Raw genomic sequence first — 55417 nt, 5'->3', positions numbered from 1 at the left:
TCACCAGCAATACCGGCGCATCGCTGGTCTCGGCCGCCATTGCCGGCATGGGCGTGGCAATGCAGGCGGACATGCTGATGGAGCCCGCGCTAAAAGAAGGAAAACTGGTGCGGCTGCTGCCGAAGTGGGAACTGCCGTCGCGGCCCATGCACATCCTGCGCCGGCCGGAAGCGCGCCCCAGCGCCAAAGTCCGCAGCTTCGTGGACTTTGTGCTGGAACGGCTGGGGTGATTACACGACTTTTTTAACGAACTCGGTTTTCAGGCTCATGGCGCCGAAGCCTTCGATCTTGCAATCGATATCGTGATCGCTGTCGACCAGGCGGATGTTCTTGACCTTGGTGCCTACTTTGACGGTACCGCCGCCGCCCTTCAGTTTCAGATCCTTGATGACGGTGACGGTGTCGCCATCCTGCAGGATGTTACCGACGGCGTCGCGATACACCTTGGCGCCTTCTTCCGCCGCCTCGGCTGCGGTGGCGCTCCACTCGTGCGCACACTCCGGGCACACCAGCTGTGCACCGTCTTCGTAGGTGAATTCAGATTGGCATTTTGGGCATGGTGGCAAGGCGCTCATGGTACGGTCCTGGTATTTTTAAGAAGGCAGCATTATACCAGCGGCTACACCAGTTTCCGAGCCACCCGGAAGCCGACGATGTCGTTGGCCAGCACCGCCGAGAAGCCGTTGCGCACCGACGAGCGCAGATAACGCGGGTTGTACAGCCACGAGCCGCCGCGCAGGACGCGCCGCACCTGGTCGCCTCCCTCTTCCCACGCGCTGCCGTCGACCGGTGCGCCGACGTAGTTATCGTGCACCACATCCTGCGTCCATTCCCACACGTTGCCGTGCATGTCGAACAGTCCCCATGGATTGGGCTGGAAGGCGCCGGCCTTGTTGGTGGCCTGCAGATAGGCGCCGCGCGGGCTGCCGTTGTACGTGTAGTGGCCGTCGTAGTTGGCCTGCTCGGTGGAGATGGTGTCGCCGAAGCTGAAGGCGGTCTTGGTGCCGGCGCGGCAGGCGTATTCCCACTCCGCCTCGCTCGGCAGGCGGTAGGTCTGCCCGGTCTTCTCCGACAACCAGCGCAGGTACAACTGCGCATCCACCCAGCTGACGCCGACCACCGGATGCTCGTCGTTCTGCGCGAAGCCTGGCGCGCGCCAGTCGGTGTCGGACTGCGATTCCCAGCCGGTGGCGCGCACGAACTGCCGCCACTGCCCCACCGTCACCGGGAAGCGCCCCATCGCAAACGAGTGCTCGATGCCCACCCAGTGCTGCGGCGTCTCGCGCTCCAGCCAGTTCTTTTGCGCGCCGGCCTTGATCGCCGCCGCCTGTTCGTGTTCGTGGGAGCCCATCTGGAAGCGGCCGGTCGGTATCAGCACCAGGTCCGGGCCGACGCCGGTGCCGTCGACAAAGCGGTCGCGCAGCACGCCGTTGGCGTCGGCCACCGGGCTGCCCGCCGTGGGCATCAGCACGGCCAGTTCGGCGGCGTTGCGTTCGGCCTGCTGCTTGCGGTGGCGCTCCTGCTCGGCGCGATACGCCGCCTCGGCCTTCAGCTGCGCGGCCTTGCGCTGCTGCTCTTCGCGCTCGTCGCGGGCTTTCTTGGCGTCGGCGTCGCGGCGGGCTTGCAGCTGCTCGCGCAAGGCCTGCTTGCGCGCCTGCGCGGCGGCTTCGGATTCGGCGCGCTGCTTCGCCTCCAGCAGGCGGCGCTGCTGATCCAGCTTGGTCTTTTCCACCGCCGCAGCCTGCGCCTCGGCCTGGCGGCGCGCGGTCTGCTCCGCCACCAGCGCCTGCCGCTTCATCTCGGCGATGCGCGCCTGTTCCGCCTGCGCGGCCTTGGCTGCGGCTTGGGCGGCCTGCTCCGACTGGCGCTGCTGTTCGCGGTCCTGCGCCTGCCTGGCTTGCGCGGCAAGTTCCTCCTCGCTTGGCCCGTCGGCGCGGCGCAGCTCCGCCAGCAGCTCGCTGACCGATGCCGGACGGCGCTCCTGCGCATAGGCGAAGCCGTTTTGCAGCACCTTCCATTGCGCCGGGTTGAGGCCTTGCGGAGGCGATGGGTGGAAGTCGGCCGGGCGCATGTCGTCGAATGGCATGCGGCCTTCCAGCAGCTGGTAGATCATCACCGCGACGGCGTAGACATCAAGCCGGGGCGCGGGCTGGCGCTGATGCGTGCCCGCCTCCGGTGCGCGATAGCCGACGGTGCCGGCGTTGGGCGTCTGCAAACCGAGGCTGCTGCCGGCGCTGCGCGCGCGCGAGGCGATGCCGAAGTCCAGCAGCTTGATCTCGCCGCGCTGGGTCAGGAAGACGTTGCCGGGCTTGATGTCGCGGTGAACCAGCTTGTGCTTGTCCCAGGCGTATTGCAGCGCATCGCCGACAGGCGTCAGCAGTCGGAATACGGCTTCCATCGGCAGCGGACCTTGCGCCGCCAGATACGCATCCAGGTCCTGCCCCTCCAGGTACTCCATGATGATGAAGTAGCTGGAGGTAGCCGGATCCTGCGCCCATTCATAAACGCGGACGATGTTCTCGTGCGCCAGCTTGCGGGCCTGTGTCGCTTCCTCGATCAACAGCTTGGCGTGGGTGGCGCTTTGCGTCAGCTGCGGCGGCAGGATCTTCAGCGCCACCATGTCGCTGTGGCCCAGCTCCGCGTGGGTGGCGAGGTCGGTCGCCTGCCACACCTGGCCCATGCCGCCCATGCCGATCAGGCGCTCCAGCCGGTAGCGGCGGTTCTGCGGGCCGATCTCCTGGCCGGACATCAGCCCCAGTTCCGTCCCCTGCCGCACCGGCGGCGGTGCAGCCGTGACGCTGCCTCCCGGCGGCGCGTACTCCGCATCCAGGATGGCGTTCTTGCGGCGGTCGAACTCCTGCAAGCTCAGTAGGCCGTCATCATGTAAGGCCCGCAGTTCGCGGATCTTTTCTCTTGCTGTCTGCATCATTAAACTAAGTGTAACCGTTCCTGCACAAAGCTGTTCAAGCTAAAGGCACGCCGCATTGGGCGCAGAATTTGTCCAGCGGGTGGCCGGCCCGCGTCGGATGGCCGTTGGCGCAGTAGCGTACCGGCGCTGGCGCCGAGGCGGCTGCTCCGGCCTGCGCCACGCCGACGCCCAGCTGGCTCTGCGTCGTCAGCGCGCTGGCGCTGGCGGCGTTCTGCACGTTCAGCAGATCGAGCTGGTGGCGGCGGTCCTTGTCCATTTCGCTGTCGCGGTGCGCGCGCTCCTCCAGCACCCGTTCATGCGCCAGCCGCGCCGCTTCGGCCGGGGTTACGCCATGTTCGGCCGCCACCACCTGCGCCAGCGCCTGTATCTGCTCGGCCGTCATGCCGCCCTGGATCTGCAGCTTCATGATCTGCGTGAGCGCTTCGGCGTTCGGTGCGGCGGCGGTGGCGACCTTGCCGCTGTCGCTCAGGCGGCCGATGGTTTCGATGCGCGTGATCTCATGCGACTGCTGCGCCAGCAGCACGTCGTACTCGCCCTTCCAGCGGGCGAATTTTTCTTCGCGCTCGTGCTCCAGCTTTTTCAGCTCGCGCTGCCACTGCGCCTCCTGCTCCTTCTGCTTGAGGATCTGGCGCTGTTCGTCCACTTCCAGCTGATCCAGCATGGCCTGCTTGTTGACGGCCAGGTTCTGGCGCTGATGCACGCCGTCCGCCTCGATGGTGCGCAACAGCTTCTCGTACTGGGCGACGGCGTCTGCCTGCGCGCCTGCGCGCTTCAACTCCTCGATCTTCTGATTGATCTCGGCCACCTGCACGGCATTGGCGGCGTCCTTGACGGCGTCGCCGCGCAGCAGTTCGCGCTGGCGGGCCAGTTGCAGTTGGTCTTCCCACTCCTGCACGCGCTCGGCCTCGCGGCGGCGCGCGGCGTTGGCCAGGCTCAGGCCCTGGATGCGTTCGTTGTGGCCTTCGGCCTCGATTTCAAGCTCGCGTTCTTTTTCGGCTTTCTCGCGCTGGCGCAGCGCGGCCAGCTCGTTGCGGCGGTGCGATTCGTCCTCGATCAGCAGCGCCTGCGCGATCTGGCTTTCGATGGACTGCTGGCGCAGCTGGTGTGAAAGCCGCTGCTGCGCCAACTGGCGCTGCCCGGCCGCCGTCTGCTGCTGCACTTCCAGCTCGGTGCGCATCTTGATCTGAGCCAGCTGGCGCACATGCTCCCAGTCGGCCTGCTCGCCGGCACGGTGCGATTTGGATTTCGCCAGTTCGTGCTCCAGATCGGCCAGGATGGTGCCGGCGCCCCTGTCAATGGCGACCTTGCGGGTTTTCGATTCCATCACGCGGCTGTACAGGTCCACCTCGCGCGCGCGCAGTGCCTGCAGACGTTCGGACTCCTTGAAGGTCAGCTCGGCCTTGTTGACGCTGGCGTCCTGGCGAAGCTCGGCGCGGCGCAGGTCGGAGCGCATCTTCTGCTCTTCGCGCCAGATGGCTTGCCACTCTTCTTCATCGTAGATCTGGTCCAGCTGTTTGACGTGCTCCAGCTGCACATGGCGCTCGTCGGCCACCAGCCACAGGGTGCCGATGCGCTCGCGGTTGTGGTCGAACTTATCGTGGCGCAGCGCGGCCGTCTCCACCCGCTCGACGGCCAGTCCATAGCCGGCCAGGCGCAGCTTCAGCGCGGCCTGCAGGCGTTCGTCCAGTTGCAGGCGCAGCTCGGCGTTCTGCGCCATGTCGCGCATGGCGCGGCTGCCGACGAATTCGGCAGCCACCTGGTGCACCGATGGCGCCAGCAGATCGTGCAGGTGCAGCGTGCTGACGACGCCAGGCACGGTCATGAAATGCTGGGCGAAGGCCGGCACGTTTTCAATGCGGATGCTGACGGTGAAGCGGGCCGATATCTTCAGGTGTTCCGCCGTTTGCAGGTCGCCGAACGAAAACTCCACCGGCAGCGCGGTGCTGCGGGTGATCAGAATTTCGGCGTTCTGGTTGCGCAGCAGATGGTTCAGGCGGGTGAAGAAGCCTTCGATTTCGTATTCGCCTTGTGGTACTTCGGTGGCTTTGTCGGCTTGCAGGATGTAGGCGCGCGAGGTGGCCGGGACGCGCAGCGTCTTGGTGAAAATGCCGGACAAGGCGCTGACGCCGAAGTACACGGCCAGCTCGTCGTCGCCCGGTATCCAGCGGTTGTCGCGCAGGACCGGCTCGCTGCGCGGGGCGCCCAAGGTCAAACCGCAGTGTTTGCAGTAGCCCGACTGGTCGTCGTTTTTGTGCTCGCAGCGCGGGCATTTTACGCCGCCAAAACCAAACATTTGGAACATGTCAGACTCCTTCTTCGATTCATCTTCCGGGCCGCCCTGGCATCTGCCGATTTTAGCAGGGCACGCCCGTTTTCATTCTTGCGCACGATACGCGCGCCGCTTCAAATCATGCCGATCCGGTCGATGCAGGCCAAGGTGGCGCCTTTTTGGCGCAGTTCGGCCGCAAAACCGGCCGGCAGTTCGCCCTGCCAGGCCTTGGGCAGCAGCACCCGGTCGCCCGGCACCGCTTGCTTTAGTATCAATTCCAGCTTGGGTTCGCGGCCTTCGACCGTGTCCACTCGGCCTGCATGCCAGGCGCTGGAGCAGCCGGTTGCGATCAGGCGGCCGCGCGGCACGAACTCGCGGCCGCGCGCGAGGCGGTCGGCCATCACCAGCGCCAGTTGGTACGATCCGCCTTGGAAGCGCGCCTGACCGAAGCGCACCACGCTGCGCCAGCGCCCCAGTCCTTTGCCGTCGAAGTGTCGGGCGCCTGCCAGGGTCTGGCGCACTTCCAGTTGGGCGCTGAAGTCCAGGCCGGGAGCGGCGATGCTGTCTTCCTCCGTCGCTGCGGCGTCGCTTTCGATTGGGAAGACGCTCACCTCCACCCATGTCAGGCTGTCATGGACGCCGCCGCTGTGCAGCGGGAACCAGGTGCGCACGGTGGAGACGGCGGCCGATGGATCGGCGTGGCCGCTCAATGCGCCCAGGTGGGTAATGTGCAGGATCTGCGGGGAGGCTTCGCCGTTGGCCGCTGGGCCGCCGGCGATGATGCTGTCTTCAGGAGCGATATGCGGCTGGGCGCAGGCCGTTGCGGGCGTCGGGCCGCCTTGCACGCGGCCCAGGTGCCAGCTGTCGGACCAGCCTTGGGCATAGATGCGGCCCGTTGGCGCGGGCTGAAACAGGCCGCGCACCATACGGTCCGCCAGCACGGCGGCCAGCTCCCAGTCGCGGTCCGCGGCGCCGGAAGGGATGTCCATGCTGAGGACGACCTGGTCGCGGCTATCGAAGCGCACCTCGGTGTGACGGGCCAGGCGGACGACTTCCTGCATGCGCTCGGCGACGACCGGGGCGGCGGCCACGGTGCATTTGACGTCGGCGCGGTTGGCGCGCGGGCGGCGGCTGGCGGTGATCGTCACTACGCGGCCGTCGGCCAGCACGCTGCGGCATTCGGCGTTGGCGGGGACGTGGCTGGCCGAGAGCGTGGCGGACGCGGTGGGCGTGGTCGACGGCGTCGGCGTGATCGGCGTGGTCATAGCGTTGGCTCCGTGCGGGGCGCGTACGGGGCGCGGCGGAAGGCCAGGCCCGTTTCGAGGTTGGCGCAGATGCGGTCTGCTTCGTCCAGCAGCCCTGGCCATTGGGCATGGGCGGCAAGCTGCAGGCGGGCCAGCAGCGCCCAGGCTTCGTCCAGCGCCTGCACGGCGAGCAGGGTCTGGCCGGTGCGGCGTGCCTGCTCCTCACGCGGCAGCGGCTGGTCGGGCGCGGCCCAGGCCAGCGAGGGCATGGTGTTGACGTTCAGCGCGGCCATGCCGAGACGCAGCAACAGGGCCTGGTGCTGCTGGAAGACAGGCAAGCCTTCCGGCAGGACCAGCACGCGCAGGCCGCTGCTCAGGCTTGGCAGTTCGAGGAACAGGCGGCGCAGGCCGAACGCGTCCTGCCGCGCGGTTGCCGGTGCGGCGTCGGGCCGTGTGGCGCCAATCGACGCCACCGAAGCCACCGATGCCACCGGCGCCCGGTCGGCTGGCGGCGCGGCGGCGGCGGCGAAACTCTCGGCAGCAGCGGCGACGGCTTGCTCGGCTGCGCGGACTTTCAGCACATCGGCGAAATCGATCTGATCGCCCAGGTCGACCGGCACGCAGTCGTCCACCGTCACGCCAAAGCGCGTGTACATCAGCTGATTGAGCCCGGCACGGAAGGCGTGCCACTCTTCGAGCGAGGTGCAAGGCGGCAGATCCAGCGCGCCCTGGGCCAGCTCGATTTGCAGCGCCGTCTGCGCCGACACGCGGAACGCCTCGACGTCCAGCCGCTCCGCCATCTCGCTGTAAAGGTATAAATCAAACCTCTGCCGCTCCACGCGCGGGTTGGCGGCATCGACGACAAACCGCAGCCGCAGCGCCCATTCCGGCGCCGCCGCAAACGGCGTCAGATGCACCGTGTACGGACCTGGATGAAAACACACGGCCACCTCGCCCTGCTCGCACGCCACCTTCCCCGCTGCCGCGCGGCGCGCATGGCCGCCGGCGTTGAACACCACCACCGTGCTATGAACCGGCGCAACGTCCCCCGCATCGAGCCTCAGCGCGATCAAGCTGGTTCCCAGTCCGCCCGTATCGGCGGCCGGTTTGCGGCGCAGGGAAAATATGCCCATGGTCTAAGCCGGCACCGGCTCTACGGCGAAACCCGCACCGTACATCTGGAAATGCCGCGCCGGTGGCGTGGCGAAGGGCCAGCTGCATTCGCACTCGCCGTCCGCATCCAGACGTCCCTGCAAAATGATCGCGCCGCCACCGTCGATGACGCGCACCATCACACGCTCACGCAGCAGGCGCGGGGCAAACGGTGCCTCCGCCGACAAGCCCAGGATCACCTGCCAGCCCTCGCCTTGCGACAGGAAGTGCAGCGTCCAGCAGCCGTCGTCGGTCGCCAGCGATTCCAGCGCCGTGGCCGTGGCGGCGGCGCGCAACATGCCGCTGCTGCCGGTCCACACCGGATCGTTGGCTGCCTGCGGCGATTGCGACGGCGCGGCCTGCCGCTCCAGCGACAGCTGCCGGAAACGCCGCAGCGTCAACGGCGAGGCCGATAGCGCCTGCCGCTCGTTCGGCGTCAGCACCCGGCTGCCGTCGAGCGCCGCCAGCAGCGTGGCGTCGGCCAGCATCAGCCGGTCGCCCGGCACGGCGCGGCCCAGCAGCAGGCGCTCCCGCAGCCGCGCTTCTTGCTCATCGTGTGCTGATTTCAATTCGTTCTCCTTCATTTCGCCGCCAGGCCCTTGCCGGTATTGGCCGCGTACAGCTTGTCGATCGCTTCGTTGCGGCGCTTGCGCAGCGTCGGCATCGAAATCTGGTCCAGCGCCGCCAGTTGCTGCAAGGTCGGCAGCTCGCCGGTGGCCGGGTCCAGCCAGGCGTCGGGATAGGTATCGTCCGCGACGCCGAGCAGTTTCTGGTACACGGCCAGCCGGATCGGCAGAGACTCCGCGCTCAGTATGCGCAGCGCCCAGCTCCCGGATTCCTGCGCAGACCGCGCCAATTCAAGATAGCGGGGGGGCAGGGAAAGCGTGCCGGCCAGCGCCTGCTCGGCCGCCAGATCATGCGCCAAGTCGCGTGCATCAGGCTCCGACGACGCCGTGGCGGCGGCGCCCTCGTCTTCCGCGTCCGCGTCCGCGTCGCCAGGCGCCTCGTCCGCCGCCGGCTCGGGCAGAATACGGTCCTCGTCCTGCAGGCCGCCGTGCGCCTCCTGCTGCTCGGACTCGCCGATCACGCGCCAGTAGTCTTCCAGCCACAGGGCCGCCTCGCCGGCATCGCCCTGCCAGTCGTCGGCACGGTCCATATTCGCCGACAGTTCCTCATAATCGCCGATCTCCGCCAGCATCGCCGCGATCTTCCCGGGACTGTTTTTCAGGCTGGCGAAACGCTTGGAGCGGGTGTGCAGCGGCCCGGGCGAACCGGCGTAGCGCTCCTGCGATTCGCTCCAGCGGATGATCCACTCCGCCTTGCAGCCGCCGATGGACTTCATCTGCCGCACCTCGATCGGGCTGCCGTCCAGCGGACGCCCGAGGATGGCGCCCACCTGCCCCGCATGCTGCCGCCAGTCGGCGAACAGGCCGGCGATCTCGCGGTACGCGGTGTCGAGCATGCGGTAGGTGTAGATTTTGTTGGGCGAGCAGTCGCGGCCTGTGGTGGCGATGTAGCTGTCGGCGTCGACCTTGTCGCGCAGGCCTGCGTACATATCGTTGACCTTCTTGCGCATCACGCCCTCGGCGGCGGCGTCGAGCCAGAAGGCGCCGCTGCGCGCATGTTCGGCGGCGACGGCGGCGGCGAACGCCAGCCAGAACGACGGCTGCGCCTGGAGTTCGAACAGCAGGCTAAGCGACAGCTCGTACACGCTGTCGCCATAGCTATTGCCCTCGGCCTCGGCGCGGGCCGAGCGCGCGCCCGCGCGCAGCGCTGCGGCTACCGCATCGGTATAGCTGTCGAGCAGCGGCGCGTGCTGCCCGGGGTCGAGCAGCTGGTGCATCTCAAGCTGCCGGAACGCCTGCAGCGAGCAGTGTCCGAGCAATTTGCGCACCTGTTCCCAGCCGTGCTCCTGATAGCGGGTTCCTGGCAAGCGCATACAGTCCTGTCAATAATAGAAAAACGAAAATGAGCGCGCTATGGCGGACGCCTCAAAATCATGCCACAAAAGCGGCGATTTCATTATCCCGTTTACAAGGCTATTTCCCCTTCTGTTCGCGGTTCTGCGACGCCAGCGTGGACAGCACGGCCGCCAGCACCGGCGCCGCGTGTTCGCCGCCGGTGACGCCCGAGTGGCTGACGAAGGCCGCCATCGCCAGCCGGTGCGTCTGGCCCGGCAGGCTGCCCGGCTCCAGCCAGCCGGTGAACCAGACCGTGGCCGTGTCGCCGCCGCTGGGCGCGGTGCCGGTCTTGCCGTACAGGCCGGGCCGCACGCCCGCCAGCGCAGCGCCGCCGAAAGCACCGGCGCCGGTGCCGACATCGATCACGCCCTTCATGCCGGCGCGGATGCGGTCCAGGCGGATGCCGACCGGCTTCATGTCCGGCACCACGCTGTCGCTGCGGCCCAGCGACAGCAGCATGCGCGGCGCAACCACCTTGCCCTGCCCGACCGCGGCGGCGGCCAGCGCCATTTGCAGCGGCGTCACCTGCATGCGCAGGCCGATCGACATCTGGCGCAGTTCGTGGCGCGTGTGGATCGGGTCGATGTGGGCCGGTGTCGCTTGCAGCGCGTCCCAGCTGCGCCAGTTGAAATCGGCCGGCAGCAGGCCGCCGTCCAAGCGCAGCGTCTGTTCGAAGCCGAGGCGGTGCGCGGCCGCGACGATGGGGCGCACCGCATCGAGCGCGTCGGCGTCGAGCGCCTGCAGATCGGGGGCGCCGCCGTCGGCGCGGCCGAACAGGCTATGGTCGCTCAATTCGCCGGACCAGGCGAACCAGGTATTGAGGCTGTAGGTCAGCGCCTGCGCCAGTCCCAGGCGCCCTTCCTGCGCGCGGCGGTCCAGGCTTTGCTCGTGGTAGTTGGTGATGTGGGCCAGGCGCGGATTGAGCGGATAGCTGGCGGCATCGGTCTGGAAGCCGAAGCCGCGCTGCTGCGCCAGACGGTTGATGGCGGGCAGCGGCATGCCGCCCAACAGCGCGTCGATTTGCGGATCGCTCTTGGCGGCCAGCTCCAGGCCCAACGCGCTGACCACCTTGAAGGTCGAGCCGGGGCTTTGATGCGCGCCGCCGTCGTGCTGCAAGGCGGGCAGGCGCAGCGGGCTGCGCGCGGGACTGGTGCGGTCGAAGTCGCGCACTTCGGCCCAGTTGGCGGCGCTGACTTCGCCCGTCCCCGCGCCGGCGGCGGCCAGCACGTCGCCGGTTTCGGTGTCGAGTATGACCAGGCCGGCGTGGCGCCCTTCCGGCGCAGGCTGCCCGCCGTTGCAGGCCTTGCCGTCCCAGCGGCCGCGATGCATGCCGATGCAGTCCAGCACCCGCTGGCTCAGGGCTTGCAGCGGCAGGTCCAGCGTCAGGCGCGCGCCGACCGCCGCGCCGGATGCGCGCGAGACGGTGGCGTCGGATGCGGGCAGGCGGGCCAGCATGCCGGCCACGCTGTTGGCGTGGTCGGCGCTGACGCCGAGCAGCGGCGCCAGGCCGGCGTCGATGGCTGGCTGGGTCGGCGCTCCGTCGGCCCACAGCAGCGTGCCGTTGCGGTCCTCCAGCTGCACCGGCGACGGCGCGGCGGGACGCGGCATACCGGGCGCGGCGTCGCCAGAGACGGGCGACAGCGCCTGCCACACCAGCCGGCCGCCGGCGACGCGCAGGTGGCGGTACTTCTGGTCTTCCGGCGCATGGAAGTCCAGCGGCTGCACGGTGAGCTGCACGGCATGCGCGCCGGCTTGCAGCGTCAGCGCGATCTGCTGGACATCCGCATCGTTGGCGCAGGCGCGGCCGGTACATGCTGGCGTCAGTTGCGCGCTGGCGCCGACGGTGCCGGTGACGCGGCCTGCCAGCAGCATCCGCACCACTTCGCCCCCGGCGGCGGCACGCGGCAGCGTGAGGCTGAGGCGCACCACGGGACGGGCGCCCGACACTTCGCCCGCCTGCGGCCAGCGCGCCACGCGCGTCCACGGCTGCCAGCCCTGCGGCAGCGATGCGAACAGGCGCGATGCGGCGACCGGCATCTGGCTGGTGGTGGCGACCATCACCGGCGCGCTGCCCGACGCGGCGTCGCTGCCGGCGGTCGCGCTCCAGTCCATGACCATGCCTGCCGGCGCCTTCACGCGCCAGGCCAGCAGGCGGCGTTCGCTGTTGTAGATGTCGATCTGCTGGCGGACATAGGCGCCGTCGGCCTGGTAGTACAGGCGCTTGAAGAGTTTGTGCGTGGCGGCGCCGGGCTTGACCTGCTTCCAGCTGTCCAATTCGGCCACGCGCTCGGCGGCGCCGGCGGCCTGCCATTGCGGCAAATCGCGCGGGGCCAGTTCGATCGCGCCGCCGGCGTTCAGGCGGATCAGGCCTTGGGCTTGCAGTGCGTCGAATAGCGACTGGTCTTCCAGCGCTGCGGGAGCTGTCGCCGGCACTTGATAAGAACCCGCCGCCAGATTGGCGCCAACCGCGCGGCCGCGTGCCGGGAATGCCACCACCAGCGCGCCGGCCGGCGCAGCGGCCGATGCTGCGCCCTGCGGCGCCAGGCGATACATCTGTACCACCAGCTCGCCGGCCTGCGGGCACATGGCGTTGGAGCGGCGCTCGATGCGCAGCGCCGACGCGGCGCCCCATAGCAGCCATCCCTGCTGGCGCAACGCCACCTGGCCGCTGGCGCCCTGCTCGACCTGGCCGAGGCTGGCGTCGCTGATCCAGCGCGCGTTCCCCTGCGCGCTGCGCCAGCTCAGTCGCAGCGGCTCGCCCAGCGGATCGACGAAGTCGGCGCGGGCGGTGCCTTCGATTTGTATTTCGGGGACGGCGTCCGCACCGGCGCCGCTGTCGGCCACCAGCAGCACGTTACGCAGCGAGATCTGAACATCCGATTCCTCGTTGCGCTTGACCCAGCGCTTGACGTCATCGAAGCGATAACCCAGCCGCAGCGGCAGCAGGCGGGCGTCGGTGGGGCTGCGCATCTGAGTGCACAGGTCCACGCGGACCGGCGGCGCGGCCTGCATGCCGGCGGCCACCAGCAAGGCGCCATCGGCATGGATGCTGGTGCTGATTCCTGCCTGCGCCGGCACGGTGAAGGCGGCACCTGGCAGCGCAGATTGAAAGGCGTAGGCGGCGCGCACGCTGTTGACCGCTTGCGGCGTGCTGACCGTCGCCGCAGCCAGGTGGCGGGCGTGGCCGGCGATCAGCGCGCCGCCTCCCGCCAGCACGCAAACCGCGACGACCGCGATCCACATCGCGCGCTGCCGCCCCGCAGGCTGCGCCGCGCCACCGGCAGCAGCACCGTAACCAGCCTGTCGGCGTCCGGCGTGCGGGGGCGGCACGATCCGCATCGCTGGACGGCCGCTCATGCCGGCGCGCAGATTGGCCTGCCGGCGGCGTGCGCGGCGGCGCTCGGCCCAGGCTTGCAGGATGGTGGTGATGTATCGCGGCATAAGCCCCTCGCGCTGGTGGACGGTATCTGCCCAGCCTTAGCGGAGGGCCCGGGAAAACCCGGCCGCAGCGGCATTCCATGGCCTAAAAGATATCGTCTTATCGCGTTTATCTGCATTTCGGACCGCCAAAAGCGCACCTCGTCGCAATCCCGTGGCGGCTGGACGGGCCTTTGCATAAAGTGAGCACATCGAAACACACTTTTAACCACCGAAAGGAAGCAAAATGAACGTCCTGAAAAACTTCGAAGCCCTGTTTGTCGTGACCCTGGGCCTGGCCTGCGCCGCCAACTACGTCCTCGACGACACCACTGCAACGCCAGCACCGGTGCAAGCCAGCTACACCGCACCAGCTGCCGCCAAAGGGATGCAAGTCGTGGTCGTCGCCGCAAAACGCCTGACCGCCGAACAGAAAAAACAGTCGCTGCTCGACGAAAGCAAATCCGTGCTGGCTGCCGACACCACCACTGCGAGCAAAATTTGAACGCCCGAGACCACTTCGCCTGGACGCGCCGCCACCCTGCCGCGTAACAGGCGAAGCCTTACACCGCTTAGCACCGTTTCAGATACAACCCGCAGCACCTCCCCCTCAGCAGTCCCTCTGTGCGCCATCGCACACAACTCCACACAGCTTTGTGTCAGATGTAAAAAGTTGCATCTCTGGGAGCCAGCCCCGGTGCCGCTTGCTATAGTTCGTTTCAAGCGTTGAAGTAGAACGCGCAAACGGAGAACACATCATGATCAAGCGCTCGCACAATATTTACGCTGCCGCCATGCTCGCCCTGAGCGCAGCAGCTTTCGCTCCAGCCATCGCGTCCGCGCAAGTCGGCGTCAGCGTCGTGATCGGCAACGCTCCACCGCCTGCGCGTTTCGAAAGCATCCCGGCGCCGCGCCACGGCTACGTCTGGGCGCCTGGCTACTGGAACTGGGACGGCCATCGCCACGTCTGGCTGGCCGGCCGCTGGGAAAACGAACGCCGCGGCGCCGAGTATCGCCGCGCCGAATGGATACGCGAAGGCGGCGGCTGGCGCCTGGACCCGGGCGGCTGGGTGACGGTGAGTTCCGTTCCAACGCGGGTCGACTACGTGACCGTCGCGCCACCGCCGCCGCGCTATGAGGCGGTGCCTGGGCCACGTGTCGGCTATATCTGGGCTCCCGGTTACTGGGACTGGCGCGGCAACCGCCACGAATGGATAGGCGGCAGCTGGATTTCTGCACGGCCGGGCTATGTGTACGCGCAGCCGCACTGGGTGCAGCGCGACGGCCGCTGGCTGCGCGAGGAAGCCCGCTGGGAGCGAGGCCCGTACGGCGACCGCGATCACGACGGCATCCCGAACCGCTACGACCGCGATCGCGACGGCGACGGTGTGCCTAACCGCTACGACCGTCGTCCGGACAATCCGCGCCGCGACTGATGAACGACATTGAATTCGAAGTATTGGCCACGGCCGCCTTCAAGGGCGAGCGCGTGGCCGCTCGTCGTCTGGCCGCCCGTTCGAATGTGAGCGAGGCGGCCGCGCTGCATCAGGTGCTGGTGCAGGTGGCCGGTGCGCAGGGCTTGCCGCAGCTGCTGGCCGAGCGTGATGCGCTGCGTCTGCGCGACGAGGAACGGCGTTCGGCAAGGATCGCTGAGAAGGCGCGCTTGCTGGAACAGCGGACGGCGCGCATGCGGCCTGCCGCCGATGGTTGGCGCGGCTGGTTCGATGGTTCTGCGCATCCGAATCCGGGGCAGATAGGCATCGGTGCGCTGCTGTGCGGGCCGGACGGCGAGCGGGTGGAGATCAGCCGCCGCGCCGGTTATGGCAACAGCGGCGAGGCGGAGTATCTGGCGTTGACGGCTTTGCTGGAGGCGGCCGGGCAGCTGGGCGCCACAGGGCTGGTGGTGCATGGCGACAGCCAGGTCGTGATCAACGATGTGAATTTGAGCGAACAGGCCGTAGCGGCCGGCCGTGGTGCAAAAGGCCTGGAGGAACATCGGCAGCGCGTGCTGGCGTTGATGGCGCCGTTGGGCGCGGTCAGCCTGCGCTGGGTGCCGCGCCACCGCAATGGTGACGCGGATCGCTTGTCGAAGCAGGCGATTGACCGCGCGCTGATGGTGCGCGGGGACGAATAATCAGCGCCTAAGCGCTCGTCTAACCAGGAGAGTATCTACATGGGGTGCACCGCCCCACGCCCTGTGGCAAAAGCCCGATTTTCGCCCCTGCTTTCCTCTATTTTTTCAAGGATTGAACTATCTCCGCGACTCCCGGTCTAACTTGGGGAAAGCAGAAGAAAATAGGGGAGAAAACAGGATGAATACCACAATGACCGTGCAGCTGCCTACCGATACCCTGCTCCAGCTGATAGAAAAGCTGCGCCGCCGTGGCGGCTCGCAAGACATTTCGGAAGCCATGACGCAAGCGCTCAAATGCTGGCTAGACCCCACCAGATTGGCGCCTGGCGCAGATCCCGAGGGCCTGCACGGCTACCAATGGAAAACGCTGTTCCTACCCGAAGGCACCATCCTGAAGTCGTGGAGCTACGGCGAAAACAACTACGCACGAGTTGAAGGTGACCAAATCATCCACAATGGCCGCGCCGTTTCGCCGAACCAGTTCGCGCAATCGTTCGCGCGCTCAACGCGCAATGCATGGCAGGATTTATTCATTCGCCGCCCGGGCGACAAGACCTTCAAACTAGCGTGCCGACTGCGCGACGAGCTGATCGCCGCCTCGAAAACGCCTGTGCCAGCGCCTGCCGCAATCCCGCCGTTGCCCGCGGCATCAGCGCAGGCGTTACCAACGCCGCAGACACCGCCACCAGCTAGCGCACCACCGCGCAACACTGACCGCGCGCCCGGTTGGGAGTTACCGGAGCGGAGAAAATTCCGCTACCGGCTGGAAGACGTCGCCTTTTAGCTCAGTAACAAAGGCGGCTGCCCGAGCTCAGGCGCGGCTGGTCAGGCGCAGCGCTGGCGATACCGAAGCAGCGCGTGGCGCCTTGGCGCGCGAGCGCGACAAAGACGTCGACGCCGAACCATCCACCTTGAACACACTGACCGCCTGCGCCAGCGCCGCAGCCTGCTGCTGCATCGATTCGGCTGCAGCTGCGGCTTCTTCGACCAGCGCAGCATTCTGCTGCGTCACGCCGTCCATGGCGCCGATGGCTTGATACACCTCGTTGATGCCAGCACTCTGCTCGGTGCTGGCCGCCGTGATCTCGGTGATGATGTCGCTGACGCGATGCACGCTGCTGACAATTTCATCCATCGTCAACCCGGCGTCGGCCACCAGCTTGCTGCCCTGGTTGACCTTCTCGACCGAATCGCCGATCAGCGTCTTGATTTCCTTGGCCGCCGACGCCGAGCGCTGCGCCAGGTTGCGCACTTCCGACGCCACGACCGCGAAGCCGCGACCCTGCTCACCGGCACGCGCCGCTTCCACCGCCGCATTCAAGGCCAGGATATTGGTCTGGAACGCGATGCCGTCGATGACGGCAATGATGTCGACGATCTTGCGCGACGACTGGTTGATCGAATCCATCGTATCGACCACCTGCGACACCACCTGCCCGCCCTTCACCGCCACCTGCGCGGCCGATGCCGCCAGCTGGTTGGCCTGGCGCGCGTTGTCGGCGTTGTGCTTCACGGTCGATGTCAGCTCCTCCATCGACGACGCGGTTTCTTCCAGCGCGCCGGCCTGCTGCTCGGTGCGGCGCGACAGATCCTGGTTGCCCGCCGCGATCTCGCTGGACGAGGTGGTGATATGGTCGGTGCCGCTGCGCACTTCGGTGACGATGCCCAGCAGGCTGGCGTTCATCTCCTTCAGCGCCGACAGCAGCTGGCCCGTTTCATCGCGGGCGCTGTCGTCGATATGGCCGGTCAGGTCGCCGCCGGCGACGCGGCGCGCAGCCGTCACCGCCTCTTGCAGCGGACCGGTGATACCGGTGGTCAGCAGCCACGAACTGACGGCGCCGAACGCCAGCACCAGCAAGGCCAGCACGTACAGCAGGTTGCGGCTGCTGGCCGCCACTTCATCGATGTGAACCGCGGTGGCGTCGATCTTCGCGCGCTGCATCTTCAGCAGCTCCTGCATCAGCGCCTGGTAGCTGGTGGAGCCTGGACGGAACACATTGGTGAACACCTTCTCGGCTTCATCCATCTCGCCGGCGGCCTTCAGCTTGGCCACCTGGTCGCGCGAGGACAGATAGATCTTGCGCTGCTCGCCGATGCGGCCGAACAGTTCCTGCTCGTCGGCGTCGACGATCAGGGCTTCCACTTTCTTTTGATATTCGGCCGAGATGGCCGACGAGGCTTTCGCTTCTTCCGCAAAGAAGGCCACCAGCGACTGGTCGCTGCTGCGGGCGATGGCGGTGGTGCGGCGGATAGCGCTATCAATCTTGCTGGACCAATCGGAAATCATGCGCTCCTTGGCCAGCGGCACCTGCATCATGTCGCGCGTGGCCGAGGCCACGCCTTGCAGCCGCCACACGCTGATGCCGGTGATCAGCATGGCGAACGCCAGGATGATGGTGAAGCCCAAGGCCAGGCGCTTGCCGATACTGATATTGGCCAACATAGTCATACTCTTGCCCTTAAAAGATCAAAGTCATACTACGGAATCAGCATCGGGTCATGCCCGGCGTGATGGTGTGTGCGTCAGGCCGCCAGCGCGGTGTTTTCGATCAGGCCCATATCGGCGCTGGACATCAGCTTGTCGATATCGATCAGGATCAGCATGCGCTCGTCCAGCGTGCCCAGGCCGACGATGTGGTCGGTGTTCACCACCGAACCGATTTCCGGCGCCGGCTTGACCTGCTCGGGCGTGAGCGTGGTCACGTCGGAGACGCGGTCCACCACCATGCCGACCACGCGGTGGCCGATGTTGAGGATGATGACCACGGTGAACTGGTCGTACGACGGCGTGCCCAGGCTGAACTTGATGCGCATGTCGACGATCGGCACGATGATGCCGCGCAGATTGACCACGCCCTTGACGAAGTCCGGCGCGTTGGCGATGCGGGTGGGGGTTTCGTAGCTGCGGATCTCGGCTACTTTTTGGATATCAATGCCGTACTCTTCCTGGCCCAGTGTGAAGGCCAAATACTCGCCGGCGGGGGTCGTTGCGTGCAGTTCGCTTACATTACCAGACATGGGGTTTTCCTTCATTGCTAAAGTGACTGGGCGCAATGTTACCTCAAGTCAAGTAATCACGCACCAAATAAATGCACTAGAGCAATAAATAGACTTACCGCAATTTCCATCTTGGTTTTTCGATCATCAGGCCGGCCTGCGCGGGCAGCGGCCGCAGCACGGTGGTCAGCACGCTGCGCGGCGTCAGCGCCTGGCGGGCGGCGTCCATCTCCGGCAGCAGCCGCCTGGCGGGCGGCGCGGATGTGGCGGAGGTGCTGGCGGCGGCCGGGCGGCCGGGCTGGCGGTTGTCCTCCCCCTTGATCTGGAAGTGCGGCGCGACGGTCGGCGTGTCGTCCAGCGCCAGCGCGGGCGCGCAGGCCAGGGCCCACAACATCGGTGCACACGCCAGGAAGTTACGCATCGGATTACCTGTTCTTATCAAATATGGTTGCATTTTGCACAATCTCATCGTACTTGGCAAGCAAACAATTTTTTATCCCCATAAAGTTCCACTGCACAAGGGCTGAATCAGGCTGTATGATCTTCCAAAAAACAGAACGTCCAAACATCACGGGAGACCGATGAATAGCTTGCTCAACAGCTGGCACCCGCGCCTGGTCGGCCTGGCCAGCGCCGCCGCCGGCACCGACGGCGCCCACGACACCAACCACCTGCACCGGGTCTGGCGCAACGCCGCCCTGCTGCTGGACGACTATCCCGAGGCCGACGCCCTGGTCGTGCTGGCCGGCTGCTACCTGCATGACCTGGTCAACCTGCCCAAGAACGATCCCGAGCGCCACCTGGCCTCGCGCAAGGCGGCGCTGCTGGCCAGCCGCCAGCTGGCCGAACTCGATTTCCCGCCCAACAAACTGGCCGCCGTCGCCCACGCGATCGAAAGCCACAGCTTTTCCGCCGCCATCCGCCCCGAGACCATCGAAGCCAAGATCGTCCAGGATGCCGACCGCCTCGACGCATTGGGCGCGGTCGGACTGGCGCGGCTGTTCTACACGGCCGGCCGCATGGGCACCGGGCTGGCGCATGCCGACGATCCGATGGCGCTGCACCGCGAGCTCGATGAAAAAGCCTACGCGATCGACCATATCGACACCAAACTGGCCACCCTGCCCGGCAAGATGCAAACCACGGCCGGGCGCCAGCTGGCGCAAACCCGCCTCAATGAACTGACCGCCTTCCGCGACCGCTTTATCGCCGAATGGGCCGCCAGTCCGGCCACGCCCTGACCCTCTTCCCTACGCTCTCATGACCACGCCCGATACCGCAGCATCCGCCGCCCCCGCCGCATCGTCCGCCAGCGCGCCTGGCAACCTGAACTTCGTCCTGATCTGCGTCTTCATCGACATGCTGGGCATCGGCCTGATCGTGCCGGTGCTGCCGATGCTGGTGGGCGAGTTCACCGGCACGCGCGAGAACCAGGCCCACTGGTTCGGCATCATGAGCGCGGTGTTCGGCCTGATGCAGTTCATCTTCATGCCCATGCTGGGCGCGATCAGCGACCGCATCGGCCGCCGCCCGGTGCTGCTGTATTCGATGGCCGGCATGTGCATCAACTTCCTGACCACCGCCTGGGCGCCCAACCTGGCCTGCCTGTTCATCGGCCGCGTGGTGGGCGGCATGTCGTCGGCCAGCATGTCGGTGGCCTCGGCCTACGCGTCCGACATCTCGACGCCGGAAAACCGCGCCAAGAGCTTCGGCAAGGTCGGCGCCGCGTTCGGCCTGGGCTTCATCTGCGGCCCGATGCTGGGCGGCCTGCTGGGCAGCGTCGACCTGCACCTGCCGTTCTACGTGGCCGGCGCGCTGTCGGCGGCCAATTTCGTCTACGGCTATTTCGTCGTGCCGGAATCGCTGCCCGCGGCGCGCCGCTCGCCCTTCAGCCTGGCCAAGATCAATCCGCTGTCGGCGCTGTTCAAGCTGGCCGGCCGGCGCGACATCCGCGGCCTGATCATCACCTTCGCGCTGGTGACGTGCGCGCAGATGATGCTGCAGACGACCTGGGTGCTGTACACCCACTTCCGCTTCAACTGGACGCCGGGCCAGAACGGCGCGGCCATGTTCTGCGTCGGTCTGATGGCGGCCGTGGTGCAGGCCGGCCTGCTGGGCATCCTGATCAAGCGCTTCGGCGAAGTGCGGCTGTCGATGATGGGGATGTGCTCCGGCGGCATCGTCTATCTGCTGTACGGCCTGGCCACGCAAGGCTGGATGATGTATGTGCTCATCATCTGCAACGTGCTGTCGTTCGCCATCGGTCCGGCGCTGCAGGCCATCGTCTCCAAATCCACGCCGCCCAACGAACAGGGCGAGTTGATGGGGTCTTTGCAGTCGATCAGCAGCCTGGGGGTGATCTTCATGCCGCTGCTGGGCACCGCCATCCTCGGCGAAGTCAGCCACCTGCCGGCCAACGACTGGCGCATCGGCAGCACCTTCTACCTGTGCGCGGTGATGCAGACGATGGCCATCCTGGTGGCGCAGCGCTACTTCAGCCGCCACCACATGCAGGCGGCCAAGCCATGAGAGTGCGCGGCATCGCCCTGTCGATGGCGCTGTGCGCGGCGCAAGCCGCCGCCGCCGACTGTTCGCGCGACATCGCCGTGCCGGTATCGGCCAGCGGCGCCAGCGTGCAGGTGGAAGGCGCGCATATCGGCGGCATCTATCCCGACCTGCTGCGCAACATGGGCGCCCGCAACGGCTGCAACTTCGTCTTCAACCTGGTGCCGCGCGCGCGCCAGGTGGCGATGTACAAGGACGGCAAGGCGGACATCCTGGTGCCGGCCTCGCGCACGCCGGCGCGCGACCTGCTGGGCACCTTCGTGCCGATGATAGGCCATCGCGCCATGCTCATTTCCGTGGCCGGCCAGCGCGCGCCGATCGCCGACGCCAAGGCCCTGCTGGAACGGCGCGAACTGCGCGTGGCCGTGGTGCGCGGCTTCGACTACGGCGATCACTACACGGCGCTGATCAACGAGTTGGGCAAGCAAGGCCGATTGTTCGTCGAAGTCGATGTGGTGGCGGTGGCACGGCTGCTGCACGCCGGCTCGGCCGACCTGACCATCATGGGGCCGACGCTGATGGCCGGCGCGATCCAGCGCGACCAGCGCGTCAAGGGCATGCAGGACAAGCTGCGCATGGAAGCCATCCCCGAGCTGCCGTGGCACGAGAGCGGCGCCTACGTGTCGCGCGCGCTCAAGCCGGAAGACCAGCGGGTGCTGGTCGACATGCTGGAAAAAATCGGCAAGTCCAACCAGGTGATGGAAGGCTACCGCCGCTACTTCCGCGCGGACGTGCTGACCGACAGCGTGCGTCCGCGCTAAGCCGCGCCTACTTGTTCTCCACCACCGGCAGTTCCAGCGCGCTGCTTTGCGCGCCCGCGTGGTAGACGCGCAGCGTGGCCTTCTGATAGTCGGCCGGCTTGGCGTAGAAAATGTTCTGCACATAGGTCTGCGGATTGCGGTCGTACAGCGGGAACCAGCTGGACTGGATCTGCACCATCACCCGGTGGCCCGGCAGGAACACGTGGTTGGCGTTCGGCAGCGCGAAGCGGTACTTCTCCACCGCGTTTGGCACGATGGCCGACGGATGCTCCAGGCTGTTGCGGTAGCGGCCGCGGAAGATATCCATCGCGATGCCCAGCTGATAGCCGCCCAGCTCCGGCTGCGACGGCACCTCGTCCGGATAAACGTCGATCAGCTTGACCACCCAGTCGGCATCGCTGCCGGTGGTCGATGCGTACAGGTTGACCATGGCCGCGCCGGCGATCTGCAAACGCGTCTTCAGCGGCTCGCTGACGTAGCTGAGCACATCGGTGCGGTCGGATACGCCGCGCTGGTCGCTGACCAGCCATGGCCGCCACACATTGGCGTCGTTCATATGCACCGGGCGCGGCACGAAAGGCACGGGCTTGGCCGGGTCGGACACGTATTCGTCGTAGGCGGCGCCGTCCTTCGGCGCGTCGAAGTCCAGTTTGAAGCCGGGCTTCAGGTAGACCGGCTTCAGCGGCGCCGGGCAGCCCTGCTCGCAGGCCAGCGGCCAGCGCGGCAAACGCTGCCAGCGGTTCACGCCGGTCTGGTAGAACAGCACAGGCGGCGTGTCGGCCACCGGTGCGCCGTCCTTCAGGTACTGGTCGAGGAAGGGCTGCATGACGTCGCGGCGGAATTCCAGCGCGGTGTCGCCGGTGAACTTGAGCACGCCCAGGCTGGAGCCTTCGTAATTGACGCCGCTGTGGCGCCACGGTCCCACCACCAGGAAGTTCTTGTTATTGGCCGTGTCCTGCGGCTCGACGGCCGAGTAGAAGGCGTGGGCGCCGTAGATGTCTTCCTGGTCCCAGTAGCCGACCACGGTCATGGTCGGCACCTTCATCTGGCGCTTGCCCAGGATCTTGTCCAGCGCCTGGTGCTGCCAGTAGCTGTCGTAGGCCGGGTGCTCGAACAGCTTGCGCGTGAAGTTGAGCTGGTCCAGGCCGAACTGTTTGGAGTAGTCGGCGGTGGAGCCGGCGCGCAGCACGCCTTCGTAATCGTCGTAGACGCCGGTGGCCAGGGTCTTGCCGCTGCCCTTGGCGGCGGTCTGGCCGGCGATGTAGGACAGGTTGGGCAGGCGGAAGGCGCCGTTGTGGAACCAGTCGTCGCCGCGCCAGCCGTCGACCATCGGGCTCATCGGCACCGCGACCTTGAGCGCCGGATGCGGGTCGACCAGCGCCATCAGCACGGTGAAGCCTTCGTAGGACGAGCCTATCATGCCGACCTTGCCGTTGCTTTCGGGGACGTTCTTGACCAGCCACTCGATGGTGTCCCAGGCGTCGGTGGTGTGGTCGGTGCGGGTGTCGTTGAGCGGGCCCTTGACCGGGCGGGTCATCACGTAGTCGCCCTCGGAGCCGTATTTGCCGCGCACATCCTGGAACACGCGGATGTAGCCGTTTTCCATCATCACTTCATCGCCCTGGCCCACCGTGGCCAGCACGCTGGGGCTGACGTTGCGCTGGGCGCGGCCGCTGGCGTTGTACGGCGTGCGGCTGAGCACCATGGGCGCATGCGCCGCGCCCTTGGGGATGACGATCACGGTGTGCAGCTTGACGCCGTCGCGCATCGGTATCATGACGTCGCGCTTGACGTAGTCGGCGTTGGGGACGGCGGTGTCGAACTTGGCGGGGATGTCCGGCGCCATGGCCGGGGTGGACGTTTGCGCCGTTGCGGCGGAGACCATCAGGGTGGAAAGCACTGCCACTGCAAGTACGCGCATAGTTGCTCCGGTAAGGGGTATTGCTCAGGATGGGCAATACTACCTTATCGTTACGATTAATGCATGGGCTTGAGGAGCGCGGCCGCGCGCGCCGCACCTTGACAGACCGCCGCTGAACTGCAACCATACGCGCATGAATTTTTCCACCACACTTCACGCCTGCCTGAATTGGCGCCGCTCCTAGCGCGCGGCCACTGTCTACCCATAGTGATGTGATATTTTTATCAACGCCGCCCTTTGTCTGGTGGCGTTTTTTATATTCGTCGCGCCGGACCGGGGCAACGTAAAGGAACCCTGATGAGCCTGACCGAACAGTCCGAAGTTATCGCCACCCCGCCGGCCGCGTCCAAAGGCCCCACCGTGATCCTGACCGGCGACCGCCCGACCGGCCCGCTGCACCTCGGCCACTTCGTCGGCAGCCTGCGCAACCGCGTCGCTTATCAGCACGACTACAAGCAGTTCATCATGCTGGCCGACGCCCAGGCGCTGACCGACAATATGGACGACACCAACAAGGTGCACCGCAACGTAGTCGAAGTGGCGCTGGACTACCTGGCGGTCGGCATCGACCCGGCCAAGTCGACCGTGTTCATCCAGTCGCAGATCCCGGAACTGGCCGAGCTGACCTTCTACTACCTGAACCTGGTGACGGTGGCCCGCCTGGAGCGCAACCCGACCGTCAAGACCGAGATCGCGCTGCGCGGCTTCGAGCGCGACATCCCGGCCGGCTTCCTGACCTACCCGGCCTCGCAGGCGGCCGACATCTCCGGCTTCAAGGCGTCCATCGTGCCGGTCGGCGAAGACCAGATCCCGATGATCGAGCAGACCAATGAAATCGTGCGCCGCTTCAACCGCCTGGTCAACAAGGACATCCTGGTCGAGTGCAAGGCGCTGGTGCCGGAAATCGGCCGCCTGCCGGGCACCGACGGCAAGGCCAAGATGAGCAAATCGCTGGGCAACACGATCAACCTGGGCGCCACTGCGGCCGAGATCACCGCCGCCGTGAAAAAGGTTTATACCGATCCGCTGCACCTGCGCGTCGAAGACCCTGGCCACCTGGAAGGCAACGTCGCCTTCATCTACCTGGACGCCTTCGATCCCGAAAAGGACAAGCTGGCCGAAATGAAGGCCCACTACGTGCGCGGCGGCCTGGGCGATTCCATCGTCAAGAAGCGCCTCGAAGTGGTACTGCAGGAAATGCTGGCGCCGATCCGCGCCCGCCGCGAAGAGCTGGCGCAGGACAAGGGCTACATCATGCAGATGCTCAAACAAGGCACGATGGAAGCGCGCGAAGTGGTGGCCCGCACCGCCGATGAAGTCAAGGCCGCCCTCGGCCTGAGCTACTTCTGAACCCGGTGACGCCGGACGCCCTGCCCTCGCAGCTCGCGCTGCTGTGGCTGGCGGCCGTGTACGGCGTCGCCAGCGTCATCTGCTTCATCGCCTACGCGGTCGACAAGTCGGCCGCCATCAAGGGCCGGCAGCGCACGCCGGAAAGCACGCTGCTGCTGTGGGGCCTGGCCTGCGGCTGGCCCGGCGGCTGGCTGGCGCAGCGCTGGCTGCGCCACAAGACCGTCAAGACTTCATTCCAGATCGCCTACTGGTGCAGCGTCGTGCTGAACCTGGCGGCGCTGGCCGCCGTCTGGTGGCTGTGCACCAACTACTGAGGAACTCCACCATGTGGCATGGCGTGTTGTGTGGATTGCTGGCTGGCGCCATGTGGGGCATGGTGTTCATCGTGCCGGAATTGCTGACGGCGTTCACGCCGCTGGAAATGGCTTGCGGGCGCTACATCGCCTACGGCCTGATCGCCGCCGGCCTGATGCTGCCGCGCCTGCCCGCGCTGCTGCGCCGCCTCGACCGCGGCGACGTGGCCGCCATGGTCAAGCATGCGCTGGCCGGCAACATCGTCTACTACATGCTGCTTGCGCTGGGCGTCAAGTTCGCCGGCGTGGCCGCGACTTCCCTGATCATCGGCGTGCTGCCGATCTCCGTCACGCTGATGGGCCAGAAGGACCACGGCTCGGTGCCGCTCAAGCAGCTGATGCTGCCGCTGCTGCTGGTGGCGGCCGGCATCGCCTGCATCAATATCGACGTCTTCACCCACGACAGCGGCAACGGCGCGCCGCTGCCGGAAAAAATCCTCGGCGTGCTGTGCGCGGCCGGCGCGCTGCTGTGCTGGACCTGGTACTCGGTGGACAACGCCCGCTACCTCAAGCGCAATCCGCATTTCAGCAGCGGCGAGTGGTCGGCCTTGTACGGCGTGTCGAGCGGCTTGATCGCGCTGGTCATCTCGCTGGCGGCGCTGGCGCTGTTCCATGCCGACGTGACCGGCGCCGGCGCCGTGGCCAGCGGCCGCGACTGGACGCTGTTCTGGATCGTCAACGCCCTGCTGGCACTGGGCGCTTCGGTGATCGGCAACCACCTGTGGAATATCGCCAGCCGCAAGGTGCCGCTGACCTTGTCCGGCCAGCTGATCCTGTTCGAGACCCTGTTCGCGCTGCTGTACGGCTTTATCTACAAGCAGCAGTTGCCACGCGTGCTGGAGATCGCCGCCATGCTGCTGCTGGTCGCCGGCGTGATGTGGTCGATGCGCGTGCACGCGCTGGACGCGGCCGGCGAGGCGCACGCCGGCGATTAATCGGGCTTGAGGCGCTCCGCCACCAGCTGCGCCATCGGGTGCTGCTGCAATCCCTTCACCACGCCGCGCTGGTCGGCCGCGTTGCGGTTCTGGCTGACCTTCCATTTGCCCACCAGGCTGTCGATCGGAATCTCGATGCCGATGATGGCTTTCATCGTCGCCGCCATGAAATCGGCCGGCGCGTCGTCCAGTTCCCACGGCTGCGGCAGGCCGCCTTCGTGGGCGGCGGTCAGATGGTCGAGCAGGCGGCGCAGCCAGAACGGTTCGTCCACCACGCGGCCGATGCCGCGCGCCTGCACCATCGCGTAGTTCCAGGTCGGCACGACCTTGTGCGTGGTGCGCTTGGTTTCATACCAGCTCGGGCTGATGTAGGCTTCCGGCCCCTGGAACTGCACCAGGCATTGCGCCCCCGCTTCCAGCTTGCGCCACAGCGGATTGGCGCGCGCCACATGGGCGCGCAGCACGCCCAGGCCGCTGCTGCCCTCGTCGGCGTACAGCATGAAGGGAATCAGGTCGGCGGTGATGCCGTCGGCATCGGCCAGGATCAGCGTGGCCAGCGGATAGGCGCGCATCAGGCCGTGGCGGACTTCAAGGCGATCTTCGGCAAAAGCGGGTTGCAAGTACATGGGCTGTGGCGATGGCGTGGATGACCGGACCAGTGTAGCAGCCGCGCCCACGCGCCGACAGAGCCAGCGCGGCGCCCGGCGATGGGGCCAGCGACGAGGCCAGGATCAGTCGAGCAGGCCGTTCTCGCTCAGCACGTCCTGGATCAGCTCCAGCCGCAGCACGGGATTTTCCTGCAGCAGCAGGCGCTGCTTTTCTTCCACGTCCAGCCGCAGCAGTTCGCACCAGCGGTTCGCCACCCAGCCGGCTTCGTCCAGCCGGTACGGCGGCGCCAGTGGCATGTTGGCGGTGGAGATCTGCTTCTTCTGCAGCGAGCGGATCAGCGCGCCCAGCGCGTTGGCCACGTCCTGCTGCTCGCTCGGTATCGGCACCACCATGTCTTCGGCGACCTCGTCGACCTCGGCCATCCACAGCCCGTGCTTGAGCTGCTCGGCGGACTTGATCTGGAAGCGCGTGGTGCCGACGCAGGAGATTTGCAGCAGGCCGGGCAGCGGCGCGGTCCAGTCGAGGATGCGCGCCATGGTGCCGGCGTCGGACAGGGTTTCGTGCTTGTCCGGCACGCGGGTTTCGCTGCCTTCGAGCAGCGGCACTACGCCGAATTCTTCACCTCGGGCGATGCAGCGCTTGACCAGGTCCAGGTAGCGCACTTCAAACACCTGCAACGGCAAATGCCCATCAGGGAACAGGATGGTATTCAGCGGAAAGAGAGGGATGGATGCCATTTCGCTATCATCGCACGAAATGGCTGAAATCGGTCTAGACAAGCACGTCTAACCTTACGGCTTCCTTAAGGTGCGCGAAAAATAATCCCGCCTTTCATCACAAAAGCAACGCTGCGCAGCGCGGCGATATCCTGGGTCGGATCGCCCCGCACCGCCACCAGGTCGGCCACATAGCCTTCGCGGATGCGGCCCAGCGACGCGCTGCGGTCCAGCACCGCAGCGTTGACCACGGTGGCGGCGCTGAGCGCCTCGGTCGGCGTCATGCCCAGCCGGACCATCCATTCCAGCTCGCGGGCGTTGGCGCCGTGCGCGAACACGCCGACATCGCTGCCATTGCCGATGACCACGCCCAGCTTGCGCGCCAGCTGGAAGGCGCGCGCGGCGGCCTGCATGGACGGCGTCGGCGGCCCGCCGCGCTGGTACTTCTGGAAATACTCGCTGGTGGCCTCAGGCGCCGTCAGCGTCGGGAAATAGGCGACGCGGCGCTCCGCCATCAGGCGGAAAGTGGCTTCGCTGCCGCCATAGCCGTGTTCGATGCTGTCGACGCCGGCCAGCACGGCGCGGCGCATGCCCTCGTCGGTGCTGGCGTGCGCGGCGACCTTGCGGCCCGATTCATGGGAGGCCGCTACCAGCGCGTTCAGTTCGGCTTGCGAGAAGGTGGCGTGGGCGCTGCCGTCGGCGCCGCTGCGGTAGTCGGCATAGACCTTGATCCAGTCGGCGCCGCGCGCGCCCTGTTCGCGCACCGCGCGCGTCACCTCGTCGACGCCGCTGGCTTCCTGCGCGCCCCTGGGCAAGTCGATATCGGCCCGATAGCTGCGCGGCGACGGCCCATACGTGCCGGTGGCCACGATGGCGCGGGTGGCGATGAATAAACGCGGGCCGGGAATAACCCCGTCCTCTATCGCTTTTTTAATCGCCACATCGGCATACAGCGCGCCTTCCGTTCCCAGATCGCGCAAGGTGGTAAAACCGGCCTGTAATGTGGCGGCGGCATGGCGGCCGGCCAGCAAAGTGCGGTATTCGACCGATTCCTTTAAGACCTGGTCGTCCCACGAGGTTTCATTATAGGGATGCAGCAGCACATGCGCGTGCAGGTCCATTAACCCGGGGATCAGCGTCGTGCCGGGCAGGCTGATACGCTCGGCGCCGGCCGGCACATTCATTTTATCGGCGGGACCGACTGCGGCGATCCGCCCCTGGACAATAAGTACCGACCAATTGGCGTGCGGCGCCCCCTCCCCGGTCCAGACCCGGTCGGGACTTAACAGGCTATCGGCGGCCTGCGCGGCGGGACAAAACAGGGAGATTATTACGGAGAATAAGACTACGGCACGGCTGATCATGGATAGCGTCCGAAAAGAGAAAAGCCGGGGACAGGGTTTATAAAAAATATAAACCCTGCTCCCGGCTTTGCAGCGGGCTTACTGAGTAGCTTGCGGAGTAGCTTACTTAATCAGATACTGCTCTTTGTCCTTGCCTTCCAGCCATTTCGGAGCACGGCCACGGCCAGTCCAGGTCTGGCCGGTAGCGTCGTCACGGTACTTGGTCGGCACCGGCGCGCGGGTCTTGACCGTCTTCACCTTCGCTACACCGCCCAGATCCGCCACGGTCAGGCCGTATTCACGCATGATAGCGGTGACTTTCTCTTTTGCCTGAGCGATTTCATTTTTACGGGCGCTTTCGGCCAGATTTTCCAGCTCGGCGATCTTTGCTTTGTATTCCTGGTAAGTCGTCATCTTATTTCCTTCTTATCGGCGGGTTAGATTTTAAAAAACCACTAGTGACAATGTGTGAGAATCGATAGCCGCAATTTACCATAACTTTGCGCTGATTCTCCAGAGATATACGCGACAAATACCAATATAGCGATAAAAATGAATATTTTCCACCACTGTTGTTCAAACGAATCGCATATCAGGCGGATTTACGACGCCGCCGCAATATCCAGGTGGAGAGGCCGGTAATAAAGAATAGCGCCGGCAGCAAACCGGCTATCACCATTAGCCAGCGGCCTATGGCGCCGCCGAATTGGCCTGAATGCAGAGGGAATAAAGCCGCCAGCAGGCGATCCCCGCCCGTGCCGGCCAGCGGATTAACTGTTTCAATCACCGCGCCATTGCGGAGATCGATCAGCAGGCGCAGCGTGCCGGTGCGCTGCCAATCGTCGGCGCGGCGCAGGCGCACCTGGTAGATGCCGCGCTCCGGCAAGCGGTTCAGCGCCAGCAGGATGGCGCCGTCGCTCAGGTGCTGCTCGGCGATAGCCTTGGCGTCGTTCCAGGAAATCGTGGTTTCGCCTTTCTGCAAGGCCGGCAAGGCGATGCTGCGGTGCTCGGTGCTGACCGGCGCCACCTGCCCCACCAGTGCGCGCGCCAGCTCCGGCAAGCCGTTGTAGAAACCGGTCACGGCCACCGTCAGCATCAGGACGATCGCCACCAGCCCGGCCGAACGGTGCAAGTCGAAGTGGGTGCGGTAGGCGTTCTGCCGCCAGTTGACGCGCAGCGCGCGCCGCCAGCCCTGCGCCGGGGTCGGCCAGGCCAGCAGCAGGCCGGCGATCAGCAGCGCCGCCCAGGCCAGCGCCAGCCAGCCGAGCGCGGCGCGGCCGGACTTGCCCTGCATCAGGCTGGAGTGCCAGCGCTGCAGGGTCGGCATCAGGTGGCGGCCGTCCAGGCCGGCTTCCTCGCGGTTGCGGCTGCCCAGCAGATCGCCGCTGCAGGAATCGAGCATGACCTCGTTGTCGTCCGTGCCGGGCGCCTTGAAATACAGGCGGTAGCTGGCGCCTTCATGGCTGGGCAGATACACCGAGCTCACCTTGGCCTGCGGCCAGATGCGCTGCACGCTCGCGACCGCGGCGGCGATGTCCAGCGGCGCGACGCAGGGTTCGTAGTTGTGGACCAGTTCGGGATTGAGCTCGGCGTCGAGTTCGTGATGGAAGACCAGCAGGCTGCCGCTCAGGCCGGCCAGCGCCACCAGCAAGCCCAGCGTCAGACCCAGCCAGCGGTGCAGCCACAGCACGCCCGGGCGGATGGCCTGGCGCAGGCTGCGCGGTGGTCGCTGGGCTGGTTGGGGCTTGACGGGCATTGGACTCGGCGGCAAAGGAGGACGCCGATTATACAAAAGTTTCATGCCAAACAGGAATAATTCTCAATTACACCTCATTCGCACAGCGGGCGCAGCTTGATGCCCTCCTTCACCACCTTGCGGATCGAATTCGCCAGGCGGCAGGTGGCGGGCCCGGCCAGCTCCGGATTGGCGACGATCAGCGTCAGCGATTGCTTGCGGCGCTGCCCCACCCGCAGCGGCAGCGGCTTGAGCAAGCCTTGCTCCAGCTGGGTCCGTATCTTGTGCTCGGGCAGCCAGCCGAAGCCCAGGCCGCTGCATATCATCTCCAGCCGCGTGTGCGGGCTGGTGACGGTCCAGCGCTGGTTGCTGTTGAGCCAGCCATGATCGCGCGGATTCAAGGTGCCCGAATCGCGCACCACGATGTGCAGGTTGCGGCTCAGGTCGTCCGCCTCCAGCTCGCGGCCCAGCGCATGCAGCGGGTGGCAGGGATGGGCGACGGCGACGAATTCGATGTCCATCAGCACATCGCCGAGGAAACCGGGCGGCACGCGGCTGACGATGGCGATGTCGACGCGCTGCTCCAGCAGCGCATCCTCGGAGCCGGACAGCACGGTCTCCTCCAGGTTGACGCGGGTATGCGTGGCCGACGGTTCGAATTCGCGCAGCACCTGCACCAGCAGCTCGACCGGGAACAGGCTGTCGACCGCGATGCCGACCTGCGGCTCCCAGCCCTCGGCCAGGCTGCCGGCCAGTTGCTCCAGCTGGAAGGCATCGCCCAGCAGCTCGCGCGCCCGGGCCAGCAGGGCCTCGCCGTTTTTGGTCAGGCGCGCGCGGCGGCCGTCGATCTCCAGCAGCTCCACGCCCAGCTGCTCCTGCAGCTTGGCCACCATGTAGCTGACCGACGACTGGCTGCGATGCAGCGCCTCGGCCGCCTGCGCATAGCCGCCGCATTCCACGATCGCCTGCAACACCTGCCATTGTTCCAGCGTGCTACGCGGGATCTTCACTTGGATTCCATCACAAAAGTACCGTCCCAATCGTCGGGCGGCGGATTGGCCGCCATGTGGGCGCAGCGTTCGATGTACAGCGCGGCCACCTTGTCGTGCGGGTTCAAGGCCAGCACCTCGTCGAACAGCTTGCCCGCCGCCGCCCAGTTGCGCTTGCGGTAGCTTTGCAGGCCGTTGCGAAACAGGCCCATGGCCTCGGCCAGGTTCGGGTAGCTGTCCTCGCCGTGGAAGTCCATCACCTCGTAGATCGACACCGGCTGCGTCTTGCCCTTGACCACCACGATGTCGACCTCGCGCAGGCGGTAGGTGCCGCGCAGCGCGCGGTAGGTGAATTCGCTGATCAGGATGCGGGCGCCGTACTGCTTGCAGGCCGATTCCAGCCGCGCCGCCAGGTTCACGCCGTCGCCGATGATGGTGTAATCCATGCGCTTCTTGGAGCCGATGTTGCCGGACACGACCAGGTCGGTGTTGAGGCCGATGCCGATCTCCACCGGCGGCTTGCCCTCGCCCGCGCGCGCCTGGTTCCAGGCGCTCAGTTCGGTCATCATGGCGATGGCGGTGCGCAGCGCGCGGTCGGCGTCGTCGTCGTGGCCGACCGGGATGCCGAAGGCCGCCATGATGGCGTCGCCGATGAACTTGTCGAGCATGCCCTCCTCGCGCTGGATGCAATCGACCATCAGCGTGAAGTATTCGTTGAGCAGCGTCACCGTGCCCTGCGCGCCCAGCTGCTCGGTGATGGTGGTGAAGCTGCGGATGTCCGAGAACAGCACCGTGGCCGGCACGTTTTTACCGCCCAGCATTTCGGCGCCGTTGGCCACCATCTGGTCGGCGATGCCGGGGTCCATATAGCGCGACATGGTCGAACGCAAGCGCTTCTCGCTGGAGATATCCTCGATCATCAGCATCCAGCCGATGCGCTTCTTCTCCATCGACAGCAGCGGCTGCACGCTGAAGTTGACCGACAGCGTATCGTCGTCCAGCACCAGCTCGGCATCCATCAGGTGCTCGGCGGACTGGTTTTCCTCGACCTGGCGCAGCTTGTCGATCACCCAGGTGTTGGCGCCGCCGAAGAAGTCCGCCGCCGAACGGCCGACGATGCCGGCGGCATCGGTGCGCAGGATGCGCAGGCCGGCCGCGTTGCAGGTGACGATCTTCTCCTGCCCATCCAGGGTGATGACGCCGTTCGACATCGACTCCAGCATGGCCTCGTTGTAGTTCTTGATCTGCTGGACATCGGCAAACAGCTTGGCGTTTTCCAGCGCGATGGAAATTTGCGCGGTGAAGGCGCGCAGACGCGATTCGTCCTCGTGCGTGAACGGACCGCCGCGCTTGTTGAGCACCTGCGTCACGCCGATGATCTTGCCGGCCTTGTTGACGATGGGGACGCACAGGATGGAGCGCGTGAAGTAACCGGTGCGCTTGTCGAACGCCGGATTGAAGCGCAGGTCGGCGTAGGCGTAGGGAATGTTGATGGTTTTGCCGGACGTGAAAACAGCGCCGGCGATACCGGCCGAGTTGGGCAGACGGATCTGCAAGGACTCCAGGCCCTGCCCCACTTCCGACCACAGCTCGCCGGTCTTCTCGTCGTTGAGGAACAGGGTCGAGCGTTCGGCGTTGAGCAGGCGCGTGGCCTCGCCCATCACCTTTTGCAGCAGCGAGCCGAGCTTGATATCGGCCGTCACCTCGGACACCACGTCGATGAACTCCATCTCCTGGCGCCGGATCTTCTTCATGCTTTCGAGGAAGCGCGCGCTTTGCAGCGCCAGCGTGCCTTGCGTGGTCAGCGCTTCCAGCAATTGCAGGTCGGCGCGGGTGAACTTGCCGCGCCGCTTGTTCAGCGTCTGCGACACGCCGATGATCTCGCCCTTGAAAGTCTTGATCGGCACGCACAGGATGTTGCGCGTGACGAAGCCGGTCTGCTCATCTATGGAACGGTTGAAGCGCGGATCGGCATAAGCGTCGGCGATGCTGACGGCCTCGCCGGTGGTGAACACATGGCCGGCGATGCCGGTGTGGTTGAGGAAGCGGATCTCGCGCTGGATATTGCCCTGCGCCACGCGCGAGAACAGTTCGCCCGTTTCGGCGTCGTTGAGGAACAGCGTGCCGCGCTCGGCGTCCAGTTCCTCGGTGGTGACTTCGACCAGCGCGGTCAGGATTTCATCCAGCGTATCGTAGGCCGCCATGCGGCGCGACACTTCCAGCAGCAGCTCGACCTGGCGCAGCCGCTTGCGTTGCGCGCCGGCCGCGGCCTGCGCGGTGGCGGCCTCGCTCTTGGCGGCCACCGGCTTGGCCGGCACGCTGCGGATGGCGGGCTTGACGCTCATGCGCGCGCCTCCAGGGCGTCGCGCAATGCGCGTATGGTCTCGTGCAACAGCGCGACTTCGGCGTGGTGGACGGTGCCGGCCTGCTGCAGCGCGTCGATCTTTTGCTGCGTGAGTTTTTCCAGGCTGGTGCGCAGCGCCGCGATGGTGTCGCGCAACTGGGTGATCTCGCTGTGGGCGAAAGACAGGGCGTCCTGCACCGCGTGCTGGCGTTCCTGGTGCGAGGTCTCCAGTTCCGAGCGCAGCACGACCACGGTGCGCTGCAAATCGCGCACCTCGGCCAGCGCCAGACGCAGACTGTCGTCGTCGGACTGGATGATCTCGGTAACTTTAGGCTTTTTCAGAGGAGGCCCGCGGCAATTAAGTACACCGCAGCATCATATCACCTCATTATCCCGCCTTCAAAAACGCTTTTCCACCGTCACGCGCAGCTGGGTTTCGCCGCCGGCCACCGTCATGCGGTTGCTTGTGCCGTTGCTGTCGCTGTACAGGCTTTCCATCACGTAGTCCTGCGCCAGCAGATTGGAGACGGCCACCCGCAGATTGTTCTGGGTGTCGATTTTCCACAGGGCGTAGACATCCAGGTCGCGGCGCACGCTGGTGTAGCCGCCCTGCGTGCCGCTCACGCGGACCAGGCCGCCGTTGCGGAAGCTGAAGCTGCTGCCGGTGGTGAGCACGCCGCTCGGGCTCTTGTAGTCGACGCCCAGCGTGGCGCTCAGCGGGGTCTGCTGGTCGAGGCGGTTGTCCGGCCCCGGCACGCTCTCCACCCGCGACCAGTTGCGGCTGACGCTGGCGCGCAGGTCCAGCGCCGGCGCATGCTCGACCAGCGCGCGCATGGGGAACTTGGCCTCCAGTTCGATGCCGCGCGTTTCGGCGCGGCCGTCGTTGATCGAGGTCGAGACCCAGCGCTGGTTTTCATACAGCAAACCCTGGTGGGTGTAATTGTCGATGCGGCGCATCGAGGCGCTGGCGCTCAGCAGGCCGCCCTCGCCCCAGTAGTGTTCGAACGACGCGTCCAGGCCCAGCGCCAGTTCCGGCTTCAGGTGCGGATTGCCGCGGCGGTCAGGATCGGTCGCGCTGTTGTTGGTCGAGGTGAACTTGCGCGGTATCAGGCTCGATGTCGACGGCGCCTTGTAGGTGCGGGTCAGCGCCACGCGCAATTGATCCTTCTTGTTGGGGAACTTGAACAGCGTCTGCATCAGCGGGCTGAACACGCTGGAGCGCTGCTGCACCGCATCGAAGGTATTGCCGTCGCTGCGGGTGTCCAGGCCTTCCCAGCGCAGGCCGGTGTAGAGCGACCACTGCGGCGTCAGGTTCCACTCGTCCTGGCCGTACAGCGCCAGCCGCGTGACCTTGGCCGAGAAGCCCTCGTCGCTGTTGTCCGGCGTGCTGCCCGGCAGCGCCGCCTCGCGTTGCGTGCGCTGGTCGTCGCGCTGGGTCAGGCCGGCATCCCAGCCCATGGCCAGCGCATGCTCGGTCGGCGCCTCGCCCTTGCCGTCGGCCGGCGCGGCGCCGAAGGTCAAGGGCCGCGAATACTTGCCCTGGGTGCTGAAGCCGTGCTCGGTGCCGACCGAGGTGACGGTGCGCGCCAGCGTCGGCGGCAAGCCATTGTTGCCGCCGATCTGCAAGGAATCGGAAGTGTTGCGGTTGTCGCTGACACCGGCCTTCAGGTCCAGCTTGGCGCCCTCGCCCAGCTTGTGCACCCAGTTCAGGTCGGTACGGCCGAAACCGTTGTGGCTGCTGTAGGTGCTGTCGATGCGGTCATAGTCCGGGCCCCGGCCCAGCGTGGTGGCGGTGCGGCTGTGGCTGTTACTGACGAACTGGTTCAGGTTGATGAAGGTCTGCGAGGTCACCGTGTCGCCGTTGTCCAGGGTCCAGTTGATGCGCGGCGACAGGTTCATGCCGTCGGCGCGGCCCTGGTCTTGCCACGGGGCGGAGCGGCTCAGGTTGGGCAGGCCGGCGGCGTCGGTGCCGCTGTCGAACACCGGCGTCAGGCGGTTGTACATATAGCGCCAGGCGTTGCCGCCGAACGAGTAGGAGGTCGAGCCCATCTTGTCCGACATCTGCAGGCTGACCGACGGCGAGCTGAACTTGCTGCCCTTGGCTTCGCTGAACTTGAACTCGCGCTGCGCGGCTTTCAAGGCCTTCTTCAGCACGATGTTGATGGTGCCGGCGATGGACTGCGTGCTGAACTCGGCGCTGGCGGCGCGCAGGATCTCGATGCGTTCGATCACCTCGGGCGCCAGGCTGTCGATGGCGAAGCCGGCCGGTGCGCGCTCGCCGTTGATCAGGATCTGCGTGTAGCCATTGCCCAGGCCGCGCATGCGGATCTCGCCGCCGCTGCGTCCGGCCGCGCCGCTGACGGTGATGCCGGGCACGCGCTTGAGCACGTCGTTGACCGAGGTGTCGCCGTATTTCTGGATTTCCTCGCTGGTGACGACGGTCTTGCTAGCGGTATCATCGCGGCGCGCGTCATAGCTGGCGGCGGCGCCTTTGACTTCCACCTTCTGCATCGGAGCGGCCTCCGCCTGCTTGGCGGATTTGACCGGTTTGGCGGGCGCCTCCGGCGCATCGGCCTCGGCCCGGGCCGCGCCGGCGGCCATGTAGAAGGAGAAAACGGCGGTGGCTATCTGCGTCAGGCGGAATTGGCGTACGGGCATCATTCTAGAAGGCAAGTTGTCGGACAAGTGGGAGCGTGCATTATGCCTTGTTTTATTCAAAACGTTCAGTAAATAACAAGGGCTTCAGATTGTTTAGTACGAATTCCTAAACCCCGGCGCTATAATGCGCAGTCGTTCACCACATGGATTCCCTATCGTGTCCCGTCTTGCCGTTCTGCCGCACTACCTGCTCCCCAAGGGAGCGTTGACCAATTTCGCCGGCCGCATCGCCGGCGCCAAGGGCGGCGGCAAGACCACCTGGCTGATACGCTGGTTCGTCGGCAAGTACAACGTCAACATGGACGAGGCGCTCGATCCCGACATCGCCAACTACGCCAGCTTCAACGAATTCTTCACGCGCGCGCTGCGCCCGGAAGCCCGGCCCATCGCCGATGTCGACTTCATCTGCCCGATCGACGGCCGCATCAGCCAGTTCGGCGACATCAAGGAAGACCAGATCTTCCAGGCCAAGGGCCACAATTTCAGCACCACCGCGCTGGTCGGCGGCGACGCCGAGCTTGCCGCCAAGTTCCAAAACGGCAGCTTCGCCAACCTGTACCTGAGCCCGCGCGACTACCACCGCATCCACATGCCTTGCGACGGCAAGCTGACCCGCATGATCTACGTGCCGGGCGAGCTGTTCTCGGTCAGCCCGGCCGCCGCGCGCGGCATCCCTGGCCTGTTCGCCCGCAACGAGCGCGTGGTGTGCGTGTTCGACACCGCCCACGGCCCGTTCGTGATGACGCTGGTCGGCGCCACCATCGTCGGCAGCATGGCGACCGTGTGGCACGGCGTGGTCAATCCGCCGCGCCAGCCGCATGTGTGCGAGTGGCAGTACGACGACCAGAACATCGTGCTGAAAAAAGGCGAGGAACTGGGCCGCTTCCTGCTCGGCTCCACCGTCGTCATGCTGTTCCCGAAAGGCCTGATGCACTTCAACCCGACGTGGCAACCTGCCGGCCCGGTCCAGCTGGGCCAAGCCATGGCCACGCTGAAGAAGTAAGCCCTACACCCCGTACGGCCGTCCATCTTCAAAGGCGGCCTCCAGCATATCGAGGAACACCCTGGTCTTGGCCGGCATCAGCCGGCGGCCGGGGAACACCGCCCAGCCGGTGACGATGGGGAAAGCCCACTCCGGCAATACCCGCACCAGCGTCCCATTCTGCAAATGCTCATGCGCGAACAGCTCGGTCGACGCGGCGATGCCCACGCCGGTGGCCGCCATGCGCACCAGCAGCTCCGGTGAGTTCGCCAGCAACCGCACTGGCAACTCCCTCTCCCACTCCGTCTTGCCGCGCAAGAGCTTCCAGCGTATCAAACCATTCAGCCTTGGCGGCAGGCTGAGCAGGTCGTGCTTGAACAGATCGTCCGGATGCTCAGGCAGCCCGCGCAGCGAGGTGTACAGCGGCGACGCGTACAGAGCGATCTTGCTCAGCGTGACGCGGCGCGCGGCCAGCGAGGCATCGTCCGGCAGGTTGCCCATGCGGATGGCCAGGTCGAAATTTTCCGCCACCAGATCGACCCGGCGCGGCGACAGGTCCAGTTCCAGCGAGATCGCCGGGTACTGGTTCATGAAGCGCGTCATCATCGTGCCCATCGCCACGTTGGCGAAGTCGGCCGGCATCGACACCCGCAACAAGCCGCTCGGTGCGCCCTGCCGGTGCTGCGCCAGCGCGCCGGCCTGTTCGGTTTCATCGGCCACCCGCCGCGCGTGCTCCAGCAGGCTGGCGCCGAACTCGGTCAGCACCAGCTTGCGCGTGGTGCGCTGGAGCAGGCGCTCGCCCAGCTGCGCCTCCAGCAGCGAAATGCGGCGCGACACCGTCGATTTGGGCAGGCCCACGCGCTGCGCCGCCAGGCTGAAGCTGCCGCATTCGACGATGCGGGCGAACAAAAGCAGGTCTCCCGGGTCTATTTCCATAGGATTGTTCCATCAGTGGATTAATGTTATCCATTTTAGCGTCTTCCGGAATGAATTTGAAACGATTAAAGTGACTCCATCGCAGCACACACCCGACAACAGACAAGGAGCAACACCATGAACATCCTGCAAATCAACTCCAGCGCCCGCAGCACCGGTTCCGAATCGACCCGCCTGGCCGACGCCATCGTCGCCAAAGTCCGCGCCGCCAATCCAGCCGCAGCGCTGGTGCGCCGCGACCTGGCAGCCGATCCGCACCCAGTGATCGACGAGCCTACGCTGCAAGCCCTGTTCACCCCGGCCGACCAGCGTACCGAAGCCCAGGCTGCACGCGTCGCGCTGGATGATGCGCTGATCGCCCAGGTGCAAGCGGCCGACGTGATCGTCATCGGTGCGCCGACTTACAACCTCGGCATCACCGCGCAGCTGAAAAGCTGGTTCGACGCGATTGCCCGCGCCGGCGTGACCTTCAAGTACGGCCCGACCGGCCCGGTTGGCCTGCTGACCGGCAAAAAAGTGTACGTGGCCCTGTCGCGTGGCGGCGTGCACCGCGACGGTCCTAGCGATACGCAGCTGGCACACATCAAGATGTTCCTGAACTTCGTGGGCCTGAGCGATGTGCAATATGTGTTCGCCGAAGGTTTGGGCATGGGTCCGGAAGCCGTGGCCAAGGCCCAGGCGCAGGCTGAAGCAGAGATCAACGCAGTACTGGTGTAACAACGGCGCCGCACAGGCGGCGCTACAACGAACCAAGGAGCATGACATGACCGATCAAGTAAGCACCCCTCGCAGCGTAGAGCGCGTTATCACCGGCCAGGCCGTGATGGATGGCGCCGGCGTCAAGATCAACCGCGTCCTGACCCAACCGTTACAGCGCCGCCTGGACCCGTTTTTGATGCTGGATAATTTCGGCAGCGACCAGGCCAACGATTACATCGCCGGTTTCCCCAGCCATCCGCATCGCGGCTTTGAAACCGTGACCTATATGCTCGAAGGCCGCATGCGCCACAAAGACAGTTCCGGCAACGAAGGCTTGCTGACCAACGGCGGCGTGCAGTGGATGACCGCAGGCCGCGGCGTGATCCACTCGGAAATGCCGGAGCAGGAAGAAGGCGTGATGGAAGGCTTCCAGCTGTGGCTGAACCTGCCAGCCAAGGACAAGATGCGCGCGCCGTGGTACCGCGATTTCAACGGTACCGACGTGCCGGCCTACACGACGGCCGATGGCGTGGCGGTGAAAGTCATCGCCGGCAGCAGCCACGGCGTGGCCGGTGCGGTGCAGCGCGAGGTGACGGAGCCGATTTATCTCGACATCCACCTGCCGGCAGGCGCCAGCTTCAGCCAGTCGCTGCCGGAAGGCCACAACGCCTTCATCTTCACCTATCGCGGCGAAGTGAGCGTGGGCGACAAGGCGGTGGCGTCGGGCCGCATGGCGATCCTGGCGAACACAGCGGGCGCCGATGGCGTGACGGTGCATGCGGAGCAAGCCAGCCGTTTGATCCTGGTCGCCGGCCAGCCGCTGAACGAGCCGATCGCGCAGTACGGCCCGTTCGTGATGAACACGCAGGCCGAGATCTTCGCCGCCGTTGAAGATTTCCGCGCCGGCAAGCTGGGCGAGGAAGCCCACGCTTAAGCGTGCAACAGCCGCCGGACAGATATGCTGTCCGGCGGCTGCCTTACTAATTTTCCTTGCGTTGATCACGCACGGCAAGCAAGCCGCGCATCAAACGCTTGAGTCCAACTTCCTTCTCACGTTTCTCACGATTTTCGCGATCCACAAGCAGTTGGCGCACCTGGCGTCGAAGTTGAAAGTTATCGACGGCGTACGCAACCAACACAACCGCCATGACCAAGCCTGTCATCGGCTCGCCACCAAAGTGCAAGGAGGCCCATGCCAACCAGGCGCAAATTATCCCAACGATGAGTAAGGCGAGACGGTCTAGCATTGTTGGCTCCAGGGTAGTTTTCCTATGACGGCAGGTCGGTCCTTATGGTCATGGAAGCATACGTATTCTAAACCGGGACCGATTGACGCTCATCAGGTTCGGTAGAGCATCGCGACTCAGGATAAAATGCCGGCATGATGCCCACACTCCTCAAATGGCTGCGTTACCTGAGCCACGTTCTCGGCTTTGAGACGGCCGACTCCTTCCCGCCCGGCCATCCGTACGAACGGACGCGCTGGAACGGCGCCTATTTCGACATCGCCTCCGACGTCAAGCCGGACCAGATCGAAAGCCGCCTGTGCGAGGCGATCGGCAATACGCCGCTGGTGTTCGGCTACATCACCAACCCGACGCCGCGCATGCAGCGCGCTCTGCTGGCGATGCTGGAAGAACGCATGCGCAACAACCGCGGCCGCGCCAGCGAACTGGCGGCGCTGCTGGTGCACGCCTACGACAGCCCGCACATCACCGAAGTGGTGCCCGGCCTGCGCGCCGCCATCGCCGCCACCCGCCACGAGGACATGGGCGAACGCGCACGCAGCGTCATGGCCTTCCTGGGATCGATGCAGTCGCCGTTCGACGTGATCGAGCTGAATTAGCTAATCCGTCATTCCCCCGAACGCGGGAATCCATGCTGAGTATCTGTCCGGCGAAGTATGGGCTCCCGCTTTCGCGGGAGCGACGGTTTCTGCTCAGGCGACAACGCCAGTCGGCACCGCCTGCCGCGCGAAGTTGCCCGGCACGTAGCGATCGCGCAGCTTCATGAACGGCGTCTCCACCAGCAGATACAACAGCCAGCCGGCCAGCGCGCTGGCCGCACTCATCAGCACGATGGCCTGCCAGCTGTCCGGCCCCCAGCCCTCCGCCTGCAACGGCGCGCGCAGCAGCACGCACAGCGTCTTGTGCGTCAGGTAGATCGCATACGACCACAGCGCGATGCTGGCCGCGCCCGGCACGCGCAGCTTTTGCAACAGCGAACCCGGGCTCAAGGCCGCAATCAGCAGCAGCGTAAAACTCAAACCCAGCATCGGATAGCCGATCACGGTCATCGCATAGCCGTAATGGTCTTCGATGAACAGCGACCAGGTCAGCGCCAGCAGCGCCGCGCCGGCCGCCAGCGCCCAGTTGCCGCGCGAGGTCAGCCGCGTCCAGGCCCCGGCATGATGATTCTTCAGCAGCGCCAGCGCGACGCCGGCCACCAGCTCATCGAAGCGGCACAGCGACGAGTAATAGATCAACGTGTAGTAATGGAAGCTGCCCTGCTCCACCATCCCCGCATGCGCGGTCCACAGATGGCTGCGGATCGCCATGCCCGCCAGCAGCGTGCCGATCACCGCCAGCCAGGCCAGCAGCAGCGGGCGGCGGCAAGCCGCGATCGCCAGCGCCACGGCCGGCAGCAGGAAATAAAACTGCTCCTCGACGCACAGCGACCAGGCATGGGAAAACGCCGTGCCCGGCGTCAGCTGGATATTCTGGGTAAAAGTGAGGAACTTCCACAGCGGCGGCAGCACGCTGGTGCCGCGAAACGCCGGCCACAAGGCATACAGAGCCAGCACGACGTAAAAATTCGGCAAGGTGCGCAGCAGACGGCGCGCATAAAACCGCACCAGCGAAAAGCGCTCGCCCCCATCCGACAGCCGCGAACGGCGGATGCCGCCCAGGATCTGGTTGCCGATCAAATAACCGCTGAGCGCAAAAAACAGGTCGACACCCGTCCAGCCGACTTCGCTGAACCAGCCAAAAGTCGGCGTACCGCTGACAAACAGCATGTAATGGTTGGCAAACACCAGCACGATGGCCAGAGCGCGCAAGGTGTCGAGGCCGGCGTTGCGGCCAGGGGAACTAGGATTCATGCCCGCATCTTACCAAATCAGGGCGAGATCACCATGCTGAGGACATTGTTGACCACGCTGAGCACCGCCGTGCTGTCGGCCGCGATCGCGTGGTTGTGGCCGTGGCTGGAGTAGTAATCGGTCCTGCCCAGCCGGATGCAGTCGATCGCCGCGCTGACGCCATTGCTGATGGTGTAGGCCGACAGCAGCATGTCCGGCGCGGTGACGAACTTCAACACCACATCCTGGCCGGTATTGTTGAGAAAAATGGTCTTGGCGGGCTTGACCGTCTTCAGCGACACGGCTTCGGTGAACTGTATCGTCAACATCACAGCACCCGGAACAGGCCTGCCGGATAGCCATCGTTGGTGCGCGTCAGGTCGACGCTGATGCGCTTGCCGTCATCGACCAGCAGGCTGGCGGCCGCCAGCTGCTTGAGGCTGAAGCCGACATAATCGCGCGAGCCGTGGTACTCGGGCGACGGCGACAGCCAGCTCAGCGCCGCCAAGCCCCTCAACACCATCGCCTCGCAGCAGGCGCCGGAGCCATACACCCCGACCTGATACTTGGGCTCCCCCGGCCCGGCCGCCCGGAACGCCTGGTTGACGCCCTCGAAATACGCGTTGACCGGGCCGGCGATGGCTTCGTCCGACGGATTGAAGTCCACCGCGAAGTAAATCGCCGAGCCGGACGGCTGGGTGATGACCGACTGCGCCATCAGATACGCGGCGGCGCCGTCCGCGCATCCTTGCGCCCGGCTGAAATAGTTCAAGTGGTCGCCGCCGGCCTGCCACAGCGCACCGATCTGGATGCTGGCGTCGGTCAGCGACCGGGCCTCGGCCAGCGACAGGCTCTTGCCCGCCTGGTGGCTGTAGTAGCGGATCGCAAAATCAATCCCCTGTTGCTTAATAGCAATTGCGTGCTGCGTCAGTTCAAATGGCGCTTTCAGGCCAGTCAGAACAACCATGAGATCTCCGGGTAGAAAGGGGTGTGGTTTCCCCTTGTTAATGTTAATATTTGAAAAATATGTAGATATGAAACAACTGTAACCATACAGACTAAAAATGGCCTTCCGAAAACCTTCCGAATGCCAAGTTGTTGATTACAAAGAACTTATATCCGAACAAAGAAGGTCCGCGTGAATCACAAAAGTTTTCGTTTCGGGCAGTGGCGGGTCGATCCAGCCACCAATACACTCAGTTGCGGCGACCTGAGCCGCCAGCTGGAACCCCGCGCCATGGATGTTTTATTGCACTTATGCAAACATCCGCATATCGTCGTTTCGGCCGAAACCCTGCTCGATGCGTGCTGGGGCGACATCTCCCCCAGCGACAACGCAGTCCACAAAATCATCACGCAGCTGCGGCGGGCGCTGGACGATTCGGCGGTCGAACCGCGCTATATCGAAACCATCCGCAAGCGCGGCTATCGTTTGCTGGCCGAGCTCAGCTACGACGACGACGTCAGCAACGGCAGCTGGCTGCACGCCTCGCCGTTCCGCGGCCTGGAGGCGTTTGAAGAGCAGCACGCCGCCATCTTCTTCGGCCGCAAGCTCGGCGTCGACCAACTAGTGCAAGTGGTGGTCAGCCAAGTGCAGGCCGCCTGCGCGATGGTGCTGGTGCTGGGTCCGTCCGGCGCCGGCAAGACCTCGTTGATCCAGGCCGGCCTGATCCCCGCCCTGAAAGCGGGCGCCGCGCCGGCCGAATCCGGCCTGGCGATCGCCAGCCATCTGCAACTGGACTGCGCCGACATGGGCCAGGCCAGCCTGCTCGACACCCTGGCCAGCGTACTGCTCGATGCCGAGCTGGACGGCCAACTGCTGTTTGAAAACACCAGCGCCGTATCGCTGGCCCAGCGTCTGGCGCAAGACCTGCCGGGCCTGATCGCCCAGCTGCAAACCAAGCTGCCGGCGATCCGGCTGATGCTGTTCATCGACCGCTTCGAAGCCATCTTCCGCCTGCCGCATATCGGCGAGCAGGAGCGCGCCGTGTTTATCCACGTGCTGGACCAGCTGGCGCGTTCCGGCTGCATATTGTTAGTGCTGGCCTGCCGCAACGACTTCTACCCGCACCTGACGGCCTACCCTGCCCTGATGAGCATGAAGCTGCGCGGCGGCCACTTCGACCTGGCGCCGCCCGGCGCGGCCGACATCGCCCAGATCATCCGCCACCCGGTGCAAGTGGCGCAGCTGCGCTACACGGTCGATGCCGCCGGCGAATCGCTGGACCAGGTGCTGATCGACGCCGCCAAGGCCGGCCCGGACACGCTGCCGCTGCTGCAATACTGTCTGCAGGAGCTGTATCGCCTGCGCAGTCCCGATGGCGAACTGAGCCACGCCAGCTTCCACGCGTTGGGCGGACTGGAAGGCGCCATCGGCGCGCGCGCCGAACAAGTGATCTCGGCGCTGGGCAGCGCGCAGATCGCCGCCTTGCCGCATGTGCTGTCGCAGCTGGTGCTGGTGGCGGAGGATGAATCCACCGTCACCTCGCGCCGCGTGCCGTGGTCGGCGCTGCGCAACGAGGCCGACCATGGGCTGGTGCAGGCGCTGGTCGATGCGCACTTGTTCGTCAGCGATCTGCACGGCGGCGCGCCGGCCTTCGGCATCGCCCACGAAGCGCTGCTGCGGCGCTGGCCGCGCGTAGTGGCGTGGATCGAGGAACACCGCCAGGCCTTGCAGGTGCGCAGCCGCATCAGCGCGCAAGCCAGGCGCTGGCAGGACAGCGGCCGCAAGCCCGACATGCTGCTGCCATCCGGCACCCAGGCCAATCAAGCGCGCCAGCTGCTCAAGACCAGCGACTTCAGCTTCACGCAGCAGGAGCAGGCCTTCGTCCACGCCTCGCTGCAAGGCGTGCGGCGCGGCGAGCGGCTGCGGTTGACGATCACCATCGTCATGGCTGGTCTGACGCTGCTGGCCGGCGGTCTGTTCCTGATGGCGCGCTCGGCGCAGCAGGCGGCAGAGCAGCATCGCACCGAGGCCGAGGAGTTGATGGGCTACATGCTGGGCGACTTCGTCGACAAGCTGCGCCCGCTGGGCAAGCTGGACTTGCTCGACAGCGTCAGCAACCGCGCGTTGAAGTACTTGTCGGATCCGGCGCGTAATGAGGACAGCGACACAGCCCTGGCCCAACGCGCCAAATCACTGCAACTACTGTCCGAGGTGAAGATATCGCGTGGCGATCCGGCCGGTGCGAATACAGCATTGCTCGCCGGGCGCGACATACTCCGCAAGCTATTGAGCAACGAACCTGGCAATCTGGCGTTGTTAAAAAGCGCCGGCGAAAACGCCTTCTGGCTGGGAAAAATCCACGTCGATCAAAAGGAGTGGGTGCCAGCTCAGAAATACCTGGAAGAATATCGCGATTACAGCGATCTTCAGGCGAAAGGGGCGCCGGACGATGTCGACGGTTGGATCGAGCAATCCTATGCCCACAACAGCTTGGGCAGTCTCGCTTTGCAACGCAGCGATCCGCGCCGCGCCGCCGCCGAATTCAAGCTGTCGGTTGAACTGAAAAGCCGCGCCCATGCAAAGACACCAAAAAACAAACGGTTGACTGCCGATCTGGCCGACAGCCTTTCGTGGCTGGCCACCGCGCAAATGCAGCTGGGGCAACTGGCACAGGCTGAGTCCTTGTATGCACGCGAGTTGGCGCTGCTGCAAACCCTGCACGACACTTATCCAGCTGAGACACTATGGATCAACCGCCTGTCATCTGCATGGTCGCACCAGTCTGAAATTAAGCAGGCGCGTGGGGATCTCGGTGCGAGCCACGCCAGTTCCCAGCAAGCGTACACGCTGTTGAAAGGCATTGTAGAAAATGACCCAAGCAACCGCAACTGGCAGCGGAATCTCTATATTGTCGGATTACGGCGCGTAGAAACGGCGGGAGTCGATGCGCCACCAGCCGCCACGCTGACCGAACTCGAACAATTGCAACAACGCTTTTCTGAGCTCAGTACTTTAGAACCCAAAAAATTAAACTTGCAAGTCATGCTCGCCAACGTACAGCAGCGCCAGGCACTTGTTCATCTGCGTGCACATCGCGTCGAAGCGGCGGCAGCCAGTCTGGCGCCAGCCCTTGGCAAGCTGCGTCAGCTTTATGCGCAGGCGCCGGCGGACCAAGTGATACGCAACGGGCTGGTGGAAGCACTCCTGCTGAATGCCGACATCGCCAGTGAAGACAACGCGCGTCGCACCTGCGAAGAAGCGCGCAACGTCCTACGCCCTCTGATAGCCGACAGTACCGACTTCCATGTGCTGGCGCCGTGGGTCAAGGCTCACGCCTGTCTGGAACAACATGAGCAGGCTGCATCAGCCAGCAAGCAGCTGGAATCGATGACCTATCGCGACCCGGCATATTTGCAGTACCTTTTCACCCACCCACCAAAGAAAGCGAACTCATGACTTCCTCCGTCGCGCCTACTCCCTTCATCAATATCCAGGTATCCGTCAAGCCGGGCCTCAAGCCTGGTCAGTACATTGTGAATTGCGATCCTGCAGCACCGGCAATCACCCAACCAGACACCGTGATCAACTACCAACTGGTTGACACCGACGGCCTCAACATCGTGTTCAAGACGTTCACTGTGAAACAAGAGAATAATCAACTGAGCCCGCCAAGCGTCAGTACCGATGGACTGCTGATGACTTTCAATGACATCAACACGGAAAAGATGACCTTGAATATCAACCTCAAATTCAAGGACAAGGACGGCGTAGAATTCTCGCACGATCCACAGATCGAAAACGAGCCACAATAAAGTGTCGCAGTGGTCCGATGCTACACTGACGCATCGGACCACTGATAGGAAGCGGCATGATCGACGCCAGCAAATTGCAATTCAAATCCATTCAATACAGCGGCCAACACCCCGGCACGCGGCTGATCGTCACCGGCGCCGTGCACGGCAACGAGACCTGCGGCACCCAGGCCATCACGCGCGTGATGGCGCAACTGGACAGCGGCCAGCTGACGATACGCAACGGCAGCGTCACCTTCGTCCCCGTCGCCAATCCGTTGGCCTACGCCAAGGGCGAACGCTCCGGCGAGCGCAACCTGAATCGCAACCTGTTCCCCAACCCGAACCCGCAAGACTTCGAAGACCGCGTCGCCAACTGGCTGTGTCCGCTGCTGGCGCAGCATGACGTGCTGCTGGACCTGCACTCGTTCAACGCCGCCAGCGAGCCGTTCGCCATGGTCGGCCCGCGCAACAACGACGGTCCGCTGGAACCCTTCCAGCACGAGCAGCAAGAACGCGCAATGGCGCGGCGGCTCGGCGTGCGGCGCTTCGTCGACGGCTGGCTGCGCACCTACGGCGCCGGCGTGCAGCGCCGCCTGCGCAACGAAGGCGAACTGCAAACCGTGCTGCGCTACGGCATGGGCACCACCGAATACATGCGCAGCACCGGCGGCTATGCGCTGACGCTCGAATGCGGCCAGCACGCCGATCCGCAGGCGCCCGAGGTCGGCTACCGCGCCATCGTCAACACCCTGGCATTCCTCGGCCTGATCGACGCGCCCTCGCCCGAGCCCATCGCCGACGATGCGATGGAAGCGCTGAGCATGGTGGCGGTCTACGACAAGCAGCATGCGGACGACCGCTTCAGCCGCGCCTGGTCCAGCTTCGATCCGGTGCGGCAAGGCGAACAGATCGGCACCCGCCTCGACGGCACGCCGGTGCTGGCCGAGTTCGACGGCCGCATCCTGTTCCCCGACGCCGCTGCCGGCGCCAACAGCGAATGGTATTACCTCACGCGCGCCAACCCCGCCTTCTGATCAGACGGTCGACAGCTTCAGGCCGACGATGCCGCCGATGATCATGGCGATGCAGCCGACGCGCAGCGCGCTGGCCGGCTCGTTCAATACGACGATGCCGAAGATCACGGTGCCGACGGTGCCGATGCCGGTCCAGATCGCATAAGCGGTGCCCAGCGGCAGCGTGCGCAGCGCCAGGCCCAGCATGGCGACGCTGCCGGCCATGGCGCCCAGCGTCAGCACGGTCGGCAATGGCTTGCTGAAGCCGTCGGTGTATTTGAGCCCGACCGCCCACGCCACTTCCAGCAGGCCGGCCAGGATGAGGATTATCCAGGTCATCGAGTGTCTCCAAAAAATTGCGCAAACTATAGCATCGGCAGCCAAACTCTGCTGACGGCTTCCCGCCGCGCGCCGCGCAGTACATAATGCTCGTTCAACAATAACAAGGAGCATCCATGCAATTACTGGCGCAGATCGTCACCGGCCTGGTGGCGCTGATACATGTCTACATCGTCCTGCTGGAAACGGTATTGTTCGAATCGCGCGGCCGCCGCGTGTTCGGGCTGAGCAAGGAGAAGGCCGACATCGTCCAGCCGGCCATGTCCAACCAGGGTTGCTACAACGGCTTCCTGGTGGCGGCGCTGGTGGTGGGTTTTGTGCATCCGAATCCGGCGATCGCGTCGGCGTTCACGGTGTTCGGCCTGGCTTGCGTGGCGGTGGCCGGCGTATGGGGCGGCGTGACGGTCAAGCGTTCGATCCTGCTGATCCAGACCCTGCCCGCCGTCATCGCCCTGGCCCTGCACTTCGCCTGACATCCGGGGTCAGGTCCGCCATTTCTACACGGCCTCAACCGTTGGCGGGCTTGACGCCGTTCAGGCTCGGCAAGGTGATGGTCTCGATCGTCACCGGCGCCGGGTCCGTCGCCGGCCTGGCGCCGCTGCCGCGCAGCGCCAGCAACCAGCCGATGCCGTCGAACCAGAACGGCGCTCCCAGCGACGAGGCGAAGGCGGTGATGATCCACCCCATCAGCGCGAACGCCAGCGCGGCCGTGAAGGCGCCCGCACCCTTGTCCCAGGCGCCGTCAAAGCGCGGCGACGGCCAGCCGATCGGCAACACCTGCAACGCCTGCATGTCTTTTTTGGCCTCGCCCACCTGGCTCAGCGCGGTAGGCGCGGTTGCGCCGGCCGCAGCCGTCACGGCCGGCTTCATGGCGCCGGCGGCCATGGTGTCGCCGATCTGCTGCGCCGTCCTGGTCGCCATGGCCTCGTCGCGCCAAAGACGCTGGCTCAGCTGCAGCGCATCGATATTCATCGCCCCCGCATAGAACAGGCCGACGCAGAACAGCACCAGCTGCGAGCGCCGCTTGTACCAGCCGGTGATGCGGTCCATCACCGTGTCGTACCAGATGCGCACGGCGTTCTCCAGCGCGGCCACGTCGTCCGGCCCTTCGCCCATGATGGCCAGCAGCGTGCGGCTCAATCCTTCGTTGCCGATGTTGGCCAGCAGCAGCGCCGCCGCCTGTCCCTTGCCGTACCTGGCGGTCAGCGTCGACACAAACGCCCGCGCAAAAATCGCCGACGGAATATAGGACGGCATGCGCCCCTGCTGCGCCAGCCCAGTGATCAGCGGATGCGTCATGACGGCGGCCGACAGCGAGTGCGGCCCCAGCTTGGCCAGATTGAAGCCGCTGTCCAGCCGCAGGAAGCGCTGGATCGAAGGAATGATGCCGCGCAGATGGGACTTGCCGGCCGGCTCGTGCAGCATGGTCAGCACGCCATCGACCAGGATCTTGGCGCGGGTCTGGAACAGCGAGGCGATGGCTTCGCGCGTGGCGCTGCACAGCAGGCTCACGGCGAGGAAAGTGTAGGACAGCCCGATGGCCACATCCAGGTAATGACTCGACATACGGCCCTCATTAAACTTCGAACAATGTTCCCATAACATAAATGATTTTTCGGCCGCCAGCACGTTTTTCTTTTATATCGTAAGATGACGATATTGAAATCGGAAAAAGACGATCCATATATCGTTACATGCAAATGGACATAGACGCTATCCACAAAGCCCTCGCCAACCCGATGCGGCGCCAGATCCTGGCGTGGCTGAAGGAGCCCGAGGTGTATTTCTCGGACCAGCAGCATCCGCTGAGCCTGGGAGTATGCGCCGGCCTCATCGACCGGCGTTGTGAACTGTCGCAATCGACGGTGTCGGCGCATCTGGCCACCCTGCTCAAGGCTGGCCTGATCACCTCGCACCGCGTGGGGCAATGGAATTACTTTAAACGCGACGAAGCCCTGATCCAGGCCTTCATCGATCAAATGACACTATAGGAAACTCATCATGGCAAATCTTTTCGACCCGCTCACCATCGGCGACATCACCCTGAAAAACCGCATCGTCATGGCTCCGCTGACCCGTGCCCGCGCCATCGGCGGCGCCCGCGTGCCGAACGCGCTGATGGCCAAGTACTACGAGCAGCGCGCCACCGCCGGCCTGATCCTGAGCGAGGCGACCGCCGTCACGCCGCAGGGCGTGGGCTATGCCGACACCCCGGGCCTGTGGTCCGACGAGCAGGTGGAAGGCTGGAAGCAAGTCACCGAGGCCGTGCATCAAGCCGGCGGCGTGATCTTCGCCCAGCTGTGGCACGTGGGCCGCATCTCCGACCCGAGCTTCCTGAACGGCGAAGCGCCGGTGTCGGCCAGCGCCATCGCGGCCGAAGGCCATGTCAGCCTGCTGCGTCCGCAACGCGCCTATCCGGTGCCGCGCGCGCTCGATACCGAAGAGCTGGCAGGCATCGTCGCCGCCTACAAGAAAGGTGCTGAGAACGCCAAGAAGGCCGGCTTCGACGGCGTGGAAATCCACGGCGCCAACGGCTACCTGCTCGACCAGTTCCTGCAAGATAAAACCAACCAGCGCACCGACAACTACGGCGGCTCGATTGAAAACCGCGCCCGTCTGATGCTGGAAGTGACCGATGCCGCCATCGCAGTATGGGGTGCCGGCCGCGTGGGCATGCACCTGGCGCCGCGCCGCGATTCGCACGACATGGGCGACTCCAACCCGGCCGCCACCTTCGGCTACGTGGCGCGCGAGCTGGGCAAGCGCAAGATCGCCTTCATCTGCGCGCGCGAAGCGGTGGGCGAGGACAGCCTGGGTCCGTTGCTGAAGAAGGAATTCGGCGGCGTCTACATCGCCAATGAAAAGATGGACAAGCAGACCGCGCAGCAAGTGCTGGACGCCGGCACCGCCGACGCCATCGCTTTCGGCAAGGCCTTCATCTCCAACCCGGACCTGCCGCGCCGCCTGCAACTGGATGCGCCGCTGAACGACTGGAAAGCCGAAACCTTCTACGCGCCTGCGGAAGAAGGCTACACCGACTACCCAGCCCTGGCTTAAGCTCGCCGCTTAGCGCGGCAGCGCGTAGTTCACCGGCACGAAGTCGTAACCCTTGCCGTTGACGCGCACATGGCCCAAGGCCGGGAACGACAGGTGGGGGGCGCCGATCAGGTAGCCCCCCTTGGCCGCCGCCGCGAACGCTTCCTTGCGTTCGGCGATGGCGATCTTGCTGTCGGTGTCGAAGGTGACGCCGACGCCAGGCGTTTCAAACTGCACCGCCTGCACGTGCAGCAAATCTCCCAGCAGGGCCAGCTTCTGGCCCTTGCTCTCCACCACATACGTGATATGCCCCGGCGTGTGGCCGCCGTTGAAGTAGGACTTGATGCCCGGCACCAGCTCGCTGTTGGCGACGATGGGCTGGAACTTGCCCGCCTTGACGTAAGGGTTCAGCGACATCATCGCGCCCTGGAAGTCTTCCTTCTCCTCGCCGGTCGCCTTGTCCAGGTTGCTCTGGCTCAGATAGAAATCCGCATCCAGCTTGCCCGCCCGGACTATCGCGTTCGGAAACACGCGCTGTTCGTTGGCCGCCAGTCCGCCCACGTGGTCACCATGCATATGGCTGATGTAGATCTCGTCGACCTGCTCCGGCTTGTAACCGGAGGCCTTGAAGTTGGCCAGCATCTTGCCCGCCGTCGGGCCGAACAGGCTGGCGGCGCCGGCGTCGATCAGCACCAGCTTGTTGCCGGTATTGATCAGGAAAGCATTGATCGAAGTTTCCAGCGGACTCTTCTCGAACGACCGCGCCAGCGCCGCATTGGTCTTGGCCGGCGGCTGCTTGAGCAGCTTGTCGACCGGCAGATCGATGGTGCCGTCGTTGAGCACGGTGATTTCGAAATCGCCCAGCGTGGTGCGATAGAAGCCTGGCGCCTGGAACTTGGCCATCGGCGCGGCGGCCTGCGCCATCGTACTGGCCATGGCCACCGCCAGCACGGCGGCGGTTCGGGTCAAGGTGGTCGTCGTGATCATAGCGTCCCTGTTTTTTGAACAATCGAGAAACGCTACGATACCGCAAAATCCGCCGCTTGGGCCACGCGCTCTACAAGGACAGCGGCATGCGTATCGATAGTTGCACGTCCGGCGTGTCCCGCGTGAGTCCGGCGCCCACCGCGATGTTGATGGTGCGCTTGTCGCTGAGCCGGTACGACAAGCCCATCAACAACGTGCCCAGCTGCGTCCGCACCGAACCCGGCACCGGCACGCCGTTCTGCCGCGTGCGCGCAATCGAGCTGTGGTCGTAGCCAAAGCTGATCAGCGCCTTGTCGTTCAAGGCCAGGCCCATGCCGAAATTAAAGCCCGCCACATCGCCCGGCGCGACCGTGCCCAGCGGCTCCCACTCGCCGTTCAACACCTTGCGGTTGACATTGCTGCGCTTGAAGTTGTACAGGTAGCTGATGCCGCCGAACAGGATGGCCGGATCGCTGGCGTACAGCCACGTCAGGCTGGGCTGCACGGCATAGAAGCCGGAACCGGTGGGCAGTTCCAGCGGCAAGCCGGTGCCGGTGGCATCCGGCCCCACGCAGCGCTTGCTGCAATCGGTAACGACCTTGAACGGATCGGTGCCGGTGCGCGACTTGACGCGCAAGCCGGCCACGTAATACGGCCGGTCCGGCGCCCCCTGGTTGAGCTGGTAGCGCAGCGCCAATTCGGCATCGCCCACGCCCTTGCCGCTGGTTTCAAACACCTTGTCGACACCGGTTCCGGTGAACAGCTCGCGGCTGACGGTGGAATCGGTGCGGTACACATAGGGCAGTTTCAACTCCACTTCCGCGCGGTTGCTCAGGCCGTAGCGCAGCGAGACGGCGCCGGTCAGCGTGTTGCGCTTGATCTCGCGCACGTCGACCAGCCCGATCAGCAAGGCCGGGATGATGGTGTAGCCGACCAGCACCACGCGGTTGCTCGACGAATAGCCGAACTGCGCCGACGGCTCCAGCACCAGCTTGCCGCGCGGCGTCAGCACGCCCGGCTGTTCGAACAAGGGCGCCACGGCCGGCGGCGCGGTATCGCCCTGCGATTGCTGCTGAGCCTGCACCTGCGCCGCCGCGCACGCCATCCACACCAGCGCACTGGTTTGCCATCTCACACTTCGCATCGCCACCCTCCGTCGTCGTGTTCATTTCGGCCCCACAGCAGCGCTCAGGGCATCGCGCAACATGCTTTCAAAATTGACCGCCTTCAGCAGCGCCAGATTGCTGACCGTGGTACTGATCGTGGTCTGGCTGCGGATGGCCTGGTCGCTGACGCTGTTCTGTATCAGCAAGGAACCCAGTGCCGGCGTGGCCTGCATAACATCGGCCACATTGCCCGCGCCGTTCTGCACCACCACCGCGGCGAGCGCATCGCTGGCCATGCGGGCTTCTTCAGCGCTCAACTTTGTCACATCGGCGATCGCAAAACGACTGTTTGCTACAACACTGCCATTGATCGAAACCAAACGTTCGACACCTAGCGAGACCATGAGTCCGCTGCCCAGTTCGTAGCCGCCGCGCGCCTGCTCCAGCGTGGCGTCATCGACGGCCAACCAGCCGTCGGTCGGGTCCGGCAAATCGCCGGCATGTGCCACCGCCCCGCAGGCCAGCAGCACGGTCAACATCGTTGTGCGCATACGCGCCTCCGTTCAGTAATTGCCGCTGCCGTTCTTGGGCAGCGTGATGTCGGTCAGCGAGCCGCGATTGATGCCCTGCTCCAGCGGCGCGCGCGGCGCGACGCGCCAGTCCGCCGCCAGATTGAAGTGCGGCTGCCCGCGCCAGTTATGGATCAGGAACAGCAACTGGTCCTGCCACACCGCCTCGAAGTCCGCGCGCCGCATCGCCCGCGTGCCGCCGGCCGGATCGCCCAGCAGCACGCGCCCCTCGTCCACACCCTTGATGACGACGAAATGTTCATAACCGTTTTCACGGATGCGCACGATGGCCGGAAAGCGCGCCTCGGCCAGCTTGTGCAAGGGCTGCTGATAGCCGTCGGCGATGAAACCCAGTCCGGCCAGATAACGCTTCATGTCCAGCAGCGAAAAGCCTTCGCGCTGGATTTTCTGCTGGTCGCCCTGCGCGTACATGGCGTCGAACACCTGCCGCTCGCTGACGGGCGTGTCGTAGTGATAGCTGAGCAGCGTCGCCACCGCCGCCGAGCCGCAACTGAAATCGAACTGCTGGCGCACCGTGGAACGGAAGCGCGCCTCCTTCAGGCTGGTGACATGCAGCGCGTAGCTGCCGCCGGCCGCGCCGGGCAAGTCCACCGCGCCCGCCTGGCCGCACGCGATGGCGGCCAGCACTGCATAAGCGTAGGTCTTCATCGCATCTGGATGTTGATGATGGTGGCGTTCTGGATCAGCACATTGGCGCCGGAGTTCTGTATCGCCACCGGCAAGCCGGCGGCATTGCTGAACGAGCCGCTGCTGATCGAATTGGCGCCGGTGTACACATTGACGGCGGAGTTGCCGCTGACGGCGCCGTTCAACTGCATGTCGTTGTTGACCGCATCGGCGCCCGCGCGCTTGCCGGCCAGCTTGGCGGCCGGTAGTGAGCTGTTCTCGAACCCGGCCGGATCGGCGGTCATGATGACGATGGCGCCGGGCAGCAGCGCAGGCCGGGACAGCGCCGCCGGCGGCGGCAGCGGCTCGATCGACGGCGCCGCCAGCGCATTGCCGCCCAGCGCCAAGGCCGCAAACAAACTGAAAACTGGTGTATGCATACCGTACTCCCTGTAGATGGCGGGATGCGCCACGCTGCGCGCATCCCGCGTCCGCGCTACTTGCCGACCGACAGATTGGCCTGGACGTTGACGCTCTGCTGCACCAGCGAGGCGATGCCGCTGTTCTGCGCCGTCACCATGATGCCGGCGGCCGACTGGCCGACATTGCTCATGGTGTTGGACATATTGAACGTGCCCGCCGTTACCGACACATCGCCACCTGCGCCACCCGTGCCGCCGGCCGCCGCGCCGCCTGTCGCCGCACCACCGGTAACGGTGCCGCCACCGCCGCCCGCACCACCGGTATTGCCGCCACCGCCAGCGCCGCCTGCGCCGCCTGCACCGCCGGTCGAACTGCCGTTGGTGGGATTGCCGTTGCTGGCCGTGCCGCCGCTGGCCGCACCACCCGCCGCACCGGCGCCGCCCGTATTGCTGGCCGCGCCGCTGCTGCCGCCATTGCCGCCAGTCGCACCCGCGCCGCCGGCCGCACCGGTGCTGGTGGC

General features: G+C 65.4%; 54 protein-coding genes and 1 pseudogene (1 of these 55 cut by a window edge). 21 read left to right on the top strand and 34 right to left on the bottom strand.

The window, feature by feature from the left end; genetic code table 11:
• Nucleotides 1-230: the end of a LysR substrate-binding domain-containing protein gene (locus GEV01_RS29265; protein ID WP_152809745.1), read on the top strand. Its footprint begins 655 nt before the window's first position; 230 of the gene's 885 nt are visible here — the last part of the coding sequence; its start codon lies beyond the left edge, outside the window; it ends in the stop codon at nucleotides 228-230.
• Here GEV01_RS29265 and GEV01_RS29260 read toward each other — a convergent pair whose 3' ends face one another.
• From GEV01_RS29260 to GEV01_RS29225, 8 genes are all read right to left on the bottom strand, one after another.
• Nucleotides 231-575 (bottom strand): zinc ribbon domain-containing protein YjdM, encoded by a 345-nt coding sequence (locus tag GEV01_RS29260; RefSeq protein WP_152809743.1) that lies wholly within the window; start codon nucleotides 573-575, stop codon nucleotides 231-233. It lies immediately after the preceding gene.
• A gap of 44 nt (nucleotides 576-619) precedes the next feature.
• A complete protein-coding gene (locus tag GEV01_RS29255) occupies nucleotides 620-2929 on the bottom strand; it encodes an SUMF1/EgtB/PvdO family nonheme iron enzyme (protein WP_152809741.1) in 2310 nt (769 codons plus the stop codon).
• A 34-nt stretch (nucleotides 2930-2963) separates the two neighbouring features.
• Nucleotides 2964-5231, bottom strand: a complete 2268-nt coding sequence (locus tag GEV01_RS29250) for a hypothetical protein (RefSeq protein WP_152809739.1) — start codon at nucleotides 5229-5231, stop codon at nucleotides 2964-2966.
• Between the two features lie 101 nt (nucleotides 5232-5332).
• Nucleotides 5333-6463 carry a hypothetical protein gene (locus GEV01_RS29245; protein WP_152809738.1) on the bottom strand — a complete coding sequence of 377 codons (1131 nt, stop codon included), beginning with the start codon at nucleotides 6461-6463 and terminating at the stop codon, nucleotides 5333-5335.
• Nucleotides 6460-7575, bottom strand: coding sequence for a hypothetical protein (locus tag GEV01_RS29240; protein WP_152809736.1), 1116 nt, complete (start codon nucleotides 7573-7575; stop codon nucleotides 6460-6462). Before GEV01_RS29240 ends, GEV01_RS29245 begins: the two co-directional genes overlap by 4 nt.
• A gap of 3 nt (nucleotides 7576-7578) precedes the next feature.
• Nucleotides 7579-8163, bottom strand: a complete 585-nt coding sequence (locus GEV01_RS29235; RefSeq protein ID WP_328595656.1) for a hypothetical protein — start codon at nucleotides 8161-8163, stop codon at nucleotides 7579-7581.
• Between the two features lie 11 nt (nucleotides 8164-8174).
• On the bottom strand, nucleotides 8175-9533 hold the full coding sequence (locus tag GEV01_RS29230; RefSeq protein WP_152809732.1) for a hypothetical protein: 1359 nt from the start codon (nucleotides 9531-9533) through the stop codon (nucleotides 8175-8177).
• A 100-nt stretch (nucleotides 9534-9633) separates the two neighbouring features.
• On the bottom strand, nucleotides 9634-12996 hold the full coding sequence (locus tag GEV01_RS29225; protein ID WP_152809730.1) for a penicillin-binding transpeptidase domain-containing protein: 3363 nt from the start codon (nucleotides 12994-12996) through the stop codon (nucleotides 9634-9636).
• A gap of 223 nt (nucleotides 12997-13219) precedes the next feature.
• Here GEV01_RS29225 and GEV01_RS29220 point away from each other — a divergent pair, with 223 nt between their 5' ends.
• The 4 genes from GEV01_RS29220 to GEV01_RS29200 all read left to right on the top strand — a co-directional run bounded on the left by GEV01_RS29220 (nucleotide 13220) and on the right by GEV01_RS29200 (nucleotide 15890).
• Nucleotides 13220-13477 (top strand): hypothetical protein, encoded by a 258-nt coding sequence (locus tag GEV01_RS29220; protein WP_008447741.1) that lies wholly within the window; start codon nucleotides 13220-13222, stop codon nucleotides 13475-13477.
• Between the two features lie 253 nt (nucleotides 13478-13730).
• Nucleotides 13731-14408 carry a thrombospondin type 3 repeat-containing protein gene (locus GEV01_RS31560; RefSeq protein ID WP_408014840.1) on the top strand — a complete coding sequence of 226 codons (678 nt, stop codon included), beginning with the start codon at nucleotides 13731-13733 and terminating at the stop codon, nucleotides 14406-14408.
• Nucleotides 14408-15106, top strand: coding sequence for a ribonuclease HI family protein (locus GEV01_RS29205; RefSeq protein ID WP_152809728.1), 699 nt, complete (start codon nucleotides 14408-14410; stop codon nucleotides 15104-15106). Before GEV01_RS31560 ends, GEV01_RS29205 begins: the two co-directional genes overlap by 1 nt.
• A 178-nt stretch (nucleotides 15107-15284) precedes the next feature.
• The gene (locus GEV01_RS29200) at nucleotides 15285-15890 is read left to right on the top strand and encodes a hypothetical protein (protein ID WP_235914624.1); all 606 of its coding nucleotides are present in this window, start codon (nucleotides 15285-15287) and stop codon (nucleotides 15888-15890) included.
• A 27-nt stretch (nucleotides 15891-15917) separates the two neighbouring features.
• On the opposite strand, the gene GEV01_RS29195 is transcribed toward GEV01_RS29200, so the two are convergent.
• The 3 genes from GEV01_RS29195 to GEV01_RS29185 all read right to left on the bottom strand — a co-directional run bounded on the left by GEV01_RS29195 (nucleotide 15918) and on the right by GEV01_RS29185 (nucleotide 18524).
• Nucleotides 15918-17555: a methyl-accepting chemotaxis protein gene (locus GEV01_RS29195; protein ID WP_152809727.1), complete on the bottom strand. Its 1638-nt coding sequence runs from the start codon at nucleotides 17553-17555 to the stop codon at nucleotides 15918-15920.
• Between the two features lie 74 nt (nucleotides 17556-17629).
• On the bottom strand, nucleotides 17630-18124 hold the full coding sequence (locus GEV01_RS29190) for a chemotaxis protein CheW (protein WP_051077248.1): 495 nt from the start codon (nucleotides 18122-18124) through the stop codon (nucleotides 17630-17632).
• A 94-nt stretch (nucleotides 18125-18218) separates the two neighbouring features.
• Nucleotides 18219-18524, bottom strand: a complete 306-nt coding sequence (locus tag GEV01_RS29185) for a hypothetical protein (protein ID WP_152809725.1) — start codon at nucleotides 18522-18524, stop codon at nucleotides 18219-18221.
• A gap of 160 nt (nucleotides 18525-18684) precedes the next feature.
• On the opposite strand from GEV01_RS29185, the gene GEV01_RS29180 reads away from it, so the two are divergent.
• The 3 genes from GEV01_RS29180 to GEV01_RS29170 are packed head-to-tail and all read left to right on the top strand — an operon-like array spanning nucleotide 18685 to nucleotide 21429.
• Nucleotides 18685-19344, top strand: coding sequence for an HD domain-containing protein (locus GEV01_RS29180; protein ID WP_152809722.1), 660 nt, complete (start codon nucleotides 18685-18687; stop codon nucleotides 19342-19344).
• A gap of 19 nt (nucleotides 19345-19363) precedes the next feature.
• Nucleotides 19364-20632: a TCR/Tet family MFS transporter gene (locus GEV01_RS29175; protein ID WP_152809720.1), complete on the top strand. Its 1269-nt coding sequence runs from the start codon at nucleotides 19364-19366 to the stop codon at nucleotides 20630-20632.
• Nucleotides 20629-21429 (top strand): substrate-binding periplasmic protein, encoded by an 801-nt coding sequence (locus GEV01_RS29170; protein ID WP_152809718.1) that lies wholly within the window; start codon nucleotides 20629-20631, stop codon nucleotides 21427-21429. The genes GEV01_RS29175 and GEV01_RS29170 overlap by 4 nt, the downstream gene beginning before the upstream one ends.
• 7 nt (nucleotides 21430-21436) lie before the next feature.
• Here the strand turns inward: GEV01_RS29170 and GEV01_RS29165 are convergent, their stop codons facing one another.
• The gene (locus GEV01_RS29165; RefSeq protein WP_152809716.1) at nucleotides 21437-23350 is read right to left on the bottom strand and encodes a CocE/NonD family hydrolase; all 1914 of its coding nucleotides are present in this window, start codon (nucleotides 23348-23350) and stop codon (nucleotides 21437-21439) included.
• A 297-nt stretch (nucleotides 23351-23647) separates the two neighbouring features.
• On the opposite strand from GEV01_RS29165, the gene trpS reads away from it, so the two are divergent.
• From trpS to GEV01_RS29150, 3 genes are read left to right on the top strand one after another with little or no spacing between them, the layout of a single operon-like run.
• Nucleotides 23648-24700 carry a tryptophan--tRNA ligase gene (trpS, locus tag GEV01_RS29160; protein WP_008447731.1) on the top strand — a complete coding sequence of 351 codons (1053 nt, stop codon included), beginning with the start codon at nucleotides 23648-23650 and terminating at the stop codon, nucleotides 24698-24700.
• Between the two features lie 5 nt (nucleotides 24701-24705).
• The gene (locus tag GEV01_RS29155) at nucleotides 24706-25014 is read left to right on the top strand and encodes a DUF1294 domain-containing protein (protein WP_328595655.1); all 309 of its coding nucleotides are present in this window, start codon (nucleotides 24706-24708) and stop codon (nucleotides 25012-25014) included.
• Between the two features lie 11 nt (nucleotides 25015-25025).
• Nucleotides 25026-25988 (top strand): DMT family transporter, encoded by a 963-nt coding sequence (locus tag GEV01_RS29150; protein WP_152809712.1) that lies wholly within the window; start codon nucleotides 25026-25028, stop codon nucleotides 25986-25988.
• Here GEV01_RS29150 and GEV01_RS29145 read toward each other — a convergent pair.
• The 9 genes from GEV01_RS29145 to GEV01_RS29105 all read right to left on the bottom strand — a co-directional run bounded on the left by GEV01_RS29145 (nucleotide 25985) and on the right by GEV01_RS29105 (nucleotide 36385).
• Nucleotides 25985-26614 carry an FMN-binding negative transcriptional regulator gene (locus tag GEV01_RS29145; RefSeq protein ID WP_152809711.1) on the bottom strand — a complete coding sequence of 210 codons (630 nt, stop codon included), beginning with the start codon at nucleotides 26612-26614 and terminating at the stop codon, nucleotides 25985-25987. The two genes, GEV01_RS29150 and GEV01_RS29145, sit on opposite strands and share 4 nt — an antisense overlap.
• A 105-nt stretch (nucleotides 26615-26719) precedes the next feature.
• A complete protein-coding gene (locus GEV01_RS29140) occupies nucleotides 26720-27334 on the bottom strand; it encodes an LON peptidase substrate-binding domain-containing protein (protein ID WP_070272064.1) in 615 nt (204 codons plus the stop codon).
• Nucleotides 27335-27399: 65 nt separating this feature from the next.
• Nucleotides 27400-28497: a metal-dependent hydrolase family protein gene (locus tag GEV01_RS29135; RefSeq protein WP_235914622.1), complete on the bottom strand. Its 1098-nt coding sequence runs from the start codon at nucleotides 28495-28497 to the stop codon at nucleotides 27400-27402.
• A 282-nt stretch (nucleotides 28498-28779) separates the two neighbouring features.
• Entirely contained in the window at nucleotides 28780-29070 is a 291-nt protein-coding gene (locus GEV01_RS29130) for an H-NS histone family protein (RefSeq protein WP_008447725.1), read from the bottom strand.
• Nucleotides 29071-29248: 178 nt separating this feature from the next.
• Nucleotides 29249-30412 carry a PepSY-associated TM helix domain-containing protein gene (locus tag GEV01_RS29125; protein WP_152809708.1) on the bottom strand — a complete coding sequence of 388 codons (1164 nt, stop codon included), beginning with the start codon at nucleotides 30410-30412 and terminating at the stop codon, nucleotides 29249-29251.
• 74 nt (nucleotides 30413-30486) lie between these two features.
• Nucleotides 30487-31401, bottom strand: a complete 915-nt coding sequence (locus GEV01_RS29120) for a LysR family transcriptional regulator (protein WP_328595654.1) — start codon at nucleotides 31399-31401, stop codon at nucleotides 30487-30489.
• Nucleotides 31398-33725, bottom strand: coding sequence for a GAF domain-containing protein (locus tag GEV01_RS29115; RefSeq protein WP_152809704.1), 2328 nt, complete (start codon nucleotides 33723-33725; stop codon nucleotides 31398-31400). Before GEV01_RS29115 ends, GEV01_RS29120 begins: the two co-directional genes overlap by 4 nt.
• Entirely contained in the window at nucleotides 33722-33997 is a 276-nt protein-coding gene (locus GEV01_RS29110; RefSeq protein ID WP_286159256.1) for a hypothetical protein, read from the bottom strand. The genes GEV01_RS29115 and GEV01_RS29110 overlap by 4 nt, the downstream gene beginning before the upstream one ends.
• Nucleotides 33998-34123: 126 nt before the next feature.
• The gene (locus GEV01_RS29105; protein ID WP_235914621.1) at nucleotides 34124-36385 is read right to left on the bottom strand and encodes a TonB-dependent receptor plug domain-containing protein; all 2262 of its coding nucleotides are present in this window, start codon (nucleotides 36383-36385) and stop codon (nucleotides 34124-34126) included.
• A gap of 151 nt (nucleotides 36386-36536) precedes the next feature.
• Between GEV01_RS29105 and asd the strand changes: the two genes are divergently transcribed.
• The gene (asd, locus tag GEV01_RS29100; protein WP_328595662.1) at nucleotides 36537-37385 is read left to right on the top strand and encodes an archaetidylserine decarboxylase; all 849 of its coding nucleotides are present in this window, start codon (nucleotides 36537-36539) and stop codon (nucleotides 37383-37385) included.
• Nucleotides 37386-37388: 3 nt separating this feature from the next.
• Here the strand turns inward: asd and GEV01_RS29095 are convergent, their stop codons facing one another.
• On the bottom strand, nucleotides 37389-38300 hold the full coding sequence (locus GEV01_RS29095) for a LysR family transcriptional regulator (RefSeq protein WP_152809698.1): 912 nt from the start codon (nucleotides 38298-38300) through the stop codon (nucleotides 37389-37391).
• A 117-nt stretch (nucleotides 38301-38417) separates the two neighbouring features.
• Here GEV01_RS29095 and GEV01_RS29090 point away from each other — a divergent pair, with 117 nt between their 5' ends.
• On the top strand, nucleotides 38418-39017 hold the full coding sequence (locus GEV01_RS29090; protein ID WP_152809696.1) for an FMN-dependent NADH-azoreductase: 600 nt from the start codon (nucleotides 38418-38420) through the stop codon (nucleotides 39015-39017).
• 46 nt (nucleotides 39018-39063) lie between these two features.
• On the top strand, nucleotides 39064-39933 hold the full coding sequence (locus tag GEV01_RS29085; RefSeq protein ID WP_152809694.1) for a pirin family protein: 870 nt from the start codon (nucleotides 39064-39066) through the stop codon (nucleotides 39931-39933).
• 46 nt (nucleotides 39934-39979) lie between these two features.
• Here the strand turns inward: GEV01_RS29085 and GEV01_RS29080 are convergent, their stop codons facing one another.
• Nucleotides 39980-40246, bottom strand: coding sequence for a hypothetical protein (locus tag GEV01_RS29080; protein ID WP_152809692.1), 267 nt, complete (start codon nucleotides 40244-40246; stop codon nucleotides 39980-39982).
• Between the two features lie 134 nt (nucleotides 40247-40380).
• Here GEV01_RS29080 and GEV01_RS29075 point away from each other — a divergent pair, with 134 nt between their 5' ends.
• Complete coding sequence (locus tag GEV01_RS29075) at nucleotides 40381-40845, top strand: hypothetical protein (protein ID WP_152809690.1); 465 nt, start codon at nucleotides 40381-40383, stop codon at nucleotides 40843-40845.
• Nucleotides 40846-40938: 93 nt separating this feature from the next.
• On the opposite strand, the gene GEV01_RS29070 is transcribed toward GEV01_RS29075, so the two are convergent.
• Genes GEV01_RS29070 through GEV01_RS29060 form a run of 3 tightly spaced genes read right to left on the bottom strand, consistent with a single transcriptional unit; the run spans nucleotide 40939 to nucleotide 43045 of the window.
• Nucleotides 40939-42099, bottom strand: a complete 1161-nt coding sequence (locus GEV01_RS29070) for an acyltransferase family protein (protein WP_152809688.1) — start codon at nucleotides 42097-42099, stop codon at nucleotides 40939-40941.
• Between the two features lie 17 nt (nucleotides 42100-42116).
• On the bottom strand, nucleotides 42117-42407 hold the full coding sequence (locus tag GEV01_RS29065; protein ID WP_152809686.1) for a hypothetical protein: 291 nt from the start codon (nucleotides 42405-42407) through the stop codon (nucleotides 42117-42119).
• Nucleotides 42407-43045 carry a DUF1906 domain-containing protein gene (locus tag GEV01_RS29060; protein WP_152809684.1) on the bottom strand — a complete coding sequence of 213 codons (639 nt, stop codon included), beginning with the start codon at nucleotides 43043-43045 and terminating at the stop codon, nucleotides 42407-42409. Before GEV01_RS29060 ends, GEV01_RS29065 begins: the two co-directional genes overlap by 1 nt.
• A 171-nt stretch (nucleotides 43046-43216) precedes the next feature.
• Between GEV01_RS29060 and GEV01_RS29055 the strand changes: the two genes are divergently transcribed.
• The 3 genes from GEV01_RS29055 to GEV01_RS29045 are packed head-to-tail and all read left to right on the top strand — an operon-like array spanning nucleotide 43217 to nucleotide 47852.
• Nucleotides 43217-46480, top strand: a complete 3264-nt coding sequence (locus GEV01_RS29055; protein ID WP_328595653.1) for an nSTAND1 domain-containing NTPase — start codon at nucleotides 43217-43219, stop codon at nucleotides 46478-46480.
• On the top strand, nucleotides 46477-46836 hold the full coding sequence (locus GEV01_RS29050; RefSeq protein ID WP_152809682.1) for a hypothetical protein: 360 nt from the start codon (nucleotides 46477-46479) through the stop codon (nucleotides 46834-46836). The genes GEV01_RS29055 and GEV01_RS29050 overlap by 4 nt, the downstream gene beginning before the upstream one ends.
• A 56-nt stretch (nucleotides 46837-46892) precedes the next feature.
• The gene (locus GEV01_RS29045; RefSeq protein WP_152809680.1) at nucleotides 46893-47852 is read left to right on the top strand and encodes a M14 family metallopeptidase; all 960 of its coding nucleotides are present in this window, start codon (nucleotides 46893-46895) and stop codon (nucleotides 47850-47852) included.
• On the opposite strand, the gene sugE is transcribed toward GEV01_RS29045, so the two are convergent.
• Entirely contained in the window at nucleotides 47853-48170 is a 318-nt protein-coding gene (gene sugE, locus GEV01_RS29040; RefSeq protein ID WP_008447704.1) for a quaternary ammonium compound efflux SMR transporter SugE, read from the bottom strand.
• Between the two features lie 116 nt (nucleotides 48171-48286).
• On the opposite strand from sugE, the gene GEV01_RS29035 reads away from it, so the two are divergent.
• On the top strand, nucleotides 48287-48643 hold the full coding sequence (locus tag GEV01_RS29035; RefSeq protein WP_152809678.1) for a DUF1304 domain-containing protein: 357 nt from the start codon (nucleotides 48287-48289) through the stop codon (nucleotides 48641-48643).
• Nucleotides 48644-48677: 34 nt separating this feature from the next.
• Here GEV01_RS29035 and GEV01_RS29030 read toward each other — a convergent pair whose 3' ends face one another.
• Nucleotides 48678-49736, bottom strand: coding sequence for a hypothetical protein (locus tag GEV01_RS29030; RefSeq protein ID WP_152809676.1), 1059 nt, complete (start codon nucleotides 49734-49736; stop codon nucleotides 48678-48680).
• A gap of 128 nt (nucleotides 49737-49864) precedes the next feature.
• Here GEV01_RS29030 and GEV01_RS29025 point away from each other — a divergent pair, with 128 nt between their 5' ends.
• Nucleotides 49865-50161, top strand: a complete 297-nt coding sequence (locus tag GEV01_RS29025) for an ArsR/SmtB family transcription factor (RefSeq protein ID WP_008447701.1) — start codon at nucleotides 49865-49867, stop codon at nucleotides 50159-50161.
• A gap of 10 nt (nucleotides 50162-50171) precedes the next feature.
• Complete coding sequence (locus GEV01_RS29020; RefSeq protein WP_152809674.1) at nucleotides 50172-51227, top strand: alkene reductase; 1056 nt, start codon at nucleotides 50172-50174, stop codon at nucleotides 51225-51227.
• Nucleotides 51228-51236: 9 nt separating this feature from the next.
• Here GEV01_RS29020 and GEV01_RS29015 read toward each other — a convergent pair whose 3' ends face one another.
• From GEV01_RS29015 to GEV01_RS30985, 6 genes and pseudogenes are all read right to left on the bottom strand, one after another.
• Nucleotides 51237-52193 (bottom strand): MBL fold metallo-hydrolase, encoded by a 957-nt coding sequence (locus GEV01_RS29015; RefSeq protein WP_152809672.1) that lies wholly within the window; start codon nucleotides 52191-52193, stop codon nucleotides 51237-51239.
• A 70-nt stretch (nucleotides 52194-52263) separates the two neighbouring features.
• Entirely contained in the window at nucleotides 52264-53316 is a 1053-nt protein-coding gene (locus GEV01_RS29010; protein ID WP_152809670.1) for an acetate kinase, read from the bottom strand.
• 21 nt (nucleotides 53317-53337) lie between these two features.
• Nucleotides 53338-53829: a hypothetical protein gene (locus GEV01_RS29005; protein WP_152809668.1), complete on the bottom strand. Its 492-nt coding sequence runs from the start codon at nucleotides 53827-53829 to the stop codon at nucleotides 53338-53340.
• 12 nt (nucleotides 53830-53841) lie between these two features.
• A complete protein-coding gene (locus GEV01_RS29000; RefSeq protein ID WP_152809666.1) occupies nucleotides 53842-54516 on the bottom strand; it encodes a C39 family peptidase in 675 nt (224 codons plus the stop codon).
• Nucleotides 54513-54914, bottom strand: coding sequence for a hypothetical protein (locus GEV01_RS28995; RefSeq protein WP_152809664.1), 402 nt, complete (start codon nucleotides 54912-54914; stop codon nucleotides 54513-54515). Before GEV01_RS28995 ends, GEV01_RS29000 begins: the two co-directional genes overlap by 4 nt.
• 56 nt (nucleotides 54915-54970) lie before the next feature.
• A pseudogene (locus GEV01_RS30985) lies at nucleotides 54971-55417 on the bottom strand (hypothetical protein); the annotation flags it as partial.

Source organism: Rugamonas rivuli, assembly GCF_009380165.1.
GTDB lineage: Bacteria > Pseudomonadota > Gammaproteobacteria > Burkholderiales > Burkholderiaceae_D > Rugamonas > Rugamonas rivuli.
Note: the sequence above shows the minus strand (reverse complement) of the source record. Positions and strands in the feature narration are given on the sequence as shown.

What these genes read in the sequence shown, in the direction of transcription:
- GEV01_RS29260 (WP_152809743.1), bottom strand. Translation starts at nt 575, where the DNA reads ATGAGCGCCTTGCCACCATGCCCAAAATGCCAATCTGAATTCACCTAC.
- GEV01_RS29255 (WP_152809741.1), bottom strand. Translation starts at nt 2,929, where the DNA reads ATGATGCAGACAGCAAGAGAAAAGATCCGCGAACTGCGGGCCTTACAT.
- GEV01_RS29250 (WP_152809739.1), bottom strand. Translation starts at nt 5,231, where the DNA reads ATGTTCCAAATGTTTGGTTTTGGCGGCGTAAAATGCCCGCGCTGCGAG.
- GEV01_RS29245 (WP_152809738.1), bottom strand. Translation starts at nt 6,463, where the DNA reads ATGACCACGCCGATCACGCCGACGCCGTCGACCACGCCCACCGCGTCC.
- GEV01_RS29240 (WP_152809736.1), bottom strand. Translation starts at nt 7,575, where the DNA reads ATGGGCATATTTTCCCTGCGCCGCAAACCGGCCGCCGATACGGGCGGA.
- GEV01_RS29230 (WP_152809732.1), bottom strand. Translation starts at nt 9,533, where the DNA reads ATGCGCTTGCCAGGAACCCGCTATCAGGAGCACGGCTGGGAACAGGTG.
- GEV01_RS29225 (WP_152809730.1), bottom strand. Translation starts at nt 12,996, where the DNA reads ATGCCGCGATACATCACCACCATCCTGCAAGCCTGGGCCGAGCGCCGC.
- GEV01_RS29220 (WP_008447741.1), top strand. Translation starts at nt 13,220, where the DNA reads ATGAACGTCCTGAAAAACTTCGAAGCCCTGTTTGTCGTGACCCTGGGC.
- GEV01_RS31560 (WP_408014840.1), top strand. Translation starts at nt 13,731, where the DNA reads ATGATCAAGCGCTCGCACAATATTTACGCTGCCGCCATGCTCGCCCTG.
- GEV01_RS29205 (WP_152809728.1), top strand. Translation starts at nt 14,408, where the DNA reads ATGAACGACATTGAATTCGAAGTATTGGCCACGGCCGCCTTCAAGGGC.
- GEV01_RS29200 (WP_235914624.1), top strand. Translation starts at nt 15,285, where the DNA reads ATGAATACCACAATGACCGTGCAGCTGCCTACCGATACCCTGCTCCAG.
- GEV01_RS29195 (WP_152809727.1), bottom strand. Translation starts at nt 17,555, where the DNA reads ATGACTATGTTGGCCAATATCAGTATCGGCAAGCGCCTGGCCTTGGGC.
- GEV01_RS29190 (WP_051077248.1), bottom strand. Translation starts at nt 18,124, where the DNA reads ATGTCTGGTAATGTAAGCGAACTGCACGCAACGACCCCCGCCGGCGAG.
- GEV01_RS29185 (WP_152809725.1), bottom strand. Translation starts at nt 18,524, where the DNA reads ATGCGTAACTTCCTGGCGTGTGCACCGATGTTGTGGGCCCTGGCCTGC.
- GEV01_RS29180 (WP_152809722.1), top strand. Translation starts at nt 18,685, where the DNA reads ATGAATAGCTTGCTCAACAGCTGGCACCCGCGCCTGGTCGGCCTGGCC.
- GEV01_RS29175 (WP_152809720.1), top strand. Translation starts at nt 19,364, where the DNA reads ATGACCACGCCCGATACCGCAGCATCCGCCGCCCCCGCCGCATCGTCC.
- GEV01_RS29170 (WP_152809718.1), top strand. Translation starts at nt 20,629, where the DNA reads ATGAGAGTGCGCGGCATCGCCCTGTCGATGGCGCTGTGCGCGGCGCAA.
- GEV01_RS29165 (WP_152809716.1), bottom strand. Translation starts at nt 23,350, where the DNA reads ATGCGCGTACTTGCAGTGGCAGTGCTTTCCACCCTGATGGTCTCCGCC.
- trpS (WP_008447731.1), top strand. Translation starts at nt 23,648, where the DNA reads ATGAGCCTGACCGAACAGTCCGAAGTTATCGCCACCCCGCCGGCCGCG.
- GEV01_RS29150 (WP_152809712.1), top strand. Translation starts at nt 25,026, where the DNA reads ATGTGGCATGGCGTGTTGTGTGGATTGCTGGCTGGCGCCATGTGGGGC.
- GEV01_RS29145 (WP_152809711.1), bottom strand. Translation starts at nt 26,614, where the DNA reads ATGTACTTGCAACCCGCTTTTGCCGAAGATCGCCTTGAAGTCCGCCAC.
- GEV01_RS29140 (WP_070272064.1), bottom strand. Translation starts at nt 27,334, where the DNA reads ATGGCATCCATCCCTCTCTTTCCGCTGAATACCATCCTGTTCCCTGAT.
- GEV01_RS29135 (WP_235914622.1), bottom strand. Translation starts at nt 28,497, where the DNA reads ATGAATGTGCCGGCCGGCGCCGAGCGTATCAGCCTGCCCGGCACGACG.
- GEV01_RS29130 (WP_008447725.1), bottom strand. Translation starts at nt 29,070, where the DNA reads ATGACGACTTACCAGGAATACAAAGCAAAGATCGCCGAGCTGGAAAAT.
- GEV01_RS29125 (WP_152809708.1), bottom strand. Translation starts at nt 30,412, where the DNA reads ATGCCCGTCAAGCCCCAACCAGCCCAGCGACCACCGCGCAGCCTGCGC.
- GEV01_RS29115 (WP_152809704.1), bottom strand. Translation starts at nt 33,725, where the DNA reads ATGAGCGTCAAGCCCGCCATCCGCAGCGTGCCGGCCAAGCCGGTGGCC.
- GEV01_RS29105 (WP_235914621.1), bottom strand. Translation starts at nt 36,385, where the DNA reads ATGATGCCCGTACGCCAATTCCGCCTGACGCAGATAGCCACCGCCGTT.
- GEV01_RS29095 (WP_152809698.1), bottom strand. Translation starts at nt 38,300, where the DNA reads ATGGAAATAGACCCGGGAGACCTGCTTTTGTTCGCCCGCATCGTCGAA.
- GEV01_RS29090 (WP_152809696.1), top strand. Translation starts at nt 38,418, where the DNA reads ATGAACATCCTGCAAATCAACTCCAGCGCCCGCAGCACCGGTTCCGAA.
- GEV01_RS29085 (WP_152809694.1), top strand. Translation starts at nt 39,064, where the DNA reads ATGACCGATCAAGTAAGCACCCCTCGCAGCGTAGAGCGCGTTATCACC.
- GEV01_RS29080 (WP_152809692.1), bottom strand. Translation starts at nt 40,246, where the DNA reads ATGCTAGACCGTCTCGCCTTACTCATCGTTGGGATAATTTGCGCCTGG.
- GEV01_RS29075 (WP_152809690.1), top strand. Translation starts at nt 40,381, where the DNA reads ATGATGCCCACACTCCTCAAATGGCTGCGTTACCTGAGCCACGTTCTC.
- GEV01_RS29070 (WP_152809688.1), bottom strand. Translation starts at nt 42,099, where the DNA reads ATGAATCCTAGTTCCCCTGGCCGCAACGCCGGCCTCGACACCTTGCGC.
- GEV01_RS29065 (WP_152809686.1), bottom strand. Translation starts at nt 42,407, where the DNA reads ATGTTGACGATACAGTTCACCGAAGCCGTGTCGCTGAAGACGGTCAAG.
- GEV01_RS29060 (WP_152809684.1), bottom strand. Translation starts at nt 43,045, where the DNA reads ATGGTTGTTCTGACTGGCCTGAAAGCGCCATTTGAACTGACGCAGCAC.
- GEV01_RS29050 (WP_152809682.1), top strand. Translation starts at nt 46,477, where the DNA reads ATGACTTCCTCCGTCGCGCCTACTCCCTTCATCAATATCCAGGTATCC.
- GEV01_RS29045 (WP_152809680.1), top strand. Translation starts at nt 46,893, where the DNA reads ATGATCGACGCCAGCAAATTGCAATTCAAATCCATTCAATACAGCGGC.
- sugE (WP_008447704.1), bottom strand. Translation starts at nt 48,170, where the DNA reads ATGACCTGGATAATCCTCATCCTGGCCGGCCTGCTGGAAGTGGCGTGG.
- GEV01_RS29035 (WP_152809678.1), top strand. Translation starts at nt 48,287, where the DNA reads ATGCAATTACTGGCGCAGATCGTCACCGGCCTGGTGGCGCTGATACAT.
- GEV01_RS29030 (WP_152809676.1), bottom strand. Translation starts at nt 49,736, where the DNA reads ATGTCGAGTCATTACCTGGATGTGGCCATCGGGCTGTCCTACACTTTC.
- GEV01_RS29025 (WP_008447701.1), top strand. Translation starts at nt 49,865, where the DNA reads ATGCAAATGGACATAGACGCTATCCACAAAGCCCTCGCCAACCCGATG.
- GEV01_RS29020 (WP_152809674.1), top strand. Translation starts at nt 50,172, where the DNA reads ATGGCAAATCTTTTCGACCCGCTCACCATCGGCGACATCACCCTGAAA.
- GEV01_RS29015 (WP_152809672.1), bottom strand. Translation starts at nt 52,193, where the DNA reads ATGATCACGACGACCACCTTGACCCGAACCGCCGCCGTGCTGGCGGTG.
- GEV01_RS29010 (WP_152809670.1), bottom strand. Translation starts at nt 53,316, where the DNA reads ATGCGAAGTGTGAGATGGCAAACCAGTGCGCTGGTGTGGATGGCGTGC.
- GEV01_RS29005 (WP_152809668.1), bottom strand. Translation starts at nt 53,829, where the DNA reads ATGCGCACAACGATGTTGACCGTGCTGCTGGCCTGCGGGGCGGTGGCA.
- GEV01_RS29000 (WP_152809666.1), bottom strand. Translation starts at nt 54,516, where the DNA reads ATGAAGACCTACGCTTATGCAGTGCTGGCCGCCATCGCGTGCGGCCAG.
- GEV01_RS28995 (WP_152809664.1), bottom strand. Translation starts at nt 54,914, where the DNA reads ATGCATACACCAGTTTTCAGTTTGTTTGCGGCCTTGGCGCTGGGCGGC.